The 56,889-nt window shown below is 62.8% G+C and carries 48 protein-coding genes and 4 pseudogenes (2 of these 52 running past the window's edge); 15 read left to right on the forward strand and 37 right to left on the reverse strand.

Annotated features, from left to right (window positions below; translation table 11 throughout):
* The 3 genes from CKW25_RS00295 to CKW25_RS00305 form a co-directional block, all read right to left on the reverse strand.
* Positions 1–385, reverse strand: the 5' portion of a protein-coding gene (locus CKW25_RS00295; protein ID WP_095077041.1) for an RES family NAD+ phosphorylase. The gene continues 89 nt to the left of window position 1, outside the view; only the first 385 of its 474 coding nucleotides appear in the window; the start codon lies at positions 383–385; the stop codon falls past the left edge of the window.
* Complete coding sequence (locus tag CKW25_RS00300) at positions 385–861, reverse strand: antitoxin Xre/MbcA/ParS toxin-binding domain-containing protein (protein ID WP_095077042.1); 477 nt, start codon at positions 859–861, stop codon at positions 385–387. The genes CKW25_RS00295 and CKW25_RS00300 overlap by 1 nt, the downstream gene beginning before the upstream one ends.
* Before the next feature lie 196 nt (positions 862–1,057).
* The gene (locus tag CKW25_RS00305; RefSeq protein WP_095077043.1) at positions 1,058–1,993 is read right to left on the reverse strand and encodes a Ppx/GppA family phosphatase; all 936 of its coding nucleotides are present in this window, start codon (positions 1,991–1,993) and stop codon (positions 1,058–1,060) included.
* A gap of 303 nt (positions 1,994–2,296) precedes the next feature.
* On the opposite strand from CKW25_RS00305, the gene CKW25_RS26590 reads away from it, so the two are divergent.
* Together CKW25_RS26590 and CKW25_RS00310 are read left to right on the forward strand one after the other, a co-directional pair.
* Positions 2,297–2,464 (forward strand): hypothetical protein, encoded by a 168-nt coding sequence (locus tag CKW25_RS26590; protein WP_172736366.1) that lies wholly within the window; start codon positions 2,297–2,299, stop codon positions 2,462–2,464.
* A gap of 178 nt (positions 2,465–2,642) precedes the next feature.
* On the forward strand, positions 2,643–2,885 hold the full coding sequence (locus CKW25_RS00310) for a DUF6868 family protein (protein WP_095077044.1): 243 nt from the start codon (positions 2,643–2,645) through the stop codon (positions 2,883–2,885).
* A gap of 37 nt (positions 2,886–2,922) precedes the next feature.
* On the opposite strand, the pseudogene CKW25_RS00315 reads toward CKW25_RS00310, so the two are convergent.
* The 3 genes and pseudogenes from CKW25_RS00315 to CKW25_RS00325 form a co-directional block, all read right to left on the reverse strand.
* Positions 2,923–3,278: pseudogene (locus tag CKW25_RS00315) on the reverse strand (HlyD family efflux transporter periplasmic adaptor subunit); the annotation flags it as partial.
* A gap of 136 nt (positions 3,279–3,414) precedes the next feature.
* Complete coding sequence (locus CKW25_RS00320) at positions 3,415–4,362, reverse strand: pirin family protein (RefSeq protein WP_095077045.1); 948 nt, start codon at positions 4,360–4,362, stop codon at positions 3,415–3,417.
* Positions 4,363–4,786: 424 nt separating this feature from the next.
* Positions 4,787–5,794 (reverse strand): DNA-binding protein, encoded by a 1,008-nt coding sequence (locus CKW25_RS00325; RefSeq protein ID WP_095077046.1) that lies wholly within the window; start codon positions 5,792–5,794, stop codon positions 4,787–4,789.
* Between the two features lie 288 nt (positions 5,795–6,082).
* On the opposite strand from CKW25_RS00325, the pseudogene CKW25_RS00330 reads away from it, so the two are divergent.
* Positions 6,083–6,283: pseudogene (locus tag CKW25_RS00330) on the forward strand (LysR family transcriptional regulator); the annotation flags it as partial.
* Here the strand turns inward: CKW25_RS00330 and CKW25_RS26895 are convergent.
* Positions 6,274–6,423: pseudogene (locus CKW25_RS26895) on the reverse strand (FAD-dependent oxidoreductase); the annotation flags it as partial. The pseudogenes CKW25_RS00330 and CKW25_RS26895 sit on opposite strands and share 10 nt — an antisense overlap.
* Positions 6,424–6,880: 457 nt before the next feature.
* Here CKW25_RS26895 and CKW25_RS00340 point away from each other — a divergent pair.
* Entirely contained in the window at positions 6,881–7,858 is a 978-nt protein-coding gene (locus CKW25_RS00340) for a tyrosine-type recombinase/integrase (RefSeq protein WP_172736368.1), read from the forward strand.
* 4 nt (positions 7,859–7,862) lie between these two features.
* Here CKW25_RS00340 and CKW25_RS00345 read toward each other — a convergent pair whose 3' ends face one another.
* From CKW25_RS00345 to CKW25_RS00415, 15 genes are all read right to left on the reverse strand, one after another.
* Entirely contained in the window at positions 7,863–8,570 is a 708-nt protein-coding gene (locus CKW25_RS00345; RefSeq protein WP_095077049.1) for a phosphoribosyltransferase, read from the reverse strand.
* A 171-nt stretch (positions 8,571–8,741) separates the two neighbouring features.
* Complete coding sequence (locus CKW25_RS00350) at positions 8,742–10,340, reverse strand: mechanosensitive ion channel family protein (protein WP_095077050.1); 1,599 nt, start codon at positions 10,338–10,340, stop codon at positions 8,742–8,744.
* Between the two features lie 247 nt (positions 10,341–10,587).
* Entirely contained in the window at positions 10,588–11,478 is an 891-nt protein-coding gene (locus CKW25_RS00355; protein ID WP_095077051.1) for a universal stress protein, read from the reverse strand.
* A 185-nt stretch (positions 11,479–11,663) separates the two neighbouring features.
* On the reverse strand, positions 11,664–12,374 hold the full coding sequence (locus CKW25_RS00360; protein WP_095077052.1) for an NAD(P)H-dependent oxidoreductase: 711 nt from the start codon (positions 12,372–12,374) through the stop codon (positions 11,664–11,666).
* Between the two features lie 65 nt (positions 12,375–12,439).
* Positions 12,440–13,855, reverse strand: coding sequence for an aldehyde dehydrogenase family protein (locus CKW25_RS00365; RefSeq protein ID WP_095077053.1), 1,416 nt, complete (start codon positions 13,853–13,855; stop codon positions 12,440–12,442).
* Positions 13,848–15,038 (reverse strand): pyridoxal phosphate-dependent aminotransferase, encoded by a 1,191-nt coding sequence (locus tag CKW25_RS00370; RefSeq protein ID WP_095077054.1) that lies wholly within the window; start codon positions 15,036–15,038, stop codon positions 13,848–13,850. Before CKW25_RS00370 ends, CKW25_RS00365 begins: the two co-directional genes overlap by 8 nt.
* Positions 15,039–15,068: 30 nt before the next feature.
* Positions 15,069–16,676 (reverse strand): 5-guanidino-2-oxopentanoate decarboxylase, encoded by a 1,608-nt coding sequence (locus tag CKW25_RS00375; protein WP_095077350.1) that lies wholly within the window; start codon positions 16,674–16,676, stop codon positions 15,069–15,071.
* A gap of 10 nt (positions 16,677–16,686) precedes the next feature.
* Complete coding sequence (locus CKW25_RS00380) at positions 16,687–18,786, reverse strand: acetate--CoA ligase family protein (RefSeq protein ID WP_095077055.1); 2,100 nt, start codon at positions 18,784–18,786, stop codon at positions 16,687–16,689.
* An 18-nt stretch (positions 18,787–18,804) separates the two neighbouring features.
* On the reverse strand, positions 18,805–19,965 hold the full coding sequence (locus CKW25_RS00385) for an acyl-CoA dehydrogenase family protein (protein ID WP_095077056.1): 1,161 nt from the start codon (positions 19,963–19,965) through the stop codon (positions 18,805–18,807).
* Positions 19,966–20,025: 60 nt separating this feature from the next.
* The gene (locus tag CKW25_RS00390) at positions 20,026–20,817 is read right to left on the reverse strand and encodes an enoyl-CoA hydratase/isomerase family protein (protein ID WP_095077057.1); all 792 of its coding nucleotides are present in this window, start codon (positions 20,815–20,817) and stop codon (positions 20,026–20,028) included.
* A 335-nt stretch (positions 20,818–21,152) separates the two neighbouring features.
* Complete coding sequence (locus CKW25_RS00395) at positions 21,153–22,565, reverse strand: amino acid permease (RefSeq protein WP_095077058.1); 1,413 nt, start codon at positions 22,563–22,565, stop codon at positions 21,153–21,155.
* A gap of 209 nt (positions 22,566–22,774) precedes the next feature.
* Complete coding sequence (locus CKW25_RS00400) at positions 22,775–25,036, reverse strand: ATP-binding protein (protein WP_095077059.1); 2,262 nt, start codon at positions 25,034–25,036, stop codon at positions 22,775–22,777.
* The gene (locus CKW25_RS00405) at positions 25,033–25,806 is read right to left on the reverse strand and encodes an ABC transporter substrate-binding protein (protein WP_095077060.1); all 774 of its coding nucleotides are present in this window, start codon (positions 25,804–25,806) and stop codon (positions 25,033–25,035) included. The genes CKW25_RS00400 and CKW25_RS00405 overlap by 4 nt, the downstream gene beginning before the upstream one ends.
* Positions 25,807–25,811: 5 nt before the next feature.
* Positions 25,812–26,528 carry a response regulator gene (locus CKW25_RS00410; RefSeq protein ID WP_095077061.1) on the reverse strand — a complete coding sequence of 239 codons (717 nt, stop codon included), beginning with the start codon at positions 26,526–26,528 and terminating at the stop codon, positions 25,812–25,814.
* Positions 26,529–26,620: 92 nt separating this feature from the next.
* Positions 26,621–27,268 carry a TetR family transcriptional regulator C-terminal domain-containing protein gene (locus CKW25_RS00415; protein WP_095077062.1) on the reverse strand — a complete coding sequence of 216 codons (648 nt, stop codon included), beginning with the start codon at positions 27,266–27,268 and terminating at the stop codon, positions 26,621–26,623.
* 155 nt (positions 27,269–27,423) lie between these two features.
* Between CKW25_RS00415 and CKW25_RS00420 the strand changes: the two are divergent.
* Positions 27,424–27,624: pseudogene (locus CKW25_RS00420) on the forward strand (cupin domain-containing protein); the annotation flags it as partial.
* Here CKW25_RS00420 and CKW25_RS00425 read toward each other — a convergent pair.
* The 3 genes from CKW25_RS00425 to CKW25_RS00435 all read right to left on the reverse strand — a co-directional run bounded on the left by CKW25_RS00425 (position 27,621) and on the right by CKW25_RS00435 (position 32,229).
* Positions 27,621–28,631, reverse strand: coding sequence for a DUF6708 domain-containing protein (locus tag CKW25_RS00425; protein WP_256577888.1), 1,011 nt, complete (start codon positions 28,629–28,631; stop codon positions 27,621–27,623). The pseudogene CKW25_RS00420 and the gene CKW25_RS00425 overlap by 4 nt on opposite strands.
* Complete coding sequence (locus CKW25_RS00430; RefSeq protein WP_095077063.1) at positions 28,631–31,168, reverse strand: T6SS effector BTH_I2691 family protein; 2,538 nt, start codon at positions 31,166–31,168, stop codon at positions 28,631–28,633. Before CKW25_RS00430 ends, CKW25_RS00425 begins: the two co-directional genes overlap by 1 nt.
* 128 nt (positions 31,169–31,296) lie before the next feature.
* On the reverse strand, positions 31,297–32,229 hold the full coding sequence (locus tag CKW25_RS00435) for a helix-turn-helix domain-containing protein (RefSeq protein WP_095077064.1): 933 nt from the start codon (positions 32,227–32,229) through the stop codon (positions 31,297–31,299).
* Between the two features lie 162 nt (positions 32,230–32,391).
* On the opposite strand from CKW25_RS00435, the gene CKW25_RS00440 reads away from it, so the two are divergent.
* The 3 genes from CKW25_RS00440 to CKW25_RS00450 all read left to right on the forward strand — a co-directional run bounded on the left by CKW25_RS00440 (position 32,392) and on the right by CKW25_RS00450 (position 36,263).
* Positions 32,392–33,750, forward strand: coding sequence for a glutamine synthetase family protein (locus CKW25_RS00440; protein WP_095077065.1), 1,359 nt, complete (start codon positions 32,392–32,394; stop codon positions 33,748–33,750).
* Positions 33,751–33,864: 114 nt separating this feature from the next.
* Complete coding sequence (locus CKW25_RS00445; RefSeq protein WP_095077066.1) at positions 33,865–34,953, forward strand: polyamine ABC transporter substrate-binding protein; 1,089 nt, start codon at positions 33,865–33,867, stop codon at positions 34,951–34,953.
* Positions 34,950–36,263, forward strand: coding sequence for an FAD-binding oxidoreductase (locus CKW25_RS00450; protein WP_095077067.1), 1,314 nt, complete (start codon positions 34,950–34,952; stop codon positions 36,261–36,263). The genes CKW25_RS00445 and CKW25_RS00450 overlap by 4 nt, the downstream gene beginning before the upstream one ends.
* A gap of 57 nt (positions 36,264–36,320) precedes the next feature.
* Here the strand turns inward: CKW25_RS00450 and CKW25_RS00455 are convergent, their stop codons facing one another.
* The 9 genes from CKW25_RS00455 to CKW25_RS00495 form a co-directional block, all read right to left on the reverse strand.
* Entirely contained in the window at positions 36,321–37,820 is a 1,500-nt protein-coding gene (locus tag CKW25_RS00455; RefSeq protein ID WP_095077068.1) for an aldehyde dehydrogenase, read from the reverse strand.
* A gap of 33 nt (positions 37,821–37,853) precedes the next feature.
* Positions 37,854–38,888, reverse strand: a complete 1,035-nt coding sequence (locus CKW25_RS00460; RefSeq protein ID WP_095077069.1) for an aminoglycoside phosphotransferase family protein — start codon at positions 38,886–38,888, stop codon at positions 37,854–37,856.
* Between the two features lie 5 nt (positions 38,889–38,893).
* The gene (locus CKW25_RS00465; protein ID WP_095077070.1) at positions 38,894–39,238 is read right to left on the reverse strand and encodes a cupin domain-containing protein; all 345 of its coding nucleotides are present in this window, start codon (positions 39,236–39,238) and stop codon (positions 38,894–38,896) included.
* A 170-nt stretch (positions 39,239–39,408) separates the two neighbouring features.
* Positions 39,409–39,777, reverse strand: a complete 369-nt coding sequence (locus tag CKW25_RS00470) for a cupin domain-containing protein (RefSeq protein ID WP_095077071.1) — start codon at positions 39,775–39,777, stop codon at positions 39,409–39,411.
* Entirely contained in the window at positions 39,770–41,053 is a 1,284-nt protein-coding gene (locus CKW25_RS00475; RefSeq protein ID WP_095077072.1) for a glycosyltransferase, read from the reverse strand. The genes CKW25_RS00470 and CKW25_RS00475 overlap by 8 nt, the downstream gene beginning before the upstream one ends.
* A 32-nt stretch (positions 41,054–41,085) precedes the next feature.
* Positions 41,086–42,165, reverse strand: a complete 1,080-nt coding sequence (locus CKW25_RS00480; RefSeq protein WP_095077073.1) for an ABC transporter ATP-binding protein — start codon at positions 42,163–42,165, stop codon at positions 41,086–41,088.
* Complete coding sequence (locus CKW25_RS00485; protein WP_095077074.1) at positions 42,158–42,964, reverse strand: ABC transporter permease; 807 nt, start codon at positions 42,962–42,964, stop codon at positions 42,158–42,160. Before CKW25_RS00485 ends, CKW25_RS00480 begins: the two co-directional genes overlap by 8 nt.
* Positions 42,961–43,821 (reverse strand): ABC transporter permease, encoded by an 861-nt coding sequence (locus CKW25_RS00490; RefSeq protein ID WP_095077075.1) that lies wholly within the window; start codon positions 43,819–43,821, stop codon positions 42,961–42,963. Before CKW25_RS00490 ends, CKW25_RS00485 begins: the two co-directional genes overlap by 4 nt.
* Before the next feature lie 89 nt (positions 43,822–43,910).
* Positions 43,911–44,966, reverse strand: a complete 1,056-nt coding sequence (locus tag CKW25_RS00495) for a spermidine/putrescine ABC transporter substrate-binding protein (protein ID WP_095077076.1) — start codon at positions 44,964–44,966, stop codon at positions 43,911–43,913.
* A gap of 397 nt (positions 44,967–45,363) precedes the next feature.
* Here CKW25_RS00495 and CKW25_RS00500 point away from each other — a divergent pair, with 397 nt between their 5' ends.
* The 5 genes from CKW25_RS00500 to CKW25_RS00520 all read left to right on the forward strand — a co-directional run bounded on the left by CKW25_RS00500 (position 45,364) and on the right by CKW25_RS00520 (position 50,161).
* Entirely contained in the window at positions 45,364–46,296 is a 933-nt protein-coding gene (locus tag CKW25_RS00500; RefSeq protein WP_095077077.1) for a GntR family transcriptional regulator, read from the forward strand.
* Positions 46,297–46,395: 99 nt separating this feature from the next.
* A complete protein-coding gene (locus CKW25_RS00505) occupies positions 46,396–47,685 on the forward strand; it encodes a glycosyltransferase (protein WP_095077078.1) in 1,290 nt (429 codons plus the stop codon).
* 19 nt (positions 47,686–47,704) lie between these two features.
* Positions 47,705–49,099, forward strand: a complete 1,395-nt coding sequence (locus CKW25_RS00510) for an FAD-binding oxidoreductase (RefSeq protein ID WP_095077079.1) — start codon at positions 47,705–47,707, stop codon at positions 49,097–49,099.
* A 34-nt stretch (positions 49,100–49,133) separates the two neighbouring features.
* The gene (locus tag CKW25_RS00515; protein WP_095077080.1) at positions 49,134–49,496 is read left to right on the forward strand and encodes a cupin domain-containing protein; all 363 of its coding nucleotides are present in this window, start codon (positions 49,134–49,136) and stop codon (positions 49,494–49,496) included.
* 140 nt (positions 49,497–49,636) lie between these two features.
* Complete coding sequence (locus CKW25_RS00520) at positions 49,637–50,161, forward strand: GNAT family N-acetyltransferase (RefSeq protein ID WP_095077081.1); 525 nt, start codon at positions 49,637–49,639, stop codon at positions 50,159–50,161.
* On the opposite strand, the gene CKW25_RS00525 is transcribed toward CKW25_RS00520, so the two are convergent.
* Positions 50,126–52,390 (reverse strand): ATP-dependent DNA helicase, encoded by a 2,265-nt coding sequence (locus CKW25_RS00525; protein ID WP_095077082.1) that lies wholly within the window; start codon positions 52,388–52,390, stop codon positions 50,126–50,128. The two genes, CKW25_RS00520 and CKW25_RS00525, sit on opposite strands and share 36 nt — an antisense overlap.
* Positions 52,387–54,075: a VRR-NUC domain-containing protein gene (locus CKW25_RS00530; protein ID WP_095077352.1), complete on the reverse strand. Its 1,689-nt coding sequence runs from the start codon at positions 54,073–54,075 to the stop codon at positions 52,387–52,389. Before CKW25_RS00530 ends, CKW25_RS00525 begins: the two co-directional genes overlap by 4 nt.
* Positions 54,076–54,305: 230 nt before the next feature.
* On the opposite strand from CKW25_RS00530, the gene CKW25_RS00535 reads away from it, so the two are divergent.
* Positions 54,306–54,530 carry a YgdI/YgdR family lipoprotein gene (locus CKW25_RS00535; protein ID WP_095077083.1) on the forward strand — a complete coding sequence of 75 codons (225 nt, stop codon included), beginning with the start codon at positions 54,306–54,308 and terminating at the stop codon, positions 54,528–54,530.
* Positions 54,531–54,744: 214 nt separating this feature from the next.
* Positions 54,745–55,143, forward strand: coding sequence for a hypothetical protein (locus CKW25_RS00540; RefSeq protein ID WP_256577907.1), 399 nt, complete (start codon positions 54,745–54,747; stop codon positions 55,141–55,143).
* A gap of 47 nt (positions 55,144–55,190) precedes the next feature.
* Here the strand turns inward: CKW25_RS00540 and CKW25_RS00545 are convergent, their stop codons facing one another.
* Positions 55,191–56,889: the 3' portion of a polyurethanase gene (locus CKW25_RS00545; RefSeq protein ID WP_095077084.1), read on the reverse strand. 155 nt of this gene lie beyond the right edge of the window; only the last 1,699 of its 1,854 coding nucleotides appear in the window; its start codon lies off the right edge, out of view; it ends in the stop codon at positions 55,191–55,193.

The raw sequence follows: 56,889 nt of genomic DNA on the forward strand, positions 1-56,889 counted from the left end.
TGGGATTTATCACAACGTTGCGTTCCAGAGCCAGCACGGCGGAAGGAACGATCAACCCAAGGTGGGTGTTCGCCTTCAACCAGACGGTACCGAAGTCCATGCCTGGACGGTCTGCAGGGAGGCTGGCCCAGCCCTCCGGTAACATCACCGGATCAACCTCCAGATACAGGGATTTTTCGGCGGGTAGCTCAAAGCAGGTGATTTTCATGGGGAAAGTCGGCTCGCCATCCGCATGCACGAACGTTTCCAAGCAGCAGATCGCCGGACTCAGCCCCATGTAAAGAGCTGGAACATCCTGGTCGTTCCATCGCCCCCCCTCAATGGCTGCTCCCATTCCCGAAAGGTCGGTAGCTCGTTTGGCCTTTGCAATTCGCCAGGCCATCATCAGGCAACACCACCCCATTCCAGTGCTTGAAGCACACGCCGAACCTGCCTGGCCCCTATCTCTGTTTCGCAGAGCATAATTGGCGTGCTTGCGCCGAGGGCTTTGTTCGGCCTCGACATCCAGCTTGCAGCAGACTCTCTGCTTTCGAAAACTTCCTCGGCCAAGTGACAGACAGCAGCTATCCGATCTAGACGTTCGGATGCGACAGGATCAAGGTTCTTATTCTCACGCTTACGGCGTTCAAGCGTGGAGATCGATGCGTTGAGCAGCGTCTCCAAACTGCGCTCTTGCAGATCAAAGGTCACGCGGACAGCTTGGAATAGACTCGCGGAAAACCCCTCCTTGATCTGGTGCAGCCGTTCCGAGTCCTTGAGCGAATTCCGATTGGAGCTGAAATCCCAAAATGCCGCGATCACTGCGTGACGCGTTTGGTCTTGTTTTCTTGTTTGACGCTGAGCAGTCGTAGCGGTGCTCATAACTACTCCTTCAAATGAGTTTATTTTACCGTCAAATGAAGTATACGCCGGTTATCGAGTAGTGCTACTACCCTTCAGAAACTCTTGCTTACCTGTCCTGAGCAGCCCACCAAGGGGGGCACTGGAGAGTCCCGCGAGAGCCTACGGATGACCCTCTCCCACTTTCTTCCTGTTCGGGAAGTGAACTGGACAAAGGTTAATGCTTGCACATCAGGCCATGCAGAACGCCAAGTCGCAGCCCCGGCTCAGAGGGCTCCATCTGTGAAATGCCAAACACTTTGAACGCCGCGAGCATGGCGACAAGACCGCCAGGCAGGATGCTATGGCGATGGGGTTGCAGCCCCGCCAGTTTCAACTGCTGCACACTCTTCACTTCCAGCAGGCGCAACGACAGTCGCAGCAGTCCGCCGTAGGTGATTCCACTTTGCCCAACGTCGTTCAACCGGTTGGCCTTGAGGACTTTGGCCAGCATTCTGGCGGTGCCTGACGAGCCAATCGTCTGCTGCCAACCCTGGGAGCGATAACGCCGGGCAACTTTTTCAAACTGGAGAATGGCCACACGCTCGGCCTCTTGCAGGGCGGCAGGAGAAATAGTGCCTCCGGGGAAGTAACGCGCGCCCAGCGTACCACTGCCAACGGCGATGCTTTCAGTCAACAAAGGCTGAGCGCCCTGGCCGAGAATCAGTTCGGTGGAACCGCCACCGATGTCCACGACCAATCGCATGCTCTCAGGTCCCTGTATCGTGTGGGCAACACCGGCGTAAACCAGTCGGGCTTCTTCATGCCCGGAGATGACATCGATACGAAAGCCCAGGTGCCGCTCGGCGCTGGCCAGAAACAACTGCGCGTTGTCCGCATCCCTGACAGCACTTGTCGCTACCGCCCGCACGCGGCCCGCTTCGAAACCACGCAGCTTTTTCCCGAATCGCGCCAACGCCTGCCATCCGCGATCCAGCGCCAACTCATCCAATACGCCGCCGTCAAAGCCCTCGGCCAGTCGGACGGGCTCACGCAGGGTCTTCACTTCCTGGATCAGGAATCCCTTATTTCGCCGCACTGACTGGCCGATCATCATGCGAAACGCGTTAGAGCCCAAATCCACAGCCGCAAACAGGGAGACGTCTTCTTTCATGGCAGGAATCCTTGCAAATCATCAGCCGGCCGCATCGCACTTGGTTTAATGCTCAAGACGGTTTGCGAGGATTCTGCAATAGCTTCGATGACACCTTGATGACGTATCTACCCTTAACGAATGGAACTCGACCGCTACAGCCGATCGGCTGATCGCGCGGGGTTCCGCCCCCTGCCCGCCCCTCAGGCCTTCCACAATGCTGGCCAGTCAAGAAACGTCTTGAAGTAATGAGGCCCGTGGCGAGGGAGCTTGCTCCCGCTGGTGCGCGAAGCGCGCCCAACAATGCCACTGCGGTCTTTCAGAATGAACTCGGCGATCGTTTTGGGGCTGCTGCGCAACCCAGCGGGAGCAAGCTCCCTCGCCACCGGGGGGCATGACGAGGACTATTACGCCTCGGCGCACGGCTCGGTGGACCTGATCACGCCCGGCGCGCCACGCCCGCTGGAACTGAGCACCAACTACCGCTTCTGAGTGGCAACCTCAAGCACCCGTGCCCGGCACTGCAACACTGCCGGGCATTTTTATGCGCTGTACTGACAATGCAGCCCAGTTCGATCCCCGGCACCCGCCGTTCACGCGACGGTCCAAACAGAACCACCAACCCGCTGGCAACCTGCGTCGCGGGTGGATGACTGTGCCGAGGGCCGCTATGGACATTGTCGAACTCAAGCGCTTTCTGCTGTATAGCCTCGCCATCAACTACTCCATCCTTCTGCTGTGGTTTCTGGTCTTCAGTTGTGCCCATGACCGGCTACTGCGCCTGCACAATCGCTGGTTCCAACTGTCCCGGGAGCGTTTCGACGCCCTGCACTACGCGGCCATGGCGCTTTACAAGACCGGCGTGCTGCTGTTGAACCTGACGCCCTGGCTGGCATTGCAACTGATCGACTGAACCACGGGAGCCGAGTCGAGCTTGCAACCGTGCGCCGTCAACGGGACCCTGGCTCAAGCACGGTCACCGTGGCGGTGGTACCGGCACGCAGGCGCCCCTTGCCGGCGGACTGTGGATCTATCGCGATCCGCACCGGCACCCGTTGGGCCAGCTTGACCCAGGTGTAGCTGGGTTGATGTTGGCCAGTAAACGACTGCCCGGCAGGTTCTATCGATCGCTGATCGCAAAGGCGATGCTCTGCACCACGCCACCGAAGGTCTCGCCACTCATCAACTGAATCCGCACCCGACTGCCCTCCTCGATCCTCGGCAGCTTGGTTTCCTCGAAGTAACCACTGACATAAAACGAGTCACTGTCGACCAGCGCCAACAGCGCGCTGCCTGCGGTGTCGAAGATGAACGCCAGGTACAAGGTCAGCAGGCCGGCGGCGACGGTGCGCAAGGCGAACAGCAACACCCCGAGGCCGGGGTTGAACACGACCTTGAAGTAATGGATCAGTGGCTGCATCGGGAAACGCCGAGGCTGCTCATCACACGCGTTGCCACGGCAGTGCAGGCGCGGTCAGACGTGCCCCGTCAAACCCTTCTACCTCGCCAAAGCGCGCCAGGTCCCGGCTGTTCCAGGCCTCGAGGGCCTTGGCGATGTCCTCCTTGCTGTGGCCAACGAAGTTCCACCACAGCTGTATGTCCTCGGCAAAGGGTTCGCCCCCCAACAGCAAGGCCCGCGAGCCCGTCGTACAGGACAACTCGACCTCGTCGAGGCCGCGCCCCAGGTAGGCCAGTTCGTTACTGGCAAAGGTCTGCCCGTTGATCGTGAAAGCGCCTTCCAGCGGCAGGATGCCGTACTCGAAGCGCGGTTCCACGGCCAATCGAATCGAGGCCGCGCCCTGGCTCGACAGGTCCAGTCCCACCAGTGGTGTATAGATGCGGCTCGGGGCGGTGCGGCCGGCGAAGGTGCCCGCCAGCAGGATGACCTGTACCCCGCCGTCGACCCAGCCCGGCAGGTCCGGATAGTGATCGAACGCGGGCGCGCACTCCTTGTCGGCCGCGGGCAAGGCAATCCATAACTGCGCGGCGTGCAAATGATGCTCATCGGGCAGGGATTCTTCGGTGTGGGTGATACCACGCCCAGCGGTCATCAGGTTCACCTGGCCGGGGCGAATGACCTGGACATTGCCCAGGCTGTCGCGGTGCAGGACCTCGCCCTCGATCATCCAGGTAAAGGTCTGCAGGCCAATGTGCGGATGAGGACCGACGCGCAGGCCAGCCTTGCTTTCAAACACCGCGGGGCCGGCGTGATCGAGAAAACACCAGGCACCGATCATGCGTCGTTGGCGCGAGGGCATCAGGCGGTTGACCGTGATCCCGCCCCCCACTTCAGCGCTCCGTGCGGTGATCCGCTGGATCGCACGACTGCCCTCCTGCACCGGGCAGTCCGAGGAGGTGTACAGCTGACAGGGGGATTCTTGGTTACTCATCGTTTATCTCTCGGATAACCAGGACCAGGGTTTCGTGAGCCAGTCCTGAATGGCATTCAGCAGGGCGCGCAGCTGTTCGAGAAGGCGTCCGACGGACAGCCGGCCCCGGGCCTCGAAAAGCGTTGGAACCCCAGCGATCAGCAGCTCTGGCCGGTTCATCGTGTGTGCCCTGCCCTTCGGTTCAAACGGCTACGCACCCTTCGACAGCGGATGAATCAGGCATGCGTTCGCCTTCTCCCCTAAGCGTAGCCGCTGGGTTGGGGGTGTTGCGCATCGTCGGGCAAGGTATATAGGCAATGACTGCCAGGGCTGATCGCCGACCGTCGACACAAACAGGCCCCTATCGCTCAGGGCCTGTTCGACAGCCTTACTTGCCGGCGGTGTCGATCAGGGTCTACGACTTCAGGCCGATACACCCGTGCAGCTACAGGTGATCAGCGGCGCTGTCTGGCGCTTCTGATCGGCTCCCCTCTGTCCGGTCCTCAGAAGGATGTTCAGCCGCCTCCAGGGTTTTCAGCAGTTCGGCAATCTCGGCGGATTGACGGGCCGAGGCATCGCTCAATTCGCCAACCTCACGCTGCAAGTGGGCGACCTGCTCCAGCAACACCTGCTTGCCGCCCTCCACTTGCGCCACCTGGATCTTCAACGCACCGATTTCACTGCGTTGACGATCCACCACCGTTTCCAGTCCCAGATTGGCCTTGTGCTGCTGCCGGGCCTCGGTGAGCAGGCGCTCGTTATCGCGGTTCAACTGCGTCACTTCATCCTGCTTGATGATCAGCGTCTGCTGCAGGTGACGCATCTCCATCTGCACCTGTTGCAACTGACCCTCATGCCGGCGCTGCTCCTGCTCCCGTTGCTCCTTGCTCGCGGCGCGGTAGTGCTCAAGCGCATCACGGGCATGCTGGTGCTTTTCTTCCAGGGAGCGGACCTGCTCCTGCTTGTCCTTGAGGTGCACCTCAAGGTCGAGGTTCGACTGGCTCAGCCGTGCATTGCGGGTCTGTTCGGCCTGCAAGGTCGTACGGCAGGTGTGCAGCTCGCCGGACTCGGTTTCCAGGGCGACACGCTGGATATCGTGCTGCTGTTGCAGCTGCGCCAGCGCAGCCTGGCTGGCGCTGAGTTGTTCATTGAGTGCGGCCTGCTCGGCCTGGGACACCTTCAGCGCCTGCTCGAAGCGCTCCTCGCTCTCTTCCTGCAAGCGCAACGCCAACCGTGACACCAGCTCGCCAAGCTCGTCGCTGAGGGCCTGCTGGGGCGCGCCACGGCGCAGATCGAGGTCTTCGAGCTCCTTCAAATAACGATGAATCGTGGTTTTCGAACCGGTATTGCCCAGCTCTATCCGTACGGCATCGATGCTTGGATGTTCTCCACGCGCCAGCAATGCCTCCCGCGCCTTCTGCACGATTGCCTTGTTTACGCCGCCACGGGCCATGTGTTGCTCCTACGATTTCGTACTGTATTACATACTATGTATTTACATTCTATTTATGTCAAAGCCAACGATGCCTAAAGGCTTGTTTATCTGATTGAATAATTGAGCGTTATCGCATCTGTCAGGGTCAAAACCGCGCTTGCCCGTGTGATCCAGTACGCCAGGACCGGCCCTGGGGACGCGCACGCTAAAATGTCGTCAATGCCCAGCAAAATCCGCAGCAGCGCCCGCACCCCGCCGGGCGCCGGACGGAGTAAGGTAGGTAAAACCCCAAGCCTGAGGTACGCCGTGGCGTCCTATTCCCTGCGTCAGTTGAAGTACTTCGTCACCACCGTCGAATGTGGCCGCGTTGCAGAAGCCTCCCGCAAGCTGTACATCGCCCAGCCGTCGATCTCCACGGCCATCAAGGGCCTGGAAGACAGTTTCGGCGTGCAGTTGTTGATCCGTCACCACGCCCAGGGCGTGTCATTGACTCCCAGCAGAACCAGGTGCGGGACGCCCAGTCGGCTCAAGTGTTCACTCATGGCCACGCCGGCCTGACCGGCGCCGACGACAAGGGTATCTATGTGTCTTGTTTCAACTGTCATGGCTGTGTACTTCTGAAAGTCGGGTTGATTCAGATCGACCATGGCTGCCGCCTCTGAGGCTGATCATTGTTGTTTTACGGTTGCGGCTATCGGTGCAAGGGGTGTTGGCGGCATTCTGTTGGGAGGTGGGAATTTGCGAAATTATGATTTTTGTCATTGCTGCCAAGGAAAAAGCTGCTCCCGCGCAAAGGCCCGGGCGCAGCGGGTTGCGGGCGCGGGTGATGTCCCGTGGCGAGCGAGCTTGCTCGCGCTGGGCTGCACAGCAGCCCCGAAAGGGTCACCGGGTCTTGTCTGAAAGACTGCAATGGTCTTGTTGGAGTGGGGGCGCTTCACGCCCCAGCGCGAGCAAGCTCGCTCGCCACAGGGCCTGTGTTCGGCATCCCCGCTTCGTCATCTGCACTGCGCCAACCCGTTATTTCTCAAGGACTTTTGCTGTTTGCCGAGTTTTAGGATTTACTGCCACGAGCACACAGCGGGCGTGCCGTGGAGGAATTTCCAGATGAACAAGGTAGACCGCTACCTGCAGGCCGGTACCCGGGAAAACACCCGGCGCAGCTACCGGGCGGCGGTGGAGCACTTCGAAGTGACCTGGGGCGGGTTCCTGCCGGCGACCGGCGACAGCATCGTGCGTTACCTGGCCGACTACGCCGATCAGCACGCCATCAGCACGTTGAAGCAGCGCCTGGCCGCCCTGGCGCAGTGGCATATCACCCAGGGGTTTCCCGACCCGACCAAGACCCCGGCGGTGCGCCAAATGATCAAGGGCATCCGGACCTTGCATCCGGCCCGGGAAAAGCAGGCGCCACCCCTGCTCCTGCAGCACCTGGAGCAAGCGGTCAATTGGCTGGAGCAGGAGGCGCAACAGGCCGCCGAGCGGCATGACCTGACGACCGTGCTGCGCAACCGGCGCGATATCGCGCTGGTGCTGATCGGGTTTTGGCGCGGGTTTCGCGGCGATGAACTGTCGCGCCTGAGGGTCGAGCATGTCCAGGTCGACCCGGGCTCAGGGATCACCTTCTACCTGCCCCACAGCAAAGGCGATCGCCAGCACCTGGGCACCACCTTTCGCACCCCGGCGCTGAAAAAACTCTGCCCGGTCGAGGCGTATTCGAACTGGATTACTTCGGCGGGCATGGCCTATGGGCCGGTGTTTCGCAAACTCGATCGTTGGGGCAACCTGGCCGAGGACGGGTTCAACACCAACAGCCTGATCCCCTTGCTGCGCCGGGTTTTTCAACGCACCGGCGTGCCTGCGCAGTTCTACACCAGCCACTCCTTGCGCAGGGGCTTCGCCACCTGGGCATCCGCCAACGGCTGGGATATCAAGGCGATCATGAACTATGTGGGCTGGAAGGACGTCAAGTCGGCCCTGCGTTATGTCGATCCCGCGGCATCCTTTGGCGAGCTGGCCTCCAACACCCTGAAGGAGGCGTCAGCGCTCACCACGTACACGACCGGCACACTACCGGCAGGCTAGGCCCTCAAGTATTGGCTTGTGCTTCAGGGTCCGCGCCGCGTTCGGACTCCCATTGCCAGGCCCGTTGCAGCAGATCGATCACCTCCTGATCCGAGGTTTGCTCGAAGTTCTGGTACCAGTACCCGATCGATACCAGCCACTCGGGAATGATCGGGCACACCAACTCGTTCACGTCGTCGCGCAATGCCTCCAGCGTCTCCAGCGGCGCCACCGGTACCGCCACCACCATGCGCGCCGGCCCGTGCCGGCGCACGGCCTGGATCGCGGCCATCATCGAGGCGCCGGTCGCCAGGCCATCATCCACCAGAATCACCACCTGATCCTTTAGTACGGGTGGCGCACGGTTCGCCCGGTAGGCCTGTTCACGACGCTGCAACTCCCGGGTTTCCCGGGCGACCACCGCATCGAAGGTGCCTTGCTCAATGTGGTTGGCACGCAACGCTTCTTGATTGACGATCTGAATGCCGCCACTGGCAATCGCGCCCATGGCGTACTCCTGATGGGTGGGCACCCCCAGCTTGCGGACCAGCATCAGGTCCAGCCGGACCTTGAGGGCCGTGGCGATTTCATAGGCGACCGGTACCCCGCCTCGTGGCAAGGCCAGGACAATCACGTCGGATCGTTGTGCGTATCTGAGCAGCGGTTCCACCAGGCGCTGGCCGGCGGCGGCACGGTCACGCAAGATGGTTTGAACTGAGGGGCTATGAGTCATTTGAACACCTCCTGACGCAATCAAGCGCCCACGCTCATCCAGATTCCTCCTCTGAAGTGTGGTTTTCCATGGCTATTTATCAAGCCCGGCGCACGGGGGGCGAGCGCAAACGTACCGCGGCATATGCCCCGGGCCCTTCCCCGACGGGAAAGTGGCCCTGAATCAACCCACTCAAGACCGGTCGGAGGTGTGCGCCGGGGCCTTGAACCACTGGTCGCGGGGCACGCGTTTTTCCTCGGACGGGTCGCCCAGATAGTGGGGCGACATGATCTGCACGTTGTACTCGTTGAACACATCCTGGATGTTGGCGTGCAGTTCGCTCAGCAGCACGGCGCGCGGACGAGGCTGGCTGGGGATGGCCTGGGCCACCAGGCGGTACTCGGGGTAGAAATCCGACAGCGCGGTCTGGAACACCTGGGGCGCGGGAACCTCCAGCACACCGTTGGTGCGCCTGGCGGCTTCCAGCAGCATGGCTTCCACTTGTCGCCAGGGGGTGTCGTAGCCGATGGTCACGGTGGTGTCGACCACGTAGCCGGGGCCCTGCACGGTGCGGGAGTAGTTCTTGGTCACGGTGTTGGTGATCATCGAGTTGGGGATGGTCAGCACTTCCCCCAGGCCCGTGCGGATCCGGGTGGTGAACATGCCCAGTTCGGTCACGGTGCCTTCATGGTCGCCGATGCGCACGAATTCGCCAGGGCGCAGGGTGCGGGTATAGGTCAGGATCAAGCCGGCGGCGGCCTGCCCGATCACGCTGCTGGCGCCCAGGGAAATCATCAGGCCGAGCAGTACCGACAGGCCCTTGAAGGCATCGGTGCCGGCGCCCGGCAGGTAGGGATACGCCATCGCCAGGGCGAACAGCCAGATCGCCAGGGAGGTCAGGCGCATGGTCGGTTGCAGGGTTTCGTGGTTCAGCCAGCTGAAGGTTCCGGGCGTTGCCATGCGCCGCCAGATCCGCTTGCTCAAACTGCTCGCGCCCCGGGCGATGAAGAAGATCGCCAGCGCCACACCCAGCCCCGGGATCGCGCCAATGATGCCTTCGAACAGGTAGCGGGCCACGTCCAGCAGGTAGTTGTTCAGGCGCTCGCCCCAGGGGCGGGTGTAGGGAAACCGCGAGAGCACGAACCCCAGCCATTCGTAGCTGAACAACAGCACCAGCACCCAGCGCACCAGCCAGAACAGCCGACCGACCAAAGGGTACAGGTAGTTGGCATCGATGATCTGCACGCGCCCCACTTTCAGGGCCGCGGTATGCCGTTGCATCAATTCGGGCAAGCGTTCGAGCAGCTTGCGACGCAGGTAAAACAGGCCCCAGAGCAGTGCGATATAGATACCGGTGGCAATGCCTACGGCGATCAAGGCCCTGAGTATCATGTCCAGGCTGCGGGCTTCCCGGGTCTCGGACACCACTTGGCGCAGATTCTGCGCCGCGCTCTCGGCCGCTTGCTGCACCGAGGCGAACCGCAGTGTATCGACGTCCTTGGGCGCGACGATAAAGGCCCGTTTGTTGCCCAGCAGCACCAGGTAGCTGTTCTGGATCGTGTCGAGACTGACATCCAGGTTCTCACCTTCGGCCAGCGCCTCGTTGATCACCACCCTCGCCCGGTAGACCCGTGCCTGCGGCGCCTCACCCAGCACGGTGGCGCGAAACACCATGATGCTGCGGTTGGCGACTTTCAGCTCCGCTGTCTGGGGCTCATCCGCCGCCCACAGCGCCACCGACCAGAACACCCCCAACGCCGCGAGCAACATAGCCAGCGCCCTGTTCCCCATGTTCCAGCTCCTTACGCCACCGGTTCCAGGGCGATATCCATAATGATCGTTATCCGGGTCATCCCCCTGACCGGACATGCAGCGCAGCTTAGTTCAGCGCCAAGGGCTTGTCAGATTCGCCCGCGAACTTTGCGAGGCAATCGAGTGTGTGACCGCTCAGTCCTGACGCAGCCACTCGATGAACGGTGCGAACAACTCCGACTGCGAGCTGATCCCACGCTTGAGATAGCGATATCAGACCACTCCATCAGACCGCCAGCACACTGCAGGACGCCTGGTACAGCACGTGTTCAGTGGTGCTGCCGATCAGTTTCTCAAGGCCCGATGACTGGTTCCTGCCCATCACGATCACGTCGACCTGATGCTGCTGGGCGAACTCGGCCAGCACCCTGACCGGACCGCCCTTGATGAAGTGGCGACGCTCCGAGGGCACGCTGAAATGGTTGGCGCTCCGTTGAAACGACCGCTCCAGATCCCGGCGCAACTGCAGTGTCAGCTCTCCCAGCATCAGCCCGCCTCCGCCTGCGTCCCCCAGGAAGTCCGCGCTGATGTCACAGGCCGCGAGCAGGTGCAGTTCGGCGTCGCACTGCAGTGCCAGGCGTTCAGCTTGCTGGATAATCCGCTCGTTGAGCTCGTTGCGCTGCGGCGAGTCGGTGGTGGTATCGATCGCTGCCACGATCTTGCGCGGCAAGGCATGCCCTTGCGCGCCTACCAGGTAGATCGGCACCGGACAGTGGCGCAACAAATGCCAATCCAGCGGGGTGAAAAACGTGCGTTTGAGCAACGACTCGTGCTGCACTTCCTTGATCAGCAGGTCGGGTTGCCACTCGGCGACGTGATCCAGAATGTCCCGCTCGAGGTCGTCGGACCATGCGGTTTCGGCCGTCACCTCGATCCCGCTGGCGCGCAGTCGTTGCGCCTGGTCATGCAGCCAATCGTCCTGGTCCTTCAGATAAGCGGCCCGCGCCGTGGCCCGGTCCCCCTCCTCGAGCAGGGCCAGAATGTGCAGCGACCTGACCAGCGCGACAATGTGCAAGGTTGCGCCACTGGCCGTGGCCACGGCACCGGCATGCGGGATCGCCGGAGACTGGCGCAGGGTCGGGTTGATGATCAATAACAAGCGTTGATACTGGCCCATGGTCTGACTCCTGAGTGACATATAGAAAGTATTGACCCAAGACGGCGCCTCCGACGCCTTTTTTCGTTGATCCGGATCAAGCGCATGCGTCATCGGCGCCCGGCGCTGCCCGATGAGGCATACCTGTCAAGAGCAGACGCAGAGCGTGGGAACGATCAATGAGCGTTCCCGCAGGGCAGAGTCAGTCAGGCATCCACGACCAATGGATACAACTGCTCGTCAAACTGCGCCAGCCGTGGAAATTCCAGCGGCTGCTCGTCTTCCAGGCGTTGCAGGCGCAGGCCGTAGTCAATCAGGAACGCCTGCCGTGCTTCATCGCTGATGTACGGCACATGCCAGGCGACAAACGGTTCCAACACGTCGAAACCCACGTAGGCCAGGGTGCCGCGCAGGATCGGCCGCAGCATGTCTTGCAACGGGCCGTGGATTGCCCCTTCGCCGAACATGTGCTCGCGGCCGCCCAGGGTCACGGTCACCAAGGCCTGCTTGCCGCTCAAGCCACCCTGGTCGTAGAACCGCTTGCCGCCGTAGCAGATGCCGGACACCAGCACCCGGTCGATCCAGCCCTTGAGCATGGCCGGGGCCGAGAACCAGAAGATCGGGAAGTTGAGGATCAACAGGTCAGCCCACAGCAGCTTGTCCAGTTCGGCCTGGATGTCCGCCGCCAGTGACTGGCTCTTCACCCCCAGGCGTTGCTCCAGGGCATACACCAGGTACTCCGGGTTTCCCCGGGAAGAAAAATCATTGCGACTGGCCACCGGGTTCCAGTCCATGGCGTACAGGTCGCTGACCTGAACCTCGTGGCCCTGGGCTTCGAGGGTGCTTACCGCCTGGTCACGCAAGGCCGCGGTGAAGGAATTTGGCTCGGGATGGGCGTGAACGATCAGTACTTTCATGGTGATTCCTTAGACGTTTGCCGCGTAGGGGGTGACTGCGGGGTTGTGCGAGAAGTCATCGGGACTCATATCTGGATCGCCTTGACTTCGACAAACTCGCCAAGCCCCTCTTCGCCCCATTCGCGGCCGTTGCCCGACTGTTTATAGCCGCCGAACGGCGCTTGATAGTTGAACGCCGCACCATTGAGGAAGCACTGCCCGGCCCGAAGCTGACGACCCAGTTGCAGCGCCCGCTGCGCACTGCCGGCCCAGACGCCGCTGGACAGGCCAAAGGGCGAATCATTGGCAAGCTGGATCGCGTGTTCCTCATCGCGGTAGGGAATCAGACACAGCACCGGACCGAAGATCTCTTCCTGGGCGATGCGCATGCGGTTGTCGACGTCGGCGAACAGGGTCGGGCTGACGTAGTAGCCGCGCTCGAACACCTGCGCCGTGTCACCGCCACACAACAGGCGCGCGCCTTCCTGCTGGCCGACACGGATGTAATCGAGCACGGTGCGTCGTTGCCCCGCCGAACACATGGGGCCAAGGAAGCTCCGCGGATCGAGGGGATCGCCCATCGTCAGGCCCAGGGTCTCTGCCCGCGCCAGCTCCACCGCCTCGGCATACCGACTGGCCGGCAACAGCATGCGGGTCAGCGCCGTGCAGGTCTGGCCGGAGTTGATCATCACGTCCTGCACGCCGTAGCGCACGGCGGCGGCCAGGTCGGCGTCCTCGGCAATCAGTAGCGGCGACTTGCCGCCCAGTTCCAGGCACACCCGTTTCACCGAAGGTGCCGCTGCCTGGGCCACACGCACGCCGGCACCGGTGGAGCCGGTGAATGACACCATGTCCACGTCCGGATGTTTGGCCAGTGCTTCGCCGACCTTGGAACCCGGACCGCTGACCAGGTTGAACACCCCGGCAGGCAGGCCGATGGCCTCGATCATCTGCGCCAGCAGGAAGGCGTGCAGCGGGGTTTCCTGGCTCGGCTTGACCACCACGGTGCAGCCGGCGGCCAACGCCGGGGCCAGCTTGCCGATCAGTTGATGCAGCGGGTAGTTCCATGGGTTGATGAAGGCACAGACGCCCACCGGTTCGCGGATCACCAGGGAGTTGCCGACCTCGCGGACCTCATCCATCAAGCCTGCCAGTTCGACATACTGCTCAAGCCCGGTGATGGGCCCGTCCACCTGCACCGAGCGGCACCATTGCACCGGCATCCCCAGTTCAGCGGTGATCACCCCGGCCATCTCGTCGGCCCGGGTACGCAGTTGCTCCGCCAGGGCGCGGATGTAGCCGGCACGCACGCTGGAAGGGGTCCGCGACCAGCTCGCAAAAGCCCGGCGCGCGGCGGCCACGGCGTGGTCTACGTCGCGCTCATCGCCCAGCGGCACGCTGCCGGCGACTTCTTCGGTGGCCGGGTTGATCACCTCGGCAATCCCCTGCCCTGACGGCGTTTGCCAACGACCATCGATAAACAGCGCCTGGTGTTCAAGCATGGACCTGAGCCTCCATCAATTCATTGGCGCAACGGGCGATGCGCTGGCAGGCATCGCGCAGGGGTTCGGCCCCCACCACCAGCCCGAGGCGGATATGCCCGGCCGCGCTGGGGCCAAAGGCTTCGCCGGCCAGTACCGAGACACCGTGACGATCCAGCAAGCGGTCGGCAAAGGCCTGGGCACTGAGCCCGGTGGAGCGGATATCGACCATCACGAACATCCCGCCGTCAGGCTTCAAGGCGCGCACGCCCGGGCAGTCGGCGAGCTGCTCGCAGACCAGGTCGCGCCGCTGGCGATAGGCCTCGCGCATCGCTTCCAGTTCCGGCAGGTTGCTTTGCAACGCCACCACGGCGGCGTCCTGGACAAAATCCGGTGAGCCGTAGAGCATGCACAAGGCGAGGTTTTCCAGGTGCGTGGCCAAGGCCGGCGGCGCCACCACCCAGCCGACGCGCCAGCCGGTCATGGCGTGGGACTTGGACAAGCTGTTGAGGGTCGCAGTGCGCTCGGCCATGCCCGGCAAGCTCGCCGGACTGACGTGCTCGCCTTCAAACAGCAATTCGCTGTAGACCTCATCGGAGATCAGCCACAGGTCGTGGGCAATGCACAGTTCGGCCAGCGCCTGCCAGGTGGTGCGCGGCAAGCTGGCACCCGAAGGGTTGTGCGGGCTGTTCAGCGCCAGGGCCCGGGTCCGAGGGGTGATGCGTGCCGCCACGTCTTCGGGCAAGACCCGAAAGCCGTTCTCGGAACGCACCGGCACCGGGATGACGACCGCGCCACAGGCACCGAACACCGCTTCATAGGTGACGTACATCGGCTCGGCGACAATCACCTCATCGCCCGGGTTGAGCACGCACTGGGCGACACTGAACAGCGCGCATTGCGCACCGGCCAGCACGGTGACCTGGTCCGCCGATACCGACTGGCCGCTACGCAGTTGGTGCCGTCTGGCAATGGCTTCACGCAAGGCGCGCTTGCCACGCACGTCGGCGTAGTGGGTGTTGCCGGTTAGCAGGCTGTCGATGGCCGCCTGCACGATGGGCACTGGCGTGTCGAAGTCCGGGTCGCCCACCGACAACAGCAGAATGTCTTCGCCCTGTTCCCGCAGCGCCAGTGCGCGGTAGTGGATATCCCAGGCGGCGGCGCCGTCCCCGGCGATACGTTGAGTCAGATCGGAAAAGCGCATGGCCCTATCCCCGCAAGTCAAAAGTGAAAATCAGTGAGCACAGGCGTGCTTGAGTTCGATCAGGGTCACGCCGTTACGCTGGAAGCCGTGGCGTAGATCGGTTTGCAGCTCGGCCAGGCTCTGCGGCTGGGTCACGGTGCAGCCGAACGCACGGCCCAGGGCGGCGAAATCCGGGTTGCGTGGCAGCACGCCGATCGGTTCGATGTCCAGCCCCAGCATGTCGTCGCGGATCTGCCCCAGTGCGTCGTTGTTCCACAGCAGCACCACCAGCGGGCTGTCCAGTTCCTCGACCGCGGTCGCCAGCTCCTGCGCGGTGTAGAGAAAGCCACCGTCACCCACCAACACCAGGCCCGGGCGCTGCGGTGCGCCGAACTTGGCGCCGATGCCGGCCGGCAAGCCATAGCCCAGGGTGCCGTAGCCCGTGGGGTGCAGCCAGCTGCGCGGTGCCCGGCTGTCGAAGGCGTAGTTGCCGGTATAGGCCAGCTGGGTCATGTCGGTGCTGATGAAGGCGTCGTCCGGCAGTTCGGCGGCGATACGTTGCAAAATCGCCTGGTGAATCGACTGCAACGGACCATGGCCGGCTTTCACCGCTTCGCGCAGTGTTGTGACCGAGGCAATTGCCGCGCTGGCGTCGCGCACATCCGGTGACAGGCGCTCAAGTAATCCACTGAGGGTCTGTTGCGCGTCGCCGTGCAACGCCACGGCGCACGGATAGAAGTCGTTGAACTTGCGCGGGTCGATGTCTACCCGCAGTAGCTCGGCATTGAGCGGCAGGCGTTCGCGCCAGAAATCGGTGTCGGCCATTTCCGTGCCGACCGCCAGCACTACATCGGCCTCGGCGATCAGGTTCCAGCCCGGCTCCACGCACAGCACCGAACCGGCATTGAGCGGGGCGTCCGGTGGCAGCAGACCTTTGCCGGCGACACTGGTAAATAGCGGCGCGGCCAGTCGGGTGCTGAGTTCCTGCAACTGCGGCGCTGCACTCAAGGCGCCACCACCGGCGATGATCATCGGCCGTTTGGCGCCGTGCAGCTTGGCCACTGCCGCGTCCAGCACAGTGGCAGCCGGTAGGCCGCGCCCCGGACGACGCACCACCTCGTTGCTCCAGTCGCGGGCGACCGGCGCCGACAACACGTCCAGTGGCACCGAGATGTGCACCGGCCGTGGCCGTTCGCTGTCGAACACCGCATAGGCACGGGCGATCAGCCCGGGCAGGTCTTCGGTGCTCAGGGCCACGGCCGAGAACGCCGTGATCGGCGCGGTCATGGCGCGCTGGTCCTGGGTTTCGTGCAGGCAGCCCCAGCCCTTGCCGAGGCTGGCGGTGTGGTTGACGCTGGAAATCACCAGCATCGGGATCGAGTCGGCATAGGCCTGGCCGATACCGGTGGCGGCATTGGTCACACCGGGGCCGGTGATGATGAAGCACACGCCCGGCTTGCCGCTGACCCGTGCATAGCCGTCGGCCATGAAGCTGGCGCCCTGTTCATGGCGGGTCAGCACATGACGGATACCGCTGCCGGGCAAGCCGCGGTACAGCTCCAGGGTATGCACCCCGGGAATGCCGAACACGGTGTCGACACCGTAGTTGGCCAGCAGGCGAACCAGGGCCTGGCCGCCAGTCAAGTTAAGGGTTTGCATCGTCACGTCCTCACGCATGGCCGAGGCGAATCAACGCGTCGACCGCAGTCGTGCCCTGGGCACCGACCATCAATGGGTTCACATCCAGTTCCAGCAACTGCCCGGCGTTTTCGCAGGCGTAGTCGGCCACGGCACGGATCGCCGCCACCAACGCGTCGAGGTCCGCCGTCTCGCGACCGCGAAAGCCCTGGAGCAAGGCGGCGCTGCGCAGACTCGACACCGCATTGCGAATGGCGCCATCGGTGGTGGGCAACAGCAGGCTGCGGCTGTCCTTGAGCAACTCCACCAGAATGCCGCCGGCGCCAATCACCAGGGCCAGGCAGAAATCCTTTTCGCGCTTGATGCCGACGATCAGCTCGGCCAGCGGCGGCATGGCCATGGGTTCCAGCAGCAGTTGATCGAAGGGCACGCCCGGCGCGTAATCGCCGATGCTCGCGCGCATTTTTTCCAGTGCGGCACTCAAGGCCACGCCATCCTTGAGGTTCAGCGCCACGGCGCCGGCTTCGGTCTTGTGGGGCAACTGTGCGCTGACGGCCTTGAGCACCAAGGGATAACCCAGTGCCTCGGCGTCGTTGAGTGCTGTGTCCGGGGTACTCAGTACTCCGTTGGGCGTCGGCAGGCCGAACTGGCGCAAGGCCTGCTTGGCGTCCCACTCATTGAGCACTCGGCCCTCACCGGCAAGCGCCCGGGGGCAGAGCGGCACCAGCGCCGACTCACCGAGGGCCAGCAACGCCCGGCGATTGCGCTGATAGCCGGCGATACGACCCCACGCCGCCAGCCCGTCTTCCACGCCTTGCAACGCCGCCACGCCCTGGGCATGCAAGCGCTCACGGGCGCTGGCCGGCAGCAGTTCAGGAAAGGCCGAGGTGACAAAGCCCGTCTTGCCATGGCGCACCAGCGCCGCGCAATACAGCTCCAGCAGCAGGTCGCACTCCTTGCGCTCGCCGGTGGACTCCGACGGGTAGTCAAGCACCAGCATCGCCGCATCGGCTTCGGTGCCCAGGGCACTGTCGAGCATGCGGTTCAAGGCATCGCCATCGCCCCAGATCGCGGTGGTGAAATCCAGTGGGTTGACCAAGTTGGCATAGCTGGGCAGCACCTGTGCCAACGCTGCGCGCTGGCGTTCATCGAGCTTGGGCAGGCTCAGGTCGTTGCGTTCGGCGTAGTCGGCGATCAACCCGGCATCGCCGCCGGAGCAGGCCAGCGCGATCAGGCTGTTGCCCGCCGGCAGGTTGCCGCACGCGGCGGCCTTCAGGGTTTCGACAAAACTCACCGGGCCGCTGACGCGGATCACCCCGAGACGATCAAACAGCGCGTCGTACAACGCATCGGAGCCGGACAGCGAACTGGTGTGACTCAGGGCCAGTTCGGCGCCGATCTGCGAGACCCCGGTTTTCAGGGCGATGATCGGAATGCCCTTCTCCAGCGCCTTGTGCGCGGCGCGGGCGAAACCCGGAACATTCTTCAGGCCCTCGAGGTGCAAGCCGATGGCGGTGACGCGTGGCTCGTCGAGCAGCACGTCCATCAATTCGGCGACCCCCAGTTGTGCCTGGTTGCCGACCGATGCCATGTAGGCCACCGGCAGCGAGCGATCACTCATGGACAGGTTGTAGGCAAAGTTGCCGCTTTGGGTCAGCACCGCCACGCCCTTCGCCACCACCTGGCCGCCATGGGCCACCGGCCACAGCGCCGAGCTGTGCAGGTAGTCGAGCACGCCGTAGCAGTTGGGGCCGAGCAAGGCCATGTTGCCCGCGGCCTCGAGCAGTTGCTGTTGTAGGGCCTGGCCTTCGGCGCCGGTTTCGGCAAAGCCCGAGGCATAGCAAATCACGCCGCCCGCGCCGATGGCGGCCAGTTCGGCGACACAGGTCAGGGTCAACTCACGGTTGGTGGCGATGAACACCGCGTCCGGGCCGCACGGCAGCTCGGCGATGCTGCGCACACAGGGCACGTCTTCCAGGCTGTCATGCTGCGGGTTGACCAGCCACATTTGCCCACGGTAGCCACCGTCGGCGCAGCGCTTGAGGGCGCGGGCCATGCTGCGGCCACCGACAAAGGCCAGGTGGCGCGGCGCGAGCAGGCGCTTGAGGTTGTCACGTATAGTCTGGGACATGGGGGTTCTCCAGGCCGATCAGCGCAGCAAGGGCCGCAGCAGTTCACGGGAAATGATGTGGCGCTGGATTTCCGAGGTGCCTTCCCAGATCCGCTCGATCCGCGCGTTACGCCAGATGCGCTCCACCGGACCTTCGTCCATCAGGCCCATGCCGCCGAAAATCTGCACCGCCTCGTCGGCCACGCGGCCCAGCACTTCACTGGCGAACAGCTTGGCCATGCCGGCCTCGCCATCGGTCATGGTGCCCTGGTCCATTTTCCACGCAGTGTGCAGGGTCAGCAGCTCGGCCGCGCGAATCTGCGTGGCCATGTCCGCCAGCTTGAACGACACCCCCTGATAGGTGCCGATGGGTTGGCCGAACTGCTTGCGATCCGCTGCCCACTGCAGCGACACATCCAGTGCGCGCTGGGCCTGGCCGACGCAATTGGCCGCCACCATCACGCGCCCGGCAGTGAGCCAGGCGTTGGCCACGTCCCAGCCCTTGCCGACTTCGCCCAACACCTTGGAGGCCGGCACGCGGCAGTCGTCAAAGAACATTTCGTAGGTGTGGTAACCCCTGTTGCTCACGCACTTGGGGCCACGACGGATCGTCATGCCCGGGGTGTCGCGGTCCACCAGGAACGATGTCACGGCGTTGCGTTTGCGACCGTTGTGTTCGTAGGTGTCGGTCACGGCGAAGACGATGGCGAAATCGGCGTGGCCCGCGTGGCTGATGAAGTGCTTGCTGCCATTGAGCACGAAGTCGTCGCCATCGCGCACGGCGCGGGTCTTGATTGCATTGGCATCGGAACCGGCACCCGGCTCGGTGAGGGCGAAGCAGTCGATCTTCTCACCCTGGATGCACGGCAACAGGTAGTCGTTGATTTGCTGGCCGGTACAGGCCATGAGAATTTTTGACGGGCGGGCGACAAACACATGCAGTGCCCAGGACACCTTGGACAGCTCACGCTCGATCAGCGCCTGGGACAGGTAATCCAGGCCACCACCGCCCACTTCTTCCGGCATGTTGAAGGCATAGAACCCGGCGGCGATCGCCTTGCCGCGAATCTGCGCCGCCAGTTCCGGGGAGACTTCGTCGGCACGATCCACCGCTTCCTCATGGGGCAGCAGTTCCTTGGCGACGAAACTGCGTACCGCGTCCACCAACATTTCTTGTTCTTGGGTCAGTTGGAAATTCATGGAGCTACCTGTTGTTCGTTTACGGATAGAGAGGTGTGCGAGGCAATGGCGGCCCAGGTCTCAGCGACCGATAAAGCGCGCCGGACGTTTTTCCATGGCGGCGCGCAGGGCTTCGTTGCCGTCTTCACTGCGACCGCAGAGCAAGCCGGCCGCGAGCTCCGCTTGCAGTTGCTCCGCCAGGCTGCGATCAGCGCCTTCACGTATGAGCTGCTTGGTTTGGGTAAAGGCGAACGTCGGGCCATTGGCCAGGCGCGCGGCCAGTTCGCTGGCGACACTGAGCAACTGCTCGTCGGCGCAGACTTCGCTCACCAGCCCGGCAGCCAGGGCACGGTCGGCACCCCACAATTCGTCCAGGAACAACAGGCGCTTGGCCTGTTCGCTGCCGATCAAGCGTGGCAAGTGCCAGCTGGCACCGGCGTCCGGCGAGTAGGCCATGCTGGTGTAGCCGGCCTTGAAGCGCGCCGATTGCCCGGCGATGCGCAAGTCGCAGCACAGGGTCAGGTCCATCCCGGCGCCGACGGCGGTGCCATTGATCGCGGCGATGGTCGGTTTTTCCAGGCTGTACAAGCGGGTCATCAGGGCATGGGCGGTTTGCGTCCAACCGTAGCTTTCCAGCGCACCCCGGGCTTCGGCGGCGGCCCATTCGTCGAGGTCGGCGCCGGCACAGAAACTGCGGCCACTGCCGGTCAGTACCACGACCCGGACCGCGGGATCGGCGTTGTAGCCGTCGAGCAACGTGTGAATGGCTTTGAGCGTCGGGATGTCCAGTGCATTGCGCTGGGCCGGGCGATTGAGGGTGATCCAGGCAACGCCTGCTTCGACCTGGTCGAGCAGAGAAGAATGAGTAGTCATGCGAGTCCTCGGATGGTTGTGGTTGGCATGAGGTGAGGCGACTTGCGGCCATACTAAACGAGTGTTCAGCAAGGCGGCAATTGGTCGAAAAAGTCCCTGTAACAGGGATGAAAATTTCTTATCTATCTGTATTTAAAGGAATATTTTTTGATATTCGGTATGGCGAGGATTGTGCTGTTACAACTTCGCACAACTGACGACACGACAAGCAATGAACGATCAAAAAACCTGTGGAAGCGGGTTTGTCCGCGAAGGGGCCATCAGCTTCAACATCCCTGTTGACTGACACTCCGCCATCGCGGGCAAGCCCGTTCCCACATGGATACGGCGCGTTGTTACGCCGTCGGCAGCGTCGGCGCCAGTACCCCTTGGCGCTTGCGATGGACCAGGAAGTACGCGCCATAACACAGGGCGATAAAGCCGAAGCCCCAGTACAGTGATGGGCGCTGGGTTTCATCCAGGGCCAGGAACACGAACAGTGAGCAGCACAGGCCGATGCACAGCAGCGGCAGCACCGGGAACCACGGGGCACGGTACTTCAGGTCGCTGAGTTTGCCGCCATCGCGCAGGTAGGCTTTGCGGAATTTGTACTGCGCCAGGGCGATGACGATCCAGGTCACTGTGCCCGACATGCCGCTCACCGCCATCAGCACCATGAACAAGGTGTCGGCGGCCACGAAACTGGTCATCAGCGATACCAGGGCGAAGCACAGGGTGATGCTCAGCGCTCGTAACGGCACGCCACGCTTGCTCAACGGCGACAGGCTCTTGGGCGCCATGCCGGTTTTCGACATCGCCCACAGGATGCGGGTCGAGGCGTACAGGCCGGAGTTACCGACGGAGAGGATCGCCGTCAGGATCACGAAGTTCATCAGGTCAGCGGCATAGGGAATACCGACCATGTCGAACACCTGCACGAACGGGCTTTCCATCAGGCCCGCCTGCTGCCATGGCACGATGGCCGACAGCACCACGATCGCCAGCACGTAGAAAATCAGCACGCGGAATACCACGTTGCGCACGGCACGGGGAATGCTCTTTTCCGGCTGGTCGGTTTCACCGGCCGCCACCCCCATGATCTCGCAGCCCTGGAACGCATAGACCACGGTCATCATCACCGCGAACACCGCTGACAGGTCATTGGGGAACAGCGAGTCGCCAATCAGGTTGCTCGTCATCGGTGCCGGTGCGCCACTGGTCAACGGGATAGCGCCGAAAATCACCAGCACGCCCACCACGATGAAACCGAGAATCGCCGCCACCTTGATCCCCGAGAACCAGTATTCGGCTTCACCGAAGGCACGGGTCGCCAGGGCATTGAGGCCGAACAGCACCACCACGAACAGCGCCGACCAGTACCAGATCGGCACGTCCGGGAACCAGCGCACCATCAGCATGCCGGCCGCGGTGAACTCCAGGCCCACGGTGGTGGCCCAGCTCATCCAGTACACCCAGCCGATCATGAAGCCGGTGGCCGGACCGATGAATTTGGTGGCGTGGGTCTGGAACGAACCCGATACCGGCATCTGTACCGACAGTTCGCCCAGGCAGACCATCACCAGATACATCAAGAAACCGGCCACCAGGTACGCCAGGATCGCCCCCACCGGGCCGCCCTGGTTGATGGTCACGCCCGAGCCCATGAACAGCCCGGTGCCGATCACGCCGCCCAGCGACAGCATGAAAATGTGCCGGCTTTTCAGGGCGCGGGTCAGGTGAATGCCTGTGCGTTCGATAGATTCGCTCATGTCGGCACCTCAGCGGTCAGTGAGAGGCGCGGCGCACGACAGGAGGTCATGGCGCAAGGAAGGATCAGCTTTACGGCAGTTCATTATTATTATCTCCAATAAGCTTCGAAGACCGCGCTTGCAGCGGTTGAGTCGATTATTGGAAAGCCATGTAAGTTCGCGTTGACCGTAAGGATCGAAGTTGTAGAAAGTCGTAACAATCTTGTACGTCAGCTCTGCAACAGGCCTTCGAGCGTCTGGAGCGAACACTGCAACTGCTCATCGACCCGGGGAGACAACGCCTGGATCGCCGATTCATCGTTGGCCAGTGCCGCCTCCTCCAATGCCCGCAGCACCGTGGCCAAGGCACGGAACCCCAGTGAGTCGCTGCTGCCGGCCAGGCGGTGGGCCAGGTGAGCGACTTCGGTACAGTCGTCAGCCCCGATGGCTTCGCTCAGTGCTTGGCGATGTTGAGTGATCGATTCACGCAGTATGGCCAGCAACCCCTGGACCTTCTGCTCGCCCAGCAAGGTGCGGTGGGTGTGCAGCAACGGCCAGTCCATGGCTTCGTCATCCTGCTCGGGTTCGGCTGCTGGCGCCTGACCGGCCAGGGCCTGGCGCAGGCTGTCGAGTTTCAGGGGCTTGGCCAGGATGCCGTCCATGCCGGCATCCAGGTAACCGCGCACCAGTGCCGGCTGCACGCTGGCGGTCAGGGCGAAAATCCGCGCGTGACGGTTCGGGCCGGCGCTGCCACGGATCTGTCTGCACAACTCCACACCACTGATCCCCGGCAGGTGCACGTCCAGCAGGATCAAGTCAAAGGCCTGTCCGGCGCATTGCGTCAGCGCCTGTTGGCCCTCTTCGGCGAGCCAGACTTGGTGCCCGTCCCGTTGCAGCAAGCCGCTGACCACTTCACGATTGAGCGCCACATCTTCGACCACCAGAATCTTCAGTGGCTGCGTCGGCGCATGGCTGACCACGGCATCGACACCGGCACTCGCCGGCTGCAACGTCAGCTCGAACCAGAAACAACTGCCGCGCCCGGGTTGACTGTCGACGCCAATGACCCCGCCCATCTTTTCCACCAGATGTTTACAGATGGCCAGGCCCAGCCCGGTGCCACCGAAGCGTTGCGCCACCTCTTCACTGGCTTGGGTGAAGCGCTCGAAAATTTTCGCCTGCATGGCCGGGGCAATCCCGATGCCATTGTCCGTGACGCTGACCCGCAGGCGTTGCCCGATCCGGTCGGGGGCTTGCGCCAGTTGCAGCACGACCACGCTGACCTGTCCGCCTTCGGTGAACTTGATCGCGTTGGCCAGCAGATTGCTCAGTACCTGACGCAAGAACTGCTCGGCGCCGTGGTGTCGCGGCTCCACCAACGGATCAATCAGGCAGTGCAGCGTGGTGTCGTTGGCCAACGCCCGGGGTTCCAGCAGGGTCAGTACCTCGTCAAGCAACTGGCGAACCGAGAAGTCCACCCGTTCCAGGGGGCTTTCGCCCTCCTCCAGCCTGGCGAAATACAGCACTTCATTGAGGATGGTGAGCAACCCTTCACCGGCCTTGTACAGAGCGTCCAGGCGCTTGCTGTCGCGTGCGTCCAGGTCGGCGCCACGCAGCAGTTGCGCCATGCCGAGGATGCCATTGAGTGGTGTGCGCAACTCGTGGCTCATGGTCGCCAGGAACCGCGACTTGGCGAGGTTGGCCGCCTCGGCCTCGTCCTTGGCGCGCATCAGGCTGGCGGTGCGCCGTTCGACCATGCGCAGCAGTTCATCCCGATTGTCCTGCAGGGCCAGGCGGTCGGATTCGCGCCGGTCAATGTCACTGAGGATCGCCCGGCGCATGTCGTCCAGGGCATGGGCCACGGTGTCGATTTCGTCCGGCGCGGCGCTACAGCTCTTGTCCAGGTGCAGCGGCTCGTGCCATTCGCCCGCGGCGATGCGGCGAGCGAACCCGGCCATCACTTGCAAGTGGCGGGTGACCAACCGGTAGAACAAGCCGGACAGCGCCACCGCCAGGCCGCACAGGAACACGCTCATCCACAGCAGGCTGGTCAAGCCGGTGGCATACAGCCGTTGATACACCGCCCCCAGGTCGGTACTGACCTCCAGTTCGCCCAGATGCCGCCGGGGCCCCGACGGTGGTTGGTAATCCAGTTCGAAACGCTCGATACGCAATGGCCCGACCGGGGCCGGGTTGCCTTGCAACAGGTCGAAGTCGGGACTGCTCAGGCGTACCCGCGCCACATCGGAGAAATCCACCAGGCCGCGTAATTGCACGTTCAACTGTTCCTGGTTCAGGTCCCACAGGCTGCGTTCAAGACTGGCCAGGTAGCCGGCGCGAATCAGCTCCATGCGCGAATCGATGTCGCGCATTTCCCGGCGGTACTCGATGTACAGCTGCACGGTGCTGGCAAGCACGGTAAAGCATAGGCTGAACAATAGAATGAACAGCAACAGGCGCCGCAACAGTCCACCGGGCCGAGCGCGAATCATGGCGCATTCGCCGGCAGGTTGACCATGTCGCGGTAGGTGACTTCGCTTTCGTTGAGCCAGCGCTCGATATCCCCTGCGTCCACCATGCGCTGCAACTGCGCATTGATCTGCGGCATACGGCTGGCCAGCGGTGAACGGCGCGAGACCGCGACCCGCAGGTAGTCCACGCTCAAGGCGTTGGGCAAGGCGACGATGTCTTGCGCTCCCGGCAGGTGCTCTACATACAGCTGCCCGGTGCGACGTTCCTGGGTGATGAAATCGATGCGCCCACGAATCAGCTTGCCGAAGTTCTGCCCGCTGTCGGAGACCCATTCGATGTTGTTGTGCCGGGCCACCATTTGGTCGAAATCCACACCATAGCTTTCACCGAACAACAGGCCGCCACGGTAGCGGGCCAGGTCTTCCAGCCGTTCGAACTTGACCGGGTGCTGACGATTGATGAACAACGCGACCTCCTCGCGCAACACCGGCACCGAGGAAAACAGCATGCTTTGCTCGCGTTGCGCGGTGCTGTAGGCCAGCACCACATCAACCCGGCCTTCGGCGGCGTCCAGCAGGCAGCGCTTCCAGTTGCCCAGCACCACGATCTCGACGTCGTAACCCAGCTGGCCGAACAGGTGCTTCACCACGCTCGGTGCCAGGCCGCGCACCTGCTTGCCGTCACTCCAGGAGATCGGCGGATAGACCGGGTAATCGCAGTAGCGCACTTTCTCGGCGGCCAGCGCGCTGCCGGCGACCAGCGCCAGCAGCAACCCGAGCAACCGCCCCATGGGGGTCAGGCCGCCACGCTGGCGGTGAACAGGTACCCGGCGCCGTGGATGGTGATGATCAGCTGCGGCTCGGCCGGGTCGTCATGCAACTTGCGCCGCAAGCGTCCCACCAGGACGTCGATGGAGCGGTCAGTCGGCACCCACTCGCGGTTGCGGATCTGGTCCATCAACTGGTCGCGGCTCAAGGTGTGGCCACTGTTGCGCAGGAACACGCTGAGCAACTGGTACTCGCCATGGGTCAACAGGGTTTCACCGCCGGCCTGGTCAATCAGTCGACGGCGGTCGGTGTCCAGGGACCAGGCCGCGAATTGCTTGACCGGCCGCGGGACTGTCGCCACGGGCTGCGGTATCTGGGCATGACGCACCCGGCGTATCAGGTTTTTCGCCCGGGACACCAGTTCACGAGGGTTCAGGGGTTTGATCACATAGTCATCGGCACCGCATTCCAGGCCGACGATGCGGTCTATTTCATCATTGCGTCCGGTGATCAGAATGATCCCGACTTCCGAGCGCACCCGCAGTTCCCGGGTCAGGGTCAGGCCGTCCTTGCCCGGCAGGCGGATATCGAGCATCACCAGGTCCACCGCCTGGCTTGCCAGGAAGGTTTCGGCCAGCTCCGCCGTGGCGGCGCAATGGACGTCGTAGCCTTCCTGCGACAGGTAGGCCTGCAGCAGTTCGCGAATCAGCGGATCGTCATCGACGATCAGTACCCGAGGAATCATCGCTTGGTGTCCTGCGTATGCCCGAAGGCGTGTTTCTTATTAGAGTATTCGACTGCATTGACGCCAGAGAGTATCCACTGCTGAACAAGTGATCAACAGCTGCTTGTCTGCAAACAGAAGCGGCGGCGCCCCCCGGCTTGCAAACCGTCGACCCAGGCTTCGCAAATCTGCAGGCCCTGCTGCGGGCTGAAGGTCCCGGGGTTGAGGCCCGACTCCAGCCACAGGCCATCGAGCAAGGCACTGAGGCCGATGGCGGCCAGGTCCGCGTCGAAGTTTTCCCAGCCTTCTTCCTGGGCCAGTTCCGACAACACCTTGCGCAAGATACCGCGGTACTCGGCGTAAGAGTGTTCGTGGACCTGATTGATCGCCTCGGCGGTTTTCACCGCGCCCCAGAACGCCAGCCAGGCGTCGATCAGTTGCGGGTCGAGCAGTTCGGCGGAAAACGAACCACGAAAAAACGCCGACAAGCGTTCACGGGCGTTGGGGGCGGCCTGTTCGATGGCGTCGCGCAACAGGGTCATGACCCGCCCGGTAATCGCCAGGTAGGCCTCGGCCACCAGTTCGTCCTTGCCGGAGTAGTGATGGCTGATCAGCCCCACGGAAACCCCGGCCTCGGCGCAGATCTTGCGGATCGACGCGCCCTGGAAGCCGTGGCGCTTGAGGCAGACCAGCGTTGCCTCGATCAGGTTGGCCTTGCGCAACTCCGGTTCCATACGGGAAAAACGGGCTTCCTGACTCATGGGCAACACTCTCCTTGGCGGGTTCATTAGCGGCTCAAGCTGACACCTGATGAGCTGAACAACTGTACAGCAAGAGCGTGCGCAGTCTCCAGCGCCAGGTATCCGGATGGCCTGCGCAGCCCTTTCAGTCGCGATAGTCCGGTGCCACCCGATCGAGCAGGCAAAGCTACAGCCACGAAGGCGAAGAAGCCGGCTACCTGCTCACGGGCAGTTTCGAACTGTGGGTCGGCGAACGGTATTTCCAGCTCAATGAAGGCGACAGCTTCAGCTTCTCCAGCCAGGAACCCCATCGTTACGGCAACCCGGGCGACGTGGACGCGGTGGTGATCTGGGTGATTACCCCGCCGACGTTTTAGTCCACGTTCTCGCGCTGTTTCCCTGCCTGCTCGATGGCCTCGGGAAACCTCGGCTCGTAACACAGCAACAATGACACCCAGTGAAAAAATGCGTGAATCAGGATCACCGGCAGCAACAGCAGGTTGATCACCACAAACAGCCACAATGCCGGCTTACCGACAAAACCGGTGTCCAGCCGCCATGCGGCCTTGAAGGAGTTCCACGGCCAGGGGAACTTGCTGATCAGCCGTTTTGGCCTGGGAGCCGCCTGCGGGCCTTCCTCCATGTAGCGGCGGATGTACTCCCAGAACGCCAGCAGCTCGCTGGCGTTGCGGGTGGGTTTGCCGACGAAGGTGATTTCAAAGTCATCTTTGGGCCTGCCCTCGGCGTCGTAAACCGCGTGACTCTCCTTTTCCCACCCCAGCAGGACAAAGCCACCTGCACCTTCAGCTTCAGACATATTGGGGTCGAGACAGACTTCGGCCTTGTCCCAGTCCAGCGCGACAACACCACCGAGGTGTTTGGGACGCAGCAGGTAGACTTTCCGGGTGATGCGGTTGAATCGTACGATGAGGCGGCGGGCGGTAAAGGCCTCCAAGCGAAACTGACAGAAGACATAACGAAAATAAAGATAAAGGGCACCAAGGCTAGTCAGAGGCGTCAGTGCAGCAGTGAAGACGTAGAACTCCCACCCCAAGGGATTGCCGTTAACATCCGCGCCTCTTGTGAAGTCCTCAATGGGGAACCAGATGGCTGCAATAGCTGCCAAACACAACATTAACCCTCCCGTACCTGCAGCTAAAGTAATCAATCCTCTTTTTTCGTCATTTGGGGTGCGAACATCAATATAAGTATCGCTGTGGGAGTACAGCGACTCATTATCAAAGACAGCTTCTGACACGCTGCGATCCACAGTTACAGGGGGGACGGTTTTACCGTGTCTTTTCCGTTTCTCCGTGTCGGATACAAGCTTTTGGTAATCAATTTTCTCACGACCATCAAAGGCCATCCATTCGTAAAAATACATTAGAGGGTTGACTCAATAGCGTTGTGCAGGTTCTTCAACTCCTGTTCTTCGGAGGCGGGTGTTCCGACTGAACGTTCTTTGCGAAAGGTGCAATGTTGCAGATAGTTTTGTAGGGCATTGGGCAGCAACAGCTCCAATACAACAGTTGATGCGAAGATCACAACGTTGATCCGAATGCACCAACGCAGCATAAAGGTCATCCGCAGTGCAAGTTGTGCAGACTTATCGAGCAAAATTGTCAGGATGCGTTGTTCTCCATGTTTCTGGATAAGGTGTTCGATAAAAGGGCCTGCCACTGCTATCCCTATTGCCGCTGAAAAATATGCCGAACCAATCTGCGCAGTTGCCCGCATGGAGTAGACGAAGGTCAAACTGGGGCTTCCATGCTTTCTGCCCTCCCAAGCATCCGCAAAATCAAACACCGCCCCCACCGTAGCCGCCCCGCACGCCAGCACTCCCCCCATCAACTTCATCCCGCCTCCCATCAGCGCTCCCGCCTGGCGAATCGCGCTATTGCGGCTGTTCTCCGACAAGCCCACAGCCACGGCGGCCAGTTCCAGGCCGGCGGCCGAGACCGCGATCATGGCGGCGGCCAGTTCGATGTATTCGCGGGAGCCCTTGTCGGTTTTTTCCGCCCTGAGCTTGAGGTTCCACAGTTGCAGCACGCTGAGCGTTGTACCCAGCCGCAGGTCCAGGCGGATGGCGCTGGCGCCACGGCCCAGGCCTTCTTGCAGGCTGCGGGCGGCGGCGCGGTTGAGTTTGTGTTGGGCGCCGGCGCTCAAAGGGGCGCCACTGCGTTGCAACTGAACCTGTTGACCCAGGCGTCCCAGGCGGGCCTTGAGTGCCCAGCCCAGGGCGATGTTCAGGGGGCGGTCGCTCAGTTGGGCGAGGCGGCTGTTGAGCAGGCAGGTACCGAAGGTCTTGATCATCAACACGGCACCGCTGTAGTGGATGCCGGTCGGCGGCGCGTCGAAATTCATTTCGGTGATCAGGGCATGGGTTTTCTCGAAGGTCTCGGCCAAACCCTGGGTCAGGGCCAGCAAGGCCGCTTCGTCGAGACTCGGCAGTTGGTTGCGTTGTACCAACAGGCTGTTGATCTGTCCGAGGGCGGCGCTTTGATTCTGACCCAGGCCACGCCAGAACAGGTTGCTGCGGCTGACGCTGTCGGTGTCGCTCCATTGGGCCAGCAACGCCTCGCCCGCATGGGTGCTGTTCATGCCTGCAACGGCAGCCCCCAGTTGCGCTTCGAAGGCCAGGCCGCTGCGCGGGTCGCGACGGTCATAGCAGTCAAGCGCATCCAGCAGGGCCTGGCTTTCTAGCCAGAGCAGATGATCGGCGGCGCGGGCATCCTTGAGTCGGTCGGCGTGATCGACGGCGGCCTGGTATTCGGCCAGGAATGCCTGCAGTCGGGGTTCATCGAGGTAACGGGCGTATTTACCGCCCCAACTGTGTTGCTGCTCACGCTCGATGGCCAGTTGCTCCTGGCGCTGCTGGTCGGCGGGATTGCGGTAGCTACGATAGGCGCCGGTTGAAGCGCCGACCATATGGGCATTGTTGGCCGCGTACTCGGGGTCGGTGTAGCGCACCCCCAAGGTATTGGCGTGGTGGGTGTAGGCCTGCCGGGCCTGTTCGGCGAGGGTGGTTTTCAGGTTGTCGAGGGCGAAGGCGATGCTGTGTTTGCGTTGGTTGCTGATGCCTTCGTTGTCGACGGTGGCCATGAATGCCTGGAGTGTTTCGGCGCCCTGGTTGCGCCAGGCATTCAGCTCCTGGGTGATGCCGATCGGATCATCCAGCACCACGGCAAAACCCTGGGCGTTGATCTTGTCGGCGGCCAGTTGCGGGGCGATGTGATCCAGCACCGCAAACCCGCTCGGTGGGGCAAACAGTTGCCCGGCCAGGGCCTTCGCCAGCACAGCGGAACCCTGTGCAACCTGATCGGCGACCCGACTCTCCAACTGCTCGACGGTGAGCACATGGTCGGAGTAACGACAGCTCTGGATCAGTTGGCGGATGTCCAGGTGACGCAGGGTCTCGCGCAGGCGCTTTTCGCTGCGGATTGCCTCCAGCAGGCTCGGGGTCAGTGGGTCGGGGGTGAACAGCATGCGCGCTTCGTCGACGGCTTCGGGGTCGGCGATCCGGATGACTCGCTCACCGATGTTCGGCATCGGACTGCCATAGCTGAAGCCGTCGCCGTCAGCCGGCCACAGGGGCTTGCACAAGCCGCTGTCGTAGGTCTGGTAGGCGCCTTCACAGACCCAGTCGCAGGCGTAGCGCCGCACGAACAGGTATAGATAACCCTGGCGTAACGGGCGGACGCCATAGCGCGCGGTACTCAGTGCCAGGCTGCCGGGATCCAGCGGTTTCGGCAGATCCGGCACGGGCAGTTGGGGTTCGTTGAAGTCCGCACTACCGAGCACGGCATAACGCAGTGGCAGGATCGAGACGCTGTGCTTGCAGGTGACGCAGGCACTGGGGGCTTCATCGGTGAAGCATTGCAGGGCGATGCGGTGGAACAACTCTGTCAGGTCTTCACTCATGGTTCAAACACCCCTTGTCTGCGGTGCTGAGCAACCTAGGCAAGGAGCGAGAGAAGATAAATCAGACGTTTCTTTGTTGGTTGTAGGCAGGCTCTGTATTGAGTGCGTGAGCAGACAACCACCACCGGCTAACGCCGCACGCGTCCGGTCATCTGAGTGACACATGAGCGCTTCAAGGTGTCACTCGGCAACTCCTGGAACAACGCCCGATAGCTGCTGGAAAACCGCCCCAGGTGCCAGAACGACCAATGCATCGCCACTTCGGCCACGGTGGTCTGGCGGGTGCTGCCCGCGAGCAGTTCGCGGCGGGCGCTGTTGAGGCGGCGCAGGCGCAGCCATTGGGTCGGCGCCATGCCGGTGTAGGTCTTGAAGGCGTGCTGCAACTGGCGCAATGAAACCCCGGCGACCTGGGACAACTCCAGCAGGTTGAGGTGTTCTTCCGGGGTATCGGCGGCCCACTCGCCGACTCGCTTCATGATCGCCCGTTCCCCCGCCCGCCGCTGCAACGCCCCTTGGTCGAGGCAAACGCAGGCGTTGTCGAGGATAAACAGGCAGTCGTCCAGCAACTGCTGGGTCAAGGCTTCCCGGCTGGGTGGGTCGATAGTCTGCGAGAGCCGGGTCAGGGTCCCGCTGAGCCAGCGGCTGAACAGCGCGTTCTGCTGGGAGTTGAGCGGTGACATGAACAAGCCTTCCAGGCGTTCGATGCTCAGGCCATGGCGCTGCACGAACTCCGGGCCGAACACCACGGCCACTTCCTGGTAGTTCTCCGGGGTGATCCAGATGTTGCGGCTTTCGCCATTGAGCACATACAGCGCGTTGTCGCTGCGGTCGAAGCAGAACGCCAGCGCCCCCGGGGGCGCGCTGAAGTTCTGCTCGACCCGGGTGTTCATGCACTCCTCGTAGATCTCCACCCCCTGCAGGTCCAGGTAGCGCACCAGACCGGCGAAATGCCCCGGCGACATCTGCTGATAGTGCTGCACCCACCCAGGTGTGGCGCGTATCTGGTCGGCGACATCGGCGGTATTGAAAGCCTGTACGTGCAACGGCGTTGACACTGTCATGGGGAGATCCGCGCGCACTCTTTTGGTGCGCTTTGTGACTGCTTAAAGTGGATAGATGGAACGGCAAGCCTCGCCCAAGATAGTCGTCAACGCGCTACAGGGGAAGCCTTCCCGCTCGGGAATGCCAACCCTGGCGCTGATAAAACCAACAATGAGGTCTTTATGAACGCCCCTTTCGATCAGCTTTATACATGGCTGAAAGATCACAAGATTACCGAAGTCGAGTGTGTCGTCAGCGACCTGACCGGCATTGCACGCGGCAAAATTGCACCCACCAACAAATTCCTGCATGAGCGAGGCATGCGCCTGCCGGAAAGTGTGCTGTTGCAAACGGTAACCGGGGATTTTGTCGACGACGACATCTATTACGACCTGCTTGACCCGGCGGATATCGACATGGTCTGCAAGCCGGTTTCCGACGCCGTCTTCGTGGTGCCATGGGCGATCGAGCCAACCGCCATCGTGATCCACGACACCTTCGACAAGTTCGGCAACCCGATCGAACTGTCACCGCGCAACGTGCTGAAGAAAGTGCTGCAGCTCTACACCGACAAGGGCTGGAAGCCGATTGTCGCGCCGGAAATGGAGTTCTACCTGACGCAACGCTGTGAAGACCCGGACTTGCCGCTCAAGGCCCCGCTGGGCCGTTCGGGCCGCGCCGAAAGCGGTCGGCAGTCGTTCTCCATCGACGCGGCCAACGAATTCGACCCGCTGTTCGAAGACGTCTACGACTGGTGCGAACTCCAGGGCCTGGACCTCGACACGCTGATCCATGAAGACGGCCCTGCGCAGATGGAAATCAACTTCCGTCACGGCGACGCCCTCGACCTGGCCGACCAGATCACCGTGTTCAAGCGCACCCTGCGCGAAGCGGCGCTCAAGCACAACGTCACCGCCACGTTCATGGCCAAGCCCATTGGCGATGAACCGGGCAGCGCCATGCACCTGCACCAGAGCGTGGTGGACATTGCCACCGGCAAGCCGATCTTTGCCAATGACGACGGTGAGATGAGCGAGCTGTTCCTGTACCACATCGGCGGCCTGCAAAAGTACATTCCCAAGCTGCTGCCGATGTTCGCGCCCAACGTCAACTCGTTCCGCCGCTTCCTGCCGGACACCTCGGCGCCGGTCAACGTGGAATGGGGCGTGGAGAACCGTACCGTCGGCCTGCGCGTGCCGACCTCGAGCCCTGACGCCATGCGCGTGGAAAACCGCTTGCCGGGCGCCGACGCCAACCCGTACCTGGCCATCGCCGCCAGCCTGCTGTGCGGTTACCTGGGCATGATCGAAGGCCTGTCGCCGAGCGCACCGGTCGAAGGCCGGGCCTACGAGCGCCGCAACCTGCGCCTGCCGATCACCATCGAGGATGCGCTGGCAAACATGGAAGACTGCCCGGCCATCGAGCGTTACCTGGGGAGCAAGTTTGTGCGTGGCTACGTTGCGGTCAAGCGTGCCGAACATGAAAACTTCAAGCGGGTGATCAGCTCCTGGGAGCGCGAGTTCCTGCTGCTGAGCGTTTGATCCCTGAGGCGAATCGTTCCCACGCTCCTGCGTGGGAGCGCAGCCCGGGACGCCCTGCTTCCGCATACGCAACGTGGTTACGATCCGAAAACAATCATTCAAAGAGGTGTCGCAATGCGTCTATTGAAATCCGTCGTCCCCGCCGCGCTGGCGCTGTTATGCAGTGCGGTTGCACAGGCACAGCCCACTGTCAGCGTGTACAACTGGACCGACTATATCGGCGAGACCACCCTCGCCGACTTCCAGGCGAAAACCGGTGTCAAGGTCGTCTATGACGTGTTCGACTCCAATGAAACCCTCGAAGGCAAGCTGCTCGCCGGCCGCACCGGCTACGACGTGGTGGTGCCTTCCAACCATTTCCTGGCCCGTCAGGTCAAGGCCGGGGCTTTCCTCAAGCTGGACCGCGAACAGCTGCCCAACTGGAAAAACCTCGACCCCAAGCTGCTGATGCTGCTGGAGAAGAACGACCCGGGTAACGCGCACTCGGTGCCATACCTGTGGGGCACCAACGGCATCGGCTACAACGTCGACAAGATCAAGCAGGTGCTGGGGGTCGATCACATCGACTCGTGGGCCGTGATGTTCGAACCCGAGAACCTGAAGAAACTCAGCCAGTGCGGCGTGTCGATGATGGACTCGGCCGATGAAGTGTACCCGGCGATCCTCAACTACATGGGCATGGACCCCCGCAGCGAAAATGCCGAAGACTACAAAAAGGCCGAAGCCAAGCTGCTGACCATTCGCCCGTACATCACCTACTTCCACTCCTCCAAGTACGTTTCGGACTTGGCCAATGGCGATATCTGCATCGCCTTCGGCTACTCCGGAGACGTGTTCCAGGCGGCGAACCGTGCCAAGGAAGCCAACAATGGGGTGAACATCGCCTACTCGATTCCCAAGGAAGGCAGCAACCTGTGGTTCGACCTGCTCGCCGTCCCGGCGGATGCCGGTCACCCGAAAGAGGCCTACGAATTCATCAACTACCTGCTGGCCCCCGAAGTGATTGCCAAGGTCAGCGCCACCGTCGGCTACGCCAACCCGAACCCGGCCGCCAAGCCGTTCATGGACGCGGAACTGGTGAACAACCCAGAGGTGTACCCGCCTCAGGCCGTGCTCGATAAACTTTACATCTCGACCACCCCTTCTCCGGGAATCATGCGTCTGATGACCCGTTCCTGGAGCAAAGTGAAGTCCAACCAATGAATCAGGCAACATTGATTATTCCGGCAGCGGAACACGCCCGCTCCTACTACGCGGCCAGCGCGCACGGGATGCTGCAACGCCCGGCGCTGACCGCCGACCTTGACGCCGATGTGTGCGTGATCGGCGGCGGCTTTACCGGCGTCAACACCGCCATTGAACTGGCCCAGCGCGGGCTGTCGGTGATCCTGCTGGAAGCTAGGCGCATCGGCTGGGGGGCCAGCGGACGCAACGGCGGCCAACTGATCCGCGGGATTGGCCATGACCTGTCCGGGTTTACCCGCTACGTCGGTGAGGACGGCGTGCGGTATCTGGAGCGCGCGGGCATCGAGTCGGTCCAGGTGGTTGCCGAACGCGTTCGCCAACACGCGATCGACTGCGACCTGCGCTGGGGCTTCTGCGAGTTGGCCAACACCCCGGCGCAATTCGCCGCGTTCCGGCAAGAGCAGCAGACCCTCAATGCCGAGGGCTACGCCCATGAAACCCGCCTGATCGGCCCCCAGGATATACGCCAGGTGGTGAACTCTGGGGTTTACGCGGGGGGCTTGGTGGACATGGGCTCGGGTCACCTGCACCCGCTCAATCTGGTGCTGGGCGAAGCGCGGGTGGCCGAGTCCCTGGGGGTGCGGATTTTCGAGCACAGCCCGGTGCTGGAGATTATCCACGGCAGTACCGTCACCCTGCGCTGTGCCAGCGGATCGGTGCGCGCCGGCCGTGTGGTGCTGGGCTGCAATGCCCACCTCGAGGAGCTGGAACCCAAGCTCAGCGGCAAGGTGCTGCCAGCCGGCAGCTACATCATCGCCACCGAGCCGTTGTCGGAACAGGCTGCCGCCGAGCTGATCCCGCAGAACATGGCGCTGTGCGACCAGAAAGTCGGCCTGGACTACTACCGATTGTCCGCCGATCGACGCCTGCTGTTCGGTGGTGCCTGCCATTACACCGGGCGCGATCCGGCGGACATTGCCGCGTACATGCGTCCGCAAATGCTCAAGGTGTTCCCGCAACTGGCCAAAGTGCGCATCGACTATCAATGGGGTGGCCGGATCGGTATTTCCGCCAACCGCTTCCCTCAGGTCGGACGACTGCCCCAGCACCCGAACGTGTACTACGCCCAGGGCTATTCGGGGCATGGCCTGAACGTCACCCACTGGACTGCACGCCTGCTGGGCGAGGCCATCCACGCCGGACACAGCCAGGGCATGGATGTGTTCAGCGCGGTGCCGCACCTCACCTTCCCGGGCGGACGGGCCCTGCGCACACCGCTGCTGGTCCTGGGCATGATGTGGTATCGCCTGCGGGAAATGCTCGGCTGACAACACCGGCACTGCCCACCTGCCCCCGGCGCCATTGTCGGGGGCAGGCATCGTCCTTCAGCGGTAGAACACGTCATCCGCGTACGGGTACCACCAGTCCTGGACCTGGGGCTGGTGATCGATGATCACCATCTTCGAACGGCGAAACGCGTCCAGCCCCTGGCGCCCCAGTTCGCGCCCCAGCCCCGACATTTTCCAGCCCCCGAACGGCAGTGCGTCGTTGTCGATCAGCGGGTTGTTGACCCAGACCATGCCGGCCTCCAGGCGCTCGGCGGCCTCCATGGCTTCGGCCAGGTCCGTGGAGAACAAGGAAGCGCCCAGGCCAAAGGGTGAGTCGTTGGCCAGCCGCACCGCCTGGTCAAAGTCGCTGACCCGGCAGATCGCCGCCACCGGCCCGAAGCACTCCTCGTGGAAGATTGCCATGTCGGCCGTGACGCCGGTCAGGATGGTCGGTTCATAGAACCAGCCCACCGGCTGATCCGCCGGAATCCGCCCGCCACACACCAGGGTCGCGCCCTTGGCCTGCGCATCGTCGACCAGGCGCATGACCTTGTCCCGCGCCGCCTCGCTGACCATCGGCCCGATCTCCGAGCGCTCCAGGCCATGGCCGATGCGCAGGGCCCGGGTGCGCTCGGCGAAACGGGCGACAAAGGCGTCATGGATCTCGTCGACCACAAAAAAGCGCTCTGCGGAGGTGCAGATCTGTCCGCTGAGGTGGAAGGCGGCCGTCACTGCCCCGGCAGCGGCCACCTCCAGCGGTGCATGGCGGGAGATGATCATCGGGTCGCTGCCGCCGGCTTCGATCACACAAGGCTTCATGCGCTCGGCACAGGCCACGGCCACCGCCTTGCCCGCCGTGACGCTGCCGGTGAACGCTACGCCGTGGGTCCCCGTCGACTGCACCAGGCATTGCGCGGTGTGCGCATCCCCCGGCACGCAGGACACCAGCCCCGGCAGCAATTCGCAGAAGTGTTCCATGAACTTCAAGGTACACAAGGTCGTGGTTTCCGCCGGCTTGACGATGCAGGCGTTACCCGCCGCCAGGGAGGCGGCGACAGTCCAGCACATCAACAGGATCGGGAAGTTGAACGGCATGATGTGCACGCTGACGCCCAACGGTTCGTAGCGCACATGCTGGAACGAGCCAATCTGGGTGGTGCCGGCGACCTTGCCGGCGTCATCCCGGGCCATCTCCGCGTAGTAGCGAAAGATCGGCGCACAGTTGGCCAGCTCGCCCATGGCCTCGGGAAACGGCTTGCCCATTTCCAGGGTCATCAGGCGCGCCACTTCACGGTTGCGCGCGGTGGACTGCTCGAGGGTGTTGGCCAGTTGGTGCAGGCGAGCGGCGCGGCTTTTCGCATCGACCTTGCGCCATGCCTGTTGCGCCGCATTCGCGGCCTCGACGGCGGCCTGCACATCGGCCTCGTCGCACAGGGCGATCTGCCCAACGGGCTGCAAGGTCGCCGGGTCGAGAATCTGGCGCAGGCGCCGGCTCAGCGGCGTGAGGAAATCGGGGGTGATGAAGCACAACGGAGTCTCGGTTTGAAACGTGCTCATGGGCAATCCTTGAACCAATCAATAGAGGGAACGTCAGGCAAGACGCCCGGGCGACGGCAATCCTGCGCGCCAGCCCGGCATCCGTTGATCAAGCAACCCGCGCAGCGGCTGCAACGCCTCGCTTTCCAGAGCCCGGGCAAACAACCCCAGGACGCGCGGCAAATGGGCCAGGTAATGGGGTTTGCCGTCGCGCACGGCCAGGCGTACAAAAATCCCCAGCACCTTGGCGTGGCGTTGTGCGGCCAGCAGGCGGTAGTCACTGAGAAAGCGCATCGCATCGATGTCGGCGCGATTGACCAGGTAGTGACTGAGCAGCGCCACGCGCAAGGCTTCGGGTACATCACGCCGGGCGTCTTCGAGCAATGACATCAGGTCATAGGCGCATGAGCCCGACAGGGCATCCTGGAAATCCAGCAAGCCACAGGCGGCGACACCGCTGCGGCCGTTGAGCAGCATCAGGTTGTCGACATGAAAATCGCGCAGCACCAGGGTTTCTCGGCGCAGGGCGACGTCCTGCAACGCGTGGGCGAACAGCTGCATATAGGGTTCACGCAGGGCCTGGGCCGCCGCCTGGCCGATCAGCAGGGGCGCATACCAGTCGATGAACAGCCCGTACTCGTCACTCAAGCGGGCGGCATCGTAAGGCGCCAGTTGATCGCCACTGACCGCCGGTGCCCGGTGCAAGGCCAGCAGCGCATCGACCGCCAGCCGATACAAGGGCTCGTCCTGGTGCCCGGCCGCCAGCAAGCGGGTGTAAGTGTCCTGGCCAAAGTCTTCGATCAGTGCCAGGCCGGCCTCCTCGTCGACCTGCACCAGCGTCGGCGCGGACAGCCCCGACTGGCGCAGATAACGCGCCACCTGCACATAAGGACCCAACGGTTCAGTGTCCGGGGGCGAGTCCATTAACAGCAAGCCAGCCCCCGTCAGCCGGAAATACCGGCGTCGGGACGCATCCGCCGGCAACGCTTGCAACGGTGCGTTGGCGAACCCGGCCCGGGCCAGGAATTGCGCCCGGGCCTGGTCGCGCTCGACGTCGTGGACCCGCGGCAGTGCAAGGGCATCGCTCATGTCGCTCACCTGATCATGTAGACCTTTTTCACGGTCTCGTGGACGGTGCACACGCCTTTCCAGTCCTTATGGAAGAAGGCAATGGTATCGGGCTTGATCTCGATGACTTCGCCCGATTCGTGGACATAGGTGCAGCGGCCTTCCATGAAATGACAGAACTCGTCGCTCGTGACATGGCAAAACCATGTGCCCGGCGTGCAGATCCACAGGCCGCATTCGGACTGGCCCTCGGGGCCCTTGTGCAGCACCACGCCGGACACGCGGGACTCGCCCTCGAGCATGGTGGGGATCACGCCCCAGTCTTTGACTTCGGTGATCTTCAACGGGTCATACAGAAACGGGGTGGTCATGGGTGGCTCTCCTATCGATGTGGATGTGCTTTTTTGTGGGAGCGGGCTTGCCCGCGAAGAGGCCATCAGTTTCAACATCAACCTTGACCGACACGCCGCCTTCGTCGGACCACCGCCCGGACCAAGCCCGCTCCCACAGGGGATCTGCGGTGTGCGGGCATGCCTGGCGCCTACACCAGCATATAAACGTTGCGCAGGGTTTCCCGGACGTCGCACTCGCCCGTCCAGCCGGCCGGGAACAGCACCAGGGTGTTGGGGTAGACCTCGATCACTTCGCCGTCGTCGTTGCGGTAGGTGGCACGCCCGACCAGGAAATGGCACAGCTCGTCGCGCGGAATCGACAGCCGCCAGCGGCCCGGCGTACACACCCACAGGCCGGTTTCCGGGCGGTTGTCCGGGCCTTTGAACAGCAGGCGTCCGCTGGAACGGGAAACCCCTTCCAGGGCGTCGCTCTGCACGCCCCAGTCCACCAGGTCGGTGCGGCGGCTCACGTCTGCCAGGTACGGCGTGAACCCCGCCGTGGTGTTCGCATCACTCATCGTTCAATACCTTGTCGAGAATCTTCGCCGCGTCTTCCGGGCCCTTGCGCGCTTGCATCTGGGCGCTGGTGCGCTGCAGGCGCTGGCGCATCGCCGGGTCGCTGAGGCAGGCAGCCAGTTTCCCGGCCAGTTGCGCCGGGTCCCAGTCATAGCGGTCAAGCTTGAAGCCGTGGCCGCTTTCTTCGGCGCGCATGGCGTTGTCGTGGCCGTCCCAGACGTAGGACATGACAATCGCCGGTTTGCCGAAGTACAGGCACTCGGTGAAGCTGTTGTTGCCGCCGTGGTGAATCACCACGTCGACCTGGGCGATCACCGAGGGCTGGGGGAACCAGTTGGCGATCTGCACGTTGTCCGGCAGGTCGTGGTATTCGTCCAGGTGCTCGCCGACATTGACCAGGGCCCGATAGGGCAGTTCGCCGAGGGCACGGATCAGGCGCTTGAGCAACTCGACGTCACCCGAACCCAGGCTGCCGAAGCTGGCGTAGATCAGGGGTTTGTCAGGGTGGGCGCGGAACGCCGGGATCTGGTACGTGGTGTCGCTGCGCACGCATCCCTGCAAGTAGTGAAAGCGTTCTGGTGGCAGTGGATGCCGACGCTCGAACTTGACCGCGTCCGGGTACAGCAGCAGGTTCATGTAGGGCGACGCTTCAAAGAACATCCCCAGCGGGTACGGTGCCTCGCCATGGTCCTTGAGAAACTGGTTGAAGTCCTGGTGAATCGGCCCGACCACCGCGTCGAAGCGCTGGCGAAATCGGGCATGACCGGCCTTGTCGTCGACGCTCATGCCCGACAGGTGCGGCGGGATGTCCGGGTCGTCGATCTCGTTCTCCGAGCAGGAGATGATCCGCACCCACGGCTTGCCGTATTGCTTGATCGCCGGGAACAGAATCACATTGTCGACACAGATCAGGTCCGGCTTGACCCGGTCCAGCACCGCTGGCAGGTCCTTTTGCGCCCACTTGGCGGTTTCGACGATGGCGGCCCAGCACTCCTTCACGTAGGTGTCGATCTGCTCCAGGGGTGTCTTGCGAAAGTTCGGAATGTGACCGTTGATGAAGTCGACCCAGTAACGGGCCATGTCCTCGGCGGGCATCGGCGCCGACATGTTCACCGGGTATTCCTCGAACCCATAACCGGCATACACCCCGCTCATGCCGGGGTCGGTCAGGAACACCGCCTTGTGCCCCAGGGCTTCGCACGCCTGCGCTATACCGACGGAGTTCAGGGCCGGGCCGTAGGCGGCCTCCGGAAAGAAGGCGATCACTTTCTGTTTCATCGAGAGCTACTCCTGCCTGGTCTTGTTATTGTTCAGTGCGTCAGTACGCGGGCGTGCCGGGCCTGCCAGCCCAGCCGGATGTCCATACCGCTGGAGAAGTGGGCAAACTCGAATTGTGAGGACGGCACGCGGACAATCAGCGGCTTGTCGCTGAGCGCGGTCTTGACGTGCAGGTTGGTATCCAGCCCGTGGTAGGCGACTTCCACGATCTGCCCCTGGACCTGGTTGTCGCACTCACCCCCCTGCCCCCCCAGAACTTGCAGGCGCTCAGGCCGCACCACCACCGCCACCGCTTCGCCACGCACCGCGCCGGGCTGGGGCTCGACCTTCAGTTCGTGGCCGTTGACCATCACCCGCTGCTCGGCACCGCGCAGACCTTCGAACAGGTTGCTGACGCCAATGAAGTTGGCCACGAAACGGCTGTTGGGGTTTTCGTAGAGCTCGCTGGGGCTGCCGCACTGGCAGACCTTGCCGCCGTCGAGCACCGCCATGCGGTCGGACATCACCAGGGCTTCTTCCTGATCATGGGTGACCACGATGAAGGTGATGCCGCTCTCGTGTTGCAGGCGCTTGAGTTCCAGCTGCATTTTTTCCCGCAGCTTTTTGTCCAGCGCCCCCAAGGGTTCGTCGAGCAGAAGGACCCGCGGGCGCTTGACCAGTGCACGGGCCAGGGCCACCCGCTGGCGCTGCCCGCCGGACAGTTGATCGGGCTTGCGGTCGGCCAGTTCAGTGAGCTGTGCAGTGCTCAGCACCTCATTGACCCGCTGGCGGATTTGCGCCTCCGGCAAGCGCTCCATCTCCAGGCCATAGGCAATGTTCTTGCGCACGGTCATGTTGGGAAACAGCGCATAGGACTGGAACATCAGGTTCAACGGCCGCTTGTTGGGTGGCAGCGGCGAGATGTCCAGGCCGTCGAGGTAGATGCAGCCAGCGCTGGGGGTTTCGAATCCGGCGAGCATGCGCAGCAACGTGGTCTTGCCGCAGCCTGAAGGCCCGAGCAGCGCGAAGAACTCGTTCTCGCGGATGTTCAACGACACCTCGTCGACTGCCAGGCCATTGCCATAGGACTTGCTGACCTTGTCCAGGATCAGTACCGCAGATGAGCTATTCATGGGTGCGCGGAGCCTTGTTCAGACGCTGGGAGGCCAGCAGCGCGGTGATACTGACCAGCATCACCAGCGTCGCCAGGGCATTGATTTCAGGGGTGACGCCGAAGCGGATCATGGCGTAGATCTGCATCGGCAACGTGGTCGAGGCCTGGCCGGACCCGGAGTTGAAAAAGGCGATGATGAATTCGTCCACCGACAGGGTGAACGCCAGCAATCCACCCGCCAGCACACCGGGGAAAATCACCGGCAGCAGGACTCGGCGAAAGGTGGTGAACCAGCCCGCGCCCAGGTCGATGGAGGCTTCGAGGATCGAATAGTCGAAATGCTTGAGCCGGGTCCGCACCACGGCGCAGACAAAGGCAATGTTGAACACCGCATGGCTGACGATGATCGAGTGCAGGCCCAGGCCGACCTTGAGCAGGTTGAAAAAACTCAGCAAGGCGATGGCCAGCACGATGTCGGGGATGATCATCGGTGCCATCAGCAGGGTGTCGACCACCTGGCCCTTGTCATTGCCCTTGCGCCGCAACTCGACGCCCAAGGCCAGCAACGTGCCGAGCACGCAGGCAATCAAGGTCGCCGACAGTGCCACGATCAGGGTGTTGAGCGCCGCCGAAAGGATCGCCGTGTTGTTGGCCAGCGACACGTACCATTTGAAGGACACGCCCCCCCAGGCAGTCGGCAGCCCGGACTTGTTGAACGACAGCAGGATCAGCACCAGGATCGGTACATAGAGAAAGGCATAGACCACGCCCAAGTGCGCGCTGAGGAACGACCCGCCGACCGTTCGTGGCTGGCTCATGGGCGACCTCCTTCGGCACGCCGGGCGACCAGCGCCTGGATAAACAACAGGATCAGCATGATGGCGATCAGGAAAAAGCTCAGCGCGGCACCGAACGGCCAGTCCCGCGCCGTGAGGAACTGCGAGTAAATCAGGTTGCCGACCATCTGCACCTGCTTGCCGCCCAACAGGTCAGCAGTGATGAAGTTGCCGATGCTCAACACGAAGACAAACACCGCGCCCGCCGCGATACCCGGCACGCTCAGCGGCAGGATGATCCGGCGGAACGTCATCCAGCCCGAGGCACCGAGGTCCCTGGAGGCATCCCAGAGTTCGCTGTTGATCCGCGATAGCGAGGAAAAGATCGCCAGGATCACAAAGGGGATGTAGTTGTAGACCAGTCCCAGCACCACCGAAGCCTCGGTGTACAGCAGGTTGATCGGGTCACCGCTGTAGCCGAGCAACTGCAGCAGGCGGTTGATCAGGCCTTCGCGGTTGAGCAGGACGATCCAGGCATAGGTACGGATCAGGTAGTTGCTCCAGAACGGCAGCATCACCAGGAACAGGAACACCGCCTGCCGACGCCGTGGCGCCCGGGCTATCGCATACGCCGCCGGGTAGCCGATCAGCACTGCGAACAGGGTCGCCAGCCCGGCGATCTTCGCCGACTTGAGGACGATCCCCAGGTACAGCGGATCGAGCGCGCGCTGGTAGTTTTCCCAACTGAACACCCAGTCGATGCCGCCATAGGCACCGCGCTCCACAAAGCTGTAGACCAGTACCAACAGGCACGGCACCACCAGGAAAACCAGCAGCCAGCCCAGTCCAGGCGTCAGCAGCCAGGCCGACAGACGCCTGTCGGCATGCAATGCACTCATTACCCGTATCCTCCGACCCCGCACGCAGCAAGGTGGCTTGCCTAGAATGGCGAGGCATGCAGCGGCATGCCCCGGTCAGAACCCGCGGGCTAGTTCTGCGCCGCCATGATTTCGGTGACGGCCCGGGTATAGGCCTTCTGCGTGGTGCCGCCCAAGTCGCGCAACTGCTCCATCTTCAGCAGTTCGGCCGGGGCGATGCTCAGGTTCGGATACTGCTTGAGCAGGTCGGCGGACAACCCGGCCATGGCGGCCTGGTTCGGTACTTTGTAGAGAATGTTTTCGGCGACCCAGGCGTGGTTGCCCTTGTCCAGCATGAAGTTGATGAACCTGAAGGCTTCGTCCCGATGCTTCGACCCCTTGAGCACCACCATGGTGTCCACCCACAGGTCGGAACCTTCCTTGGGCACCACGAAGCGGATCGCCCCATTGGCCTGGGTGCCGTAGTTGCACCAGCCGTCCCACGCATGGGCCATCAGCGATTCGCCGGAAGCGAGCTTGGAGTAGAAGGTGGTGTCGTCGAAGGCGAGGATGCGCTTCTTGGTGGCGATCAGTTGGTCACGTACCGCGCCGATATGCTGGGTGTTGTTGTCATTGACCGACCAGCCTTTGGCCAGGAACCCGGCGCCGAGCATCCAGCGGTCGGTGGCAAGCAGGGTCACCTTGCCCTTGAGGGCATCGCTGGGGTTGAGCAGGTCATTCCAGCTGCTGGGCGCAGGGTTGACCTTGTCGGAGCGGTAGCAGATTCCGGTGGTGCCCCAGGTGTAAGGCACCGAGAACTGGTTACCCGGGTCGTATTCCAGGTGAGTGGCTTCGGGGTAGAGGTTTTTCAGGTTGGGGACTTTGACCGGATCGATGTCCGCCAGCAGCCCCTGCTTGTGCAGGACTTCGGCAAAGGGCGAGGACACGAAGACCACGTCGTAGCCTTCCCCGCCATTGGCCATGAGCTTGCCCATGATCTCTTCGTTGGTGGCGTGCAAGGCCTTGTCGACCGTGACACCGCTGGCCACTTTGAACTTGTCCAGCGCATCGGGGGCCATGTAGCCGTCCCAGATGGAGATGACCATATCCTTGGCACTGGCGGCTGATGAGGCGATTGCAACGGAAACGGCCAGTCCTGCGCAAACAAGGTGCTTCAGCTTTCTCATAATGCTCACCTAACGACTGTTATTGTTGTGTTCGAAGGCAGTGCGGCAAAAAATAAGAAACGGCTTGCGGTGTATTTTTTTAATAATTAGGACCAGCATAGCAGGATGTCAATAATTTTCTCGCGCCTGACTGACAGGCTGCCCATGACATAAGATCCGTGCATGAATGCGCAGTGACCGACAAAAGAAGTCATGCAGTTCGGTCGAAGCGCGGAACACCCGTGGCGAGGGAGCTTGCTCCCGCTGGGCTGTGCAGCAGCCCCAAAAAGGTTGCCGAGGTCTCTTTGAAAGACCGCAAGCGCCTTATCAGGGCTGCTTCGCACCCCAGCGGGAGCAAGCTCCCTCGCCACGGGCGTTCACTGCCAATTGAGCGGCATCACGACCAGAGAAGAACCCCTTGAGCACGACAATCGAAAAGAAACCCCGCACCAATCACCTGGAACTGGCCCGGCGCATTCTCGAGCACACGCAGGAGACGGGAGTGATGCCTGGCGACCCGGTTTCCGAGCAAGCCCTGGCCCGTACCTTCCAGGTGTCGCGCACCCTGGTGCGCGGGGCATTGAAAGTCCTGCACGAAGAAAACCTGCTCAGCCATGAAGCGGGCAAGGGCTATCGCCTGGTTGCCCCGCCCGCCGGCCAGCCCTTCAACAGCGCCCTGCCCCAGGCCGCCGAAGAAGAACTGGCCACCTCGGTACTGCGCGACCGCATGGCCGGGCGCCTGGGTGACAGCATCAGCATCAGTGAACTGATGCGCCGCTACGACATCGGCCGCCCCGCGGCCCAGAAAGCCCTGGCCCAACTGAGCGAAAGCCAGGCCATCGAGCGCGGCCCCGGCCAGTCCTGGCTGTTCCGCCCGTCACTCAACAGCCTCGCGGCCCTGGACGAAAGCCTGAAGTTCCGCCTGATCCTGGAACCCGAGGCCCTGCTCAGCCCCCACTTCAATGCCGACCCGCAACGCCTGACACTGCTGCGCACGGGCATGGAAACCCTGCTGGCGACACCGGTCGAGGACTTCGACCTCCAGCAGTTTCGCGAACTGGACATCAGCTTTCACGAACTGATCGGCCAAAGTTGCGGCAACCGTTTCGTCAGCGATGCCCTGCTCCAGCACCAAAGCCTGCGCCGCCTGCCCAACCTGCTGCCGAGTGTCAGCGTGCACCGCCTGCACGAAGCCCTGCGTGAGCACCTGCACATCATTGCCCAGATCGAACGGGGGCAGATGGAGATCGCGGCCGACCTGATGCGCCTGCACCTGCGGCTGTCCGCGGCGCAACGCCCACAAACCGCCAACCGTGGCATCCCCCATCGCCATCCTTTCGGGCGGGGTTGAACCCCGGAAAAATTGTGGTGCTTTTTTTCATGAAATAAGACAGCATCAAAAACACCTTCAAGAAAAGCGGGGGCAACCCGCTGCAGACGGTCCCATGCCATGCACAAAGAAAAACTGATCGCCCTGTTCCCCGAAGCCAGTTTTGGCGCGGCCCTGAACTGCATCGGTATCGCTCAGGCGCTGCGTGAGCTGGGTGCCCGGCCGGTGTTTATCTGTCACGGGCATTTCCAGGGGATCTTCGCCGAGTACGGCTTTGCCGAGTACCCGATTCCCGAGGCCAACCCGCTGTCGGCGGCCGAGCATCAGCATTACTGGGAGCGCTTCATCGAGCGCAACATCCCCTACTTCGACCAGACCCCGCTGGCCCAGATCGACAGCTACGTGGCGCCGGCCTGGGAAGCCATCATCGACACGGCCATCGAGGCCGAGAAGCCCCTGCAACAATTGCTGGCCCGGCTCAAGCCGGACGCGATCGTGCTGGACAACGTGGTGATGTTCCCGGCGATTGCCAATGCCGGTTGCCCGTGGGTGCGCATGGTCTCCTGTGCCGAAACCGAGTTGCCGGACCGCGCCGTGCCCCCCTACCTGTCCGGTTGCAGCCAGGGCGACAGGGTGGCGTGCCAGGTCTTTGTCGAGCACTACCAGAACGCTGTCGCCCCGGCCCATGAGCGCTTCTCGCGCTTTCTCGCCAGCCACGACACCGCGCGCTGCCCACCAGGCCAGTTCCTGATGGACTCGCCCTGGCTCAACCTGTTGCTGTCGCCGACCCCGGTACGCTACGAGCGCGAACAACCGCTGGACCCGCAACGCTACCTGTACCTCGACGGGTGTGTGCGCCGCGAAGCGCCGTACATCGTGCCTGACTTTCCGCGGCACAACGACGCGCCGCTGATCTACGTCAGCTTCGGCAGCCTGGGCGCGGCCGATACCCGGATGATCAAGCGCCTGATCGCCACCCTGGAAACCTTGCCCTATCGCTTCCTGATCAACGTCGGCGCCTACCGCGAGACCTACACCGAGGTCCCGGACAACATCTACCTGGACAGCTGGTTCCCACAGCCGGCGGTGCTCAAGGAGTGCCAGTTGTTCATTCACCACGGCGGCAACAACAGTTTCTGCGAAGCCCTGTTCTTTGGCTTGCCCTCGGTGATCATTCCCTACTGCTGGGACGGCCACGACAATGCGGTGCGCGGCGAAGAAGTCGGTATCGGTCGCTACCTGCCGCGCTTCGCCGATCCGCTGGCCGCCCTGCCCGCCACCCTAGAGCAACTGCTCAACGACACCTCGATGCAGCAGCGCCTTGCCGCGATCAGCGCGGCCATGCAGGCGACCCGCGGCACCGAGCTCGCCGCGCGGGCGATCCTGGCGTTGCCTACCCCCTCGTCATAGCCACGAAAAAGAGTCCGTCATGCGCCCATCCGCCCTGCACAGCCTCAAGCACACGATCCCCAGGCCGTATTGGCTGGACACCGACACGCCGGTCCAGGCGTGCGAACGGCAGACCGGCGACATCCACGCCGACCTGGTGATCGTCGGCGGGGGGTTCACCGGCCTGTGGACCGCACTGCTGGCCCGGCAACGGATGCCCACCGGGCGTATCGTCCTGCTGGAGGGCCGCACCTGTGGCACCTCGGCCAGCGGCAGGAGTGGCGGGTTCTGCGCACCGAGCATTTCCCATGGCGTGTCCAACGCTCTGAAGCGCTGGCCCAGGGAAGCCGAGACCCTGATTCGCCTGGGTCGCGACAATCTCGATGAACTGGCGCAGGACATCCTGCGGTTGGGCCTGGAGGTCGAATTCGAACGCCCCGGCAAACTCAACGTGGCCACCACCCCGTGGCAAGTCGAGGGCTTGCGCGCGCTTGAGCAGAAGTACCGGCGCCACGGCATCGACTGCACCTGGCTGGAAGGATCGGCACTCAAGGCATACCTGGACTCGCCACTGTACAGCGCCGGTTTGTACGAACCCAATTACGCGCTGCTCAACCCGGCGAAGATGGTTCGCGAGTTGCGCCGGGCCTGCATCGAGCACGGCGTGGACCTGTTCGAACACTCGCCGGTCACCCGCCTGCAAGCCCTCGGCAACGGCGTGCTGCTGCACACCGGCTACGGCAGCGTCCAGGCCCCCCGGGTCGCGCTGGCCACCAACGTGTTCCCATCGCTGTTGCCCGCATTGCGCACCACGGTCATTCCGATCTACGACTACGCCCTGACCACCGAGCCGTTGTCCCAGGCGCAGTTACAGGCCATTGGCTGGGACCGGCGCCATGGCATTGCCGACTCCGGCAACCAGTTCCACTACCTGCGCAAAACCGCCGACAACCGCATCCTGTGGGGCGGCTTCGACGCCATCTACCCGTTTGCCAGCAAACTGGACGAAGGCCTGACCCAGCGCCCGGAAACCTTTGTGCGCCTGGCCGAGCAGTTTCAGCAGACCTTCCCGGCCTTGGCCGACGTGAGCTTCAGCCACGCCTGGGGCGGCGTCATCGACTCGTCCGCGCGCACGACGATGTTCACCGGCACCACCCACGACCGCCGCGTGGCCTACGCCATGGGTTTCACTGGCCAGGGCATCGCTGCCAGCCGCTTTGCCGGCGCGACGATGCTGGACCTGCTGGACGGCCAGGACAGCCATCGCACTTGCCTGGACATGCTTAACCGCGCCCCGGTGCGCTTTCCGCCCGAACCCTTGCGCTTCATTGGCGTGCGCCTGGCGCAACGCGGCCTGGCCCATGAAGACCGCAGCGGCCAACGCAACCTGTTCCTGAAAACCCTGGATGCCTTCGGGGTCGGTTTCGACTCCTGAACAGCCAAGCGAACTGCGTTACAAGGAGCGTCTCATGCATCGCCAACAACCCGCGTTCGTCACTGACTTCGCCACGCAACCGACCAAAGCGCTGATCCAGGAAGTCAGCGACCCGCAGATCGTCGAAAAGCCATACCAGAGCATCACCTGGCGGCACTTCAGCAATGAAGACAAGCAGCTCACGGCCGGGGTCTGGGAAGCCGGCCCGCACAAGGAACGGTGCCACTGCGATTACGACGAGCTGTGCCATCTGCTCGAAGGCCAGGTACGCCTGACCGACAGCGCCGGCAACAGCAGCACCTTCGAGGCCGGCAGTACTTTCGTGGTGGCCGCCGGTTTCGAGGGCACCTGGGAAAACCTCACGGACGTGAGGAAGGTCTACGTGATTTTGCGCTAGAGCCCTGTTCCTCCTACGACGAGTGGCTGTTGTTGTCAGGCAACGCCGCATGACGGCAACAGACACCGTCAGAAAGGAACAGCATGTGCGAGACAGGAGACTAAGGTCATAGACAAGGTCGCAATCAGGAGTCGCGCACCATGGCCAGCATTGAACTGCACCGCGCACAGCGGGATGAACTGGAGTGCATCGAAAACCTGATGCAGTTCTACCTGTACGACTTCAGTGAGTGGCTACCGCTGAAGTTCGGTCGCCATGGGCTGTTCAACCTGCAGCCCCAGCTCGACTACTGGCACAAGCCATCGACCCGGGCATTCCTGATCAAGGTGGACGGTGACCTGGCCGGCTTCGTCACCGTGGATGACGAGGCGCGCAGCGAGGGCGTCGAGTACAACATCGGTTATTTCTTCGTCGCCCGCCACTATCGCGGTCGCGGGGTCGCAGCCTATGCGGTGGCGGCCCTGCTCGATCAGTTGCCCGGGCACTGGCAGATCATCCACGTCGACGCCAACCTGCCGGCCCGGGCGTTCTGGGCCAGGGTCATCCCGCAGCTGACGGGAGGTGATTTCACTCGCCAGCAACGGTCTATCGACGGTTACCCCTGTACCCTGTTCGAGTTTCAATGGGCCTCAGCGCCGACCGTCGACCGACCACCAGCGCGGTAGCAACTGCTGGACCTTGGGCTCGCCGAACCGATCATCGATCAGCATCACCACCCCCTGGTCCTGCTGGGTACGGATCACTCGCCCGGCGGCTTGCACCACCTTCTGCACCCCGGGAAACAGGTAGGTGTAGTCGTAGCCGGCACCGAATAACACGGCCATGCGCTGCTTGAGTTGCTCGTTGACCGGGTTCAGTTGGGCCAGCCCCAGGGTCGCGATGAAGGCACCGATCAGCCGCGCCCCCGGCAAGTCGATACCTTCGCCAAAGGCGCCGCCCAATACGGCAAAGCCGATGCCCTGGCTACGGGTGGTGAACCGGTCGAGGAAGGCCTGGCGCTGCGTCTCGTCCATACCCCGCGACTGTGCCCACTGGGTGATCTGCGGCCACTGTTCGGCGAGCAGTTGCTGCACCTGTTGCAGGTAATCGAAGCTGCTGAAAAACGCCAGGTAATTGCCGGGACGCGCCATGAACTGGTGGGCCATCAGCTCGACAATCGGCCCGAGGGAGGCCTGGCGGTGTACGAAGCGGGTGGAGATCTGGCTGACGATCCGCACCTTGAGTTGCTCGGCGCGAAACGGCGATTCGACCTCGACCCATACCGTGCCCGGCGGCAGACCCAGCATGTCGGTGTAGTAGCGTTGCGGGTCCAGGGTCGCGGAAAACATCACCACACTGCGCGCCGCCGTCAGCCGTGGACGAATGAACCCGGCCGGCACCACGTTGCGCAGGCACAGCTGGGACAGGCTGCGCTTGCCCCTGGCTTGACGCTGGCTGATGTCGAACAGGAACTGCTCATCGAAGAGTTCGGCCACCCGGTTGAATTGCAACGCGTCGAAGTAAAAGCCTTGCAAGGCACCATCCAGCCCCTGGGGATGTTCGTTCAGGTAATCACCGATGGCCGCGGTACAGGACGCGAGCGTTTGCAGCAGCTTGTCCGGCACGCTGGCGTACGCCTGATAGGGTGCGACCTGCTCCTTGTGCAGCGCGTTCCACTCGCGGTTGACCCGCTGCAGGCTCTTTTTCAATGCCTCGGGCGCGGTTTTGCGCACACTGTCGAGGGTCGCTTGATCGAGGCTGGCGCTGTACATCTGGCGGCCGCGCTCCACCAGGTTATGGGCTTCGTCCACCAGCACCGCAACCCTCCACTGGCTGGCCTGGGCCAGGCCGAACAGCAACGCGCTGAAGTCGAAATAGTAGTTGTAGTCGGCAACCACCAGGTCGGCCCAACGGGCCATTTCCTGGCTCAGGTAATACGGGCAGACCTGGTGCTCAAGGGCAATCTCGCGCAGCGCGGCCTGATCGAGCAGCGTGACCTTGCTCGCCGCCGCCCGCGCCGCCGGCAAGCGGTCATAGAAGCCATGGGCCAATGGGCAGGACTCGCCATGACAGGCTTTGTCCAGGTGCTCGCAGGCCTTGTCGCGGGCAACCATCTCCAGCACGCGCAACGGCAAGCCATCGCCGCTGTCCACCAGCACTTGCGCGGCATCCAGCGCCAGTTTGCGTCCCGGTGTCTTGGCCGTGAGAAAGAACACCTTGTCCAGCTGCTGGGGCACCCAGGCCTTGAGTATCGGGAACAGGGTGCCCAGGGTCTTGCCGATGCCGGTGGTGGCCTGGGCCATCAGGCAACGCCCGGTGCTGACGGCCTTGAACACCGATTCCGCCAGGTGGCGCTGCCCGGGCCGGAAGTCCGGGTGCGGAAAAAGCAGTGTCTGTGCGCCTTGATTGCGCGCATCGCGATGGGCTATTTCCTGCTCGGCCCAGTGCAGGAATAACCCGCAGTGCAGGTTGAAGAAGTCCTCCAGCGCCGTGGCGCTCCAGGTTTCCACCAGGCTGGTTTCCTGCTCGCCGACAATGTCGAAATACACCAGGGCCAGGTTGATATGAGCCAATTGCAGCTTCTGGCACATCAACCAGCCGTAGATTTTCGCTTGCGCCCAATGCAGCTGTCGGTAATTGGCCGGCATGCGCTCCAGCTCACCCCGGTAGGTCTTGATTTCTTCGAGGCGATTCTGCCCGGGGTCGTAGCCGTCCGCCCGGCCCCTGACGGTCAACTGCCGGTACTGGCCTTGCAGCGCGACTTCGTTCTGATAGGACGCACTGCGCCGCGAGGCCACGGTGCGATGACCGACGATGCCTTCCAGCGCCGTGGGTGACGGGGTAAACCGCAGGTCCAGATCACCGGTCTTGGCGGTAAATTCACACAGGGCACGCACCGCAATGCCATAGCTCACCCTTCAGGTCCCGCCCATTGCACATAGCAGACGGTGACGGGCATCTGGTGCTCGCGGCAGAACTCCAGCCAGCGCAGTTGATTGTCTTGCAGGCGATCCCCCGGGCCCTTGACCTCGATCATCCGGTAGGTTTTCTGCTGCGGCCAGAACTGGATCAGGTCCGGCATGCCCGCGCGGTTGGCCTTGATGTCCTGCAGCAGGCGTTCGAACCAGAGTTTCAGGTGCTCGGCGGGCAGGCAGGCCAGGGCCTGTTCCAGCAACGCCTCGGTCAGCACCGCCCAAAACACGAAGGGCGACTGCACCGAGTATTTGTCATGGAAACGCTGGCGGATGGTCGCGACGTAACGCCCGTCCGCCAGTTCTGCCAGGCAGGCCTGGAACAGGTCGGCACGCCGGGCATGGAAGTCTTCGCTGAGCAAGTCCGCCGGCCCGCGCTGGAACGGGTGAAAAAACGCCCCGGGCAACGGCGCGAATATCGCCGGCCAGCACAGCAGCCCGAACAACGAATTGACCAGGCTGTTTTCGACGTAATGCACCGGCCCACGGGGATCATCCAGATGAGCCTGGACAAGACACTCCACCGACAGGGCCGGCTCGACCCGCTCCAGGGTCAGGTCCAGGCGCTCGACCTCCCGCGCCTTGCTCCGTGATGCGGGCGGCCCGCCCAGTTTGCGCCGCAACCTGGGCAGTACCCGCAGCAGTTGCTGGTGCTCGGCGGCACTCTCCGGTGCCTGCTCGGCGTGGCTTGCCAGCTCCAGCGCCAATTGAAACTCGGCGCACCGCTCCAGCACCCGGATCAGCCGCAAGCGGGCCCCGGCATACCGGCACTGGCGATAGATCGCCAGCGCCGCCGGCCAATCGGCCATTCGCTCACAGTGTTGCCCTAGCTGGAACAGCAACTTGCCGCGCCGTTGCTCAAGCCAGGGGTTGGCCGTTTGCAGCGCGTGGATCTGTTCGGCCACCCGTGTGACATCCTCGCCGGCTTCAAAGCGCTGCTGGCACTGGTGCAGATAGAGGTAGGCCTCCAGGTCGTCGCGGCTGCGCAAACCACGGGATTCGGCACAGAACTCGACGTTCTCGTAGGTGAAGATGCCCAGATCGGCCAGCACGAACTCCGACCAGTCCTGGTACAGGTTGCCAAAGAACATCAGGCGCAAGCGGTCGGCCAGGTCCATGATGGTCAGGCTCAATAGCCGGTCATCCAGTGCCGGGTACCAGTCATTGAACGTCCGGGGTTCGTCGAAGCGTTCACGCAATGCCGCCAGCCACTGCGGCTTTTTCGCCTTGGGTTGTTCGATGAGCACACCAAAGCACTGGACAATCTCCGGCTTGAGCAGCACCTCGAACAGGTCGTCGATCGACAGCGGCGCCCGTTCGTCCACCCAGCCAAGCGCCAGCAAAGGTTCGACGGCGTCGGCACTGTCGCCGATCTCGGGATACTGCAACTTGCCGAGGCGAAAATGCAGCCCCTTGCGCATGACCATCCGCACCAGCAATGCCTGGGAGGCACGGGGCAAGCGGCCGAAATCAACGATGAACTGCTGCTCCTGTCCGTTGAGCACGTCGGCATAGCGTTGCTCGAGCCAGGAAAGCACTCGCTGAAAGTTGTTCAGGTAGTAGAAGGGATCATCGAGCGGATTGAGTGTCACAGATAGAGAGCGCCATGCCGTGCCGATACTGGTCATGCATACAGATAACAGCCCGGCATGGGTGCTGGCAAACGGAAAAAGATCAATGGCGGTCATTCGAACACTTGAGCACCTCTCACAGGGTTTACGCTTGATTGAGGTACTGGGCGTTTCTTTCAGGGGCTGACAGAGCTTTCCAGGGTTAGGCGCGACCAACGGCCTGTGGTATTCGGCCCGGTGCCCGGGCATCGCGACGATGATGGTTTTTTTCAACGAGAGGATTTGCCATGAACATCCGGATTCAGGGGTTGTCGTTTGCTGTCGTGGCGTTGCTGGCGCTGTCGGGCTGCTCGACCCCCACTGTCGTGACCCTGCAGAACGGCACGCAATATGTGACCAAGGACATGCCCGACACCCACACCAAAGACGGTTTCTTCGAGTTCGAGGACATTTCCGGCACCGTGATCAGGGTCAGGGCCGACGAGGTCGCCACCATCCGCAAGGAAAAATGATCGCCTGCCGCATGACCAGCAAGGGGTCGGGGCCACCCGTGAGCATGTCCCGGCGCCGTTACCGGGTGCATAGCGGATAAAAATCCACGTCCTGTCTGGCCGGTCAGCCCATTGTGTCTATGCTTTTGAGCGTCGACAGCCTGATGGCCGAACCCCAGAAAGGAGTATCCGCTTGAGCATCCATCAACTGCCCCTGAGCCTCAAGGACTTCGCACTGCCGGTGCGGGGTATCAAAGTGTTGGCCATTGCCCTGACCGTTTTCGGCCTCAGTGCCTGCGCCAGCATCAACGCCAGTTCCACCCAATACGTGGGCGGCGAGCACTTTGCGCCCACCCTGCCCGAGTCGGTGCAAGTGCTGCGCGTCGAACCCACGCGGCCCCATGTCCGGGTGGGTGAAGTGATTGTCGACGTCAGTGTCGAGCCGCCACCGCCGGTGACCGAGATCGAACAGAAGCTGCGCACCGAAGCCGCCGCGATGGGCGGTGATGCCGTGGTGGTGGTGTACGACCGGATCCAGCCGGTGTCGGCCTACGTCAGCGGCCCGCTGTGGGACCGGGATATCCAGTCCATTCAGGGACGCAAACTCAAAGGCATCGTGATTCACTACAAGTAAGCCTTGATCGGCCCGGCGCGCGTTACCGCACGCCGGGCTTACTTACCTCAGGCGATCACCAGGCTGGTGCTGTTCAGGTGGTCCAGGGCCACCCCGACCAGGGTCACCGAGTCGTTGCCGAAGGTCAGCAGCGTGTCGGCACCCACCGCGGTGGCATGACCCTGCAGTGGATCCCCCTGCCCCACGCCCGCGACCCCGAGAAACACCAGGGTGTCACTGCCCTGGAAGCCGAGGATGCGGTCGTGACCAAAGTCGCCACTGAACACAAAACTGTTGCTGCCACCGCCCGCCGCCAGCAGATCGTTGCCGCCGCCACCAATCAACACGTCGTTACCCTGTCCTCCGATCAGATGATCGTCGCCGTCCTGCCCGAACAACCAGTCGCCACCGGTGTGCGCCGTGAGGGTGTTGGCGCCGCCATCACCCCTCACTGAGGAGGCGTAGTGCATCAGGCTCTTGTCCGAGAGCAGGCCGGTGTCGGTGACCCGGTGAACCACGTCGTCCTTGAACAGCCCCCACAGGAACCCCGGCTCCTTGCTGCTCAGGCTGCCGACATCGCGGGTGATGCTGATGCCGCCATTGGCATCGCGGATATACAAGGCGCCCGCGCCGTCGTTGGCGAAGCTGAAGTTTTTCACTGACTGCTGCAGGTCCAGGCTGTTGTTGCCCGCGCCCCCCTCGATGATGTTGTAGCCGCCGGCATCGCGGAAGGTGTCGTTGCCGGCGCCTCCGTCAAGGTAGTCAGTGCCCTGGCCGCCCTGGATCAGGTCGTTGCCGTCGCTGCCGATGATGAAGGTGCTGCCTGTGTGGGTTTCGGCGTTGCGGTTGAGATCCTGCACCCAGGTGGTGCTGCGTGCCGGATCCGACAGGTTGGCGACGATCAGGGTCGAGTCCTTGCTCGTGAGGTCGTAGAACACTGAGTCCAGCACCCGGGTCATGCCGTCGCCGTAGGCCGTGGGCAGGTGGGAAATCCAGGTCGGGATGTTGAGGATGGAGTACGGCAACAGGTTCCAGGCCGTCGACGCATAGTGATCGTTGAAGTTGACGATGTTGTTGGTCGCCGAATCCTGAGGCGTGTCGTGGACACCCACTGACGCCAGGTTGAAGTCGGAACCGTCCAGCGCGCGGAACACCGGGTCGTTTTCGTAGCCAATGTTCAGCACCTTGTCGGTGCTGCTCTGGGTCGGTGACGCGTAGGCGATGTAGTTGGCGTCCTGGTAGAAGCCGTTCCAGTGGTCGCTGCTCAGGTCGGCCAGGCTGTTGACCGCCAGCCCGCCCAGGCTGTGGCCGCTGACCAGCACATCCTGGCCGCTCAGGCCATGGGCGGCGGCAAAGGCGGCCACGTCCTGGAGCAATGAACCAAAGGCTTCGCCGACGTAGTTTTTCGCGTAGTCCTCAGGGCCCAGCGCCGCCAGCAGGTCATTGATCGCGTCGCCAATGGAATCGCTGATCAGCGACTCCCGCGGGCCGCTGGTGCCACGGAAGGCGATGCCGATTTCCGTGAGTTGACCCTGGGCGTCGTACTTGCCGAGGATCTCCACCTGGGCACTGGTGTAGCCGGGCTTCTCGCCGAAAAAGGTGCCACGCCCGTCGACCTTGCCGTCGTAGCCCAACTGCGTGGCGGTGATCGGGGTCCAGCCGGCCTGTTGCACCGCCTCCAGCGCGGCTTTTTCCGAATCGGGGTTCCATGGGATACCCGGAATCGCCCCTTGCGAATCCGTGCCGCCGATCAGCGCAGTGACCAGT

The sequence above is a fragment of the Pseudomonas sp. Irchel s3h17 genome, from assembly GCF_900187505.1.
Classification (GTDB): domain Bacteria; phylum Pseudomonadota; class Gammaproteobacteria; order Pseudomonadales; family Pseudomonadaceae; genus Aquipseudomonas.

What these genes read in the sequence shown, in the direction of transcription:
- CKW25_RS00300 (WP_095077042.1), bottom strand. Translation starts at nt 861, where the DNA reads ATGAGCACCGCTACGACTGCTCAGCGTCAAACAAGAAAACAAGACCAA.
- CKW25_RS00305 (WP_095077043.1), bottom strand. Translation starts at nt 1,993, where the DNA reads ATGAAAGAAGACGTCTCCCTGTTTGCGGCTGTGGATTTGGGCTCTAAC.
- CKW25_RS26590 (WP_172736366.1), top strand. Translation starts at nt 2,297, where the DNA reads ATGAACTCGGCGATCGTTTTGGGGCTGCTGCGCAACCCAGCGGGAGCA.
- CKW25_RS00310 (WP_095077044.1), top strand. Translation starts at nt 2,643, where the DNA reads ATGGACATTGTCGAACTCAAGCGCTTTCTGCTGTATAGCCTCGCCATC.
- CKW25_RS00320 (WP_095077045.1), bottom strand. Translation starts at nt 4,362, where the DNA reads ATGAGTAACCAAGAATCCCCCTGTCAGCTGTACACCTCCTCGGACTGC.
- CKW25_RS00325 (WP_095077046.1), bottom strand. Translation starts at nt 5,794, where the DNA reads ATGGCCCGTGGCGGCGTAAACAAGGCAATCGTGCAGAAGGCGCGGGAG.
- CKW25_RS00340 (WP_172736368.1), top strand. Translation starts at nt 6,881, where the DNA reads ATGAACAAGGTAGACCGCTACCTGCAGGCCGGTACCCGGGAAAACACC.
- CKW25_RS00345 (WP_095077049.1), bottom strand. Translation starts at nt 8,570, where the DNA reads ATGACTCATAGCCCCTCAGTTCAAACCATCTTGCGTGACCGTGCCGCC.
- CKW25_RS00350 (WP_095077050.1), bottom strand. Translation starts at nt 10,340, where the DNA reads ATGGGGAACAGGGCGCTGGCTATGTTGCTCGCGGCGTTGGGGGTGTTC.
- CKW25_RS00355 (WP_095077051.1), bottom strand. Translation starts at nt 11,478, where the DNA reads ATGGGCCAGTATCAACGCTTGTTATTGATCATCAACCCGACCCTGCGC.
- CKW25_RS00360 (WP_095077052.1), bottom strand. Translation starts at nt 12,374, where the DNA reads ATGAAAGTACTGATCGTTCACGCCCATCCCGAGCCAAATTCCTTCACC.
- CKW25_RS00365 (WP_095077053.1), bottom strand. Translation starts at nt 13,855, where the DNA reads ATGCTTGAACACCAGGCGCTGTTTATCGATGGTCGTTGGCAAACGCCG.
- CKW25_RS00370 (WP_095077054.1), bottom strand. Translation starts at nt 15,038, where the DNA reads ATGCGCTTTTCCGATCTGACTCAACGTATCGCCGGGGACGGCGCCGCC.
- CKW25_RS00375 (WP_095077350.1), bottom strand. Translation starts at nt 16,676, where the DNA reads ATGCAAACCCTTAACTTGACTGGCGGCCAGGCCCTGGTTCGCCTGCTG.
- CKW25_RS00380 (WP_095077055.1), bottom strand. Translation starts at nt 18,786, where the DNA reads ATGTCCCAGACTATACGTGACAACCTCAAGCGCCTGCTCGCGCCGCGC.
- CKW25_RS00385 (WP_095077056.1), bottom strand. Translation starts at nt 19,965, where the DNA reads ATGAATTTCCAACTGACCCAAGAACAAGAAATGTTGGTGGACGCGGTA.
- CKW25_RS00390 (WP_095077057.1), bottom strand. Translation starts at nt 20,817, where the DNA reads ATGACTACTCATTCTTCTCTGCTCGACCAGGTCGAAGCAGGCGTTGCC.
- CKW25_RS00395 (WP_095077058.1), bottom strand. Translation starts at nt 22,565, where the DNA reads ATGAGCGAATCTATCGAACGCACAGGCATTCACCTGACCCGCGCCCTG.
- CKW25_RS00400 (WP_095077059.1), bottom strand. Translation starts at nt 25,036, where the DNA reads ATGATTCGCGCTCGGCCCGGTGGACTGTTGCGGCGCCTGTTGCTGTTC.
- CKW25_RS00405 (WP_095077060.1), bottom strand. Translation starts at nt 25,806, where the DNA reads ATGGGGCGGTTGCTCGGGTTGCTGCTGGCGCTGGTCGCCGGCAGCGCG.
- CKW25_RS00410 (WP_095077061.1), bottom strand. Translation starts at nt 26,528, where the DNA reads ATGATTCCTCGGGTACTGATCGTCGATGACGATCCGCTGATTCGCGAA.
- CKW25_RS00415 (WP_095077062.1), bottom strand. Translation starts at nt 27,268, where the DNA reads ATGAGTCAGGAAGCCCGTTTTTCCCGTATGGAACCGGAGTTGCGCAAG.
- CKW25_RS00425 (WP_256577888.1), bottom strand. Translation starts at nt 28,631, where the DNA reads ATGTATTTTTACGAATGGATGGCCTTTGATGGTCGTGAGAAAATTGAT.
- CKW25_RS00430 (WP_095077063.1), bottom strand. Translation starts at nt 31,168, where the DNA reads ATGAGTGAAGACCTGACAGAGTTGTTCCACCGCATCGCCCTGCAATGC.
- CKW25_RS00435 (WP_095077064.1), bottom strand. Translation starts at nt 32,229, where the DNA reads ATGACAGTGTCAACGCCGTTGCACGTACAGGCTTTCAATACCGCCGAT.
- CKW25_RS00440 (WP_095077065.1), top strand. Translation starts at nt 32,392, where the DNA reads ATGAACGCCCCTTTCGATCAGCTTTATACATGGCTGAAAGATCACAAG.
- CKW25_RS00445 (WP_095077066.1), top strand. Translation starts at nt 33,865, where the DNA reads ATGCGTCTATTGAAATCCGTCGTCCCCGCCGCGCTGGCGCTGTTATGC.
- CKW25_RS00450 (WP_095077067.1), top strand. Translation starts at nt 34,950, where the DNA reads ATGAATCAGGCAACATTGATTATTCCGGCAGCGGAACACGCCCGCTCC.
- CKW25_RS00455 (WP_095077068.1), bottom strand. Translation starts at nt 37,820, where the DNA reads ATGAGCACGTTTCAAACCGAGACTCCGTTGTGCTTCATCACCCCCGAT.
- CKW25_RS00460 (WP_095077069.1), bottom strand. Translation starts at nt 38,888, where the DNA reads ATGAGCGATGCCCTTGCACTGCCGCGGGTCCACGACGTCGAGCGCGAC.
- CKW25_RS00465 (WP_095077070.1), bottom strand. Translation starts at nt 39,238, where the DNA reads ATGACCACCCCGTTTCTGTATGACCCGTTGAAGATCACCGAAGTCAAA.
- CKW25_RS00470 (WP_095077071.1), bottom strand. Translation starts at nt 39,777, where the DNA reads ATGAGTGATGCGAACACCACGGCGGGGTTCACGCCGTACCTGGCAGAC.
- CKW25_RS00475 (WP_095077072.1), bottom strand. Translation starts at nt 41,053, where the DNA reads ATGAAACAGAAAGTGATCGCCTTCTTTCCGGAGGCCGCCTACGGCCCG.
- CKW25_RS00480 (WP_095077073.1), bottom strand. Translation starts at nt 42,165, where the DNA reads ATGAATAGCTCATCTGCGGTACTGATCCTGGACAAGGTCAGCAAGTCC.
- CKW25_RS00485 (WP_095077074.1), bottom strand. Translation starts at nt 42,964, where the DNA reads ATGAGCCAGCCACGAACGGTCGGCGGGTCGTTCCTCAGCGCGCACTTG.
- CKW25_RS00490 (WP_095077075.1), bottom strand. Translation starts at nt 43,821, where the DNA reads ATGAGTGCATTGCATGCCGACAGGCGTCTGTCGGCCTGGCTGCTGACG.
- CKW25_RS00495 (WP_095077076.1), bottom strand. Translation starts at nt 44,966, where the DNA reads ATGAGAAAGCTGAAGCACCTTGTTTGCGCAGGACTGGCCGTTTCCGTT.
- CKW25_RS00505 (WP_095077078.1), top strand. Translation starts at nt 46,396, where the DNA reads ATGCACAAAGAAAAACTGATCGCCCTGTTCCCCGAAGCCAGTTTTGGC.
- CKW25_RS00510 (WP_095077079.1), top strand. Translation starts at nt 47,705, where the DNA reads ATGCGCCCATCCGCCCTGCACAGCCTCAAGCACACGATCCCCAGGCCG.
- CKW25_RS00515 (WP_095077080.1), top strand. Translation starts at nt 49,134, where the DNA reads ATGCATCGCCAACAACCCGCGTTCGTCACTGACTTCGCCACGCAACCG.
- CKW25_RS00520 (WP_095077081.1), top strand. Translation starts at nt 49,637, where the DNA reads ATGGCCAGCATTGAACTGCACCGCGCACAGCGGGATGAACTGGAGTGC.
- CKW25_RS00530 (WP_095077352.1), bottom strand. Translation starts at nt 54,075, where the DNA reads ATGACCAGTATCGGCACGGCATGGCGCTCTCTATCTGTGACACTCAAT.
- CKW25_RS00535 (WP_095077083.1), top strand. Translation starts at nt 54,306, where the DNA reads ATGAACATCCGGATTCAGGGGTTGTCGTTTGCTGTCGTGGCGTTGCTG.